We start from the raw sequence: 57671 nt of genomic DNA, 5'->3' as shown, positions 1-57671 counted from the left end.
TTGTAGCAGGTGCAGGTTCCTCACCTTCGATTTTGACATTTTCTAATGCTTCTTTGATGAGTTGATACAGCTTGCGCGCCTGTGTCTTAGGAATGTAGTCGATGCTCAGGTTTTCTCCGGTAAATGGAATTACAGTCACCTTTGAGCCAAATATTTCTTCTTTGAAAGCGATGTCTTTAATATCCTTCCAAGAGAATATTTCAAAATTGGTCGCTAGTCCTAATTTGGTGAATTCGCAAAGAAAGATACGTTTGTTGCTGATAGCGATACTATCAGGAAGTAGGGTTACAGCTGGTTTTTTTTGTAAAGCGATATAACTCAGTGATTCGCCGTGTGTCAACATGTCGACGATTTTGCTGTATATTTTTTCTACAACTTTAAGGTCTTGTCCGTCTTGTATAAACTTATCTAAACTCATTTTTTTCTATCCAATGATAATGATCAATATATAAACTTTATCTGCTAAGTAAACTTAATTAAAAAGCTTTGTATTCAAGCATATGTAATAAAACTTTTATCAAGCGACGAAGCTTGCTATTCTAATCCAGCGACACAAAAGACAAATTCTCCTTTGATCGGGTTATTCTCGTAGTATTCCTTTAATTCGACGAGTGTTCCGCGTTGGGTCTCCTCATAGAGTTTACTCAGTTCGCGAGAGATGGAGGCTTGTCGCTCTTCACCGAAATAGGTGATAAACTCTTCTATGGTTTTGAGTAGACGGTGGGGCGATTCATAAAATATCATTGTTCTTTTTTCTTCCGCGAGTTGCTTCATTCGGGTCTGACGACCTTTTTTAACGGGTAAAAAGCCTTCAAAGCAAAATTTGTCATTCGGTAATCCTGAATTGACAAGAGCAGGTACAAATGCAGTTGCCCCTGGTAAACACTGCACGGTGATGCCTTCTTTTATAGCCTCTCTTACCAATAAAAAGCCCGGGTCAGAGATCGCGGGTGTGCCTGCATCAGAAATCAAAGCAATCTGTTGTCCTTCTTTTAGGAAACGGATGATCTCATTAACGGCCTTGTGTTCGTTATGCTGATGATGTGCAAAAACCTTCTTGTCAATACCAAAATGCTTTAATAGCGGTGCACTGGTACGTGTATCTTCAGCAAGTATAAGGTCGGACTCTTTGAGGATACGTATCGCTCTAAAGGTCATATCCTCCAAGTTGCCAATGGGTGTAGGGACTAAGTATAGCATACTCAAAGGTAAAGAAATTAAGTAAAAGGCGGAAAAAAGTGTAAGCTAGTCAGGACTTGAGCGACATAAATGGTTATCTTTGCGACATAAAACTCAAAATATATGTTGCAGTTAAATTTTATCCGGGAAAACAGGGATACAGTCATTGAAAGATTGGCTGTGAAAAACTTTAAAGATGTGGCTTTGGTTGATGAAATCATTAGCTTGGATGAACAACGTCGTCAGATTCAGAACGAATCCGACGCTATTGCTGCTGAAGCAAATTCGTCCGCTAAGCAAATTGGTGATTTGATGCGTCAGGGAAAGAAAGAAGAAGCCGAATCCATTAAAGCAAAATCCTCGGGATATAAAGAGCAACTGAAGGAGTTTATTGAAAAATTATCTCAGGTGGAGCAGGAGTTGAACCATAAAATCGTGCAATTACCTAATTTGCCGCACAGTTCGGTGCCGCTAGGGATCACTCCGGAAGAGAATGAGGTGGTGTTGACACATGGTGCTATACCGGAATTGGGGGAGGGAAAGTTGCCGCATTGGGAGTTGTTGACAAAATATGATATCGTTGATCTGGAGCTTGGTGTAAAAGTAACAGGGGCTGGATTCCCGGTTTATAAAGGTAAAGGTGCGCGATTGCAACGTGCCTTGATTAATTATTTTCTAGATCAGGCTGCTGAAGCGGGGTATACGGAAGTGGAAGTACCTATAATGGTGAATGAGGCGTCTGCTTTTGCAACCGGACAATTGCCGGATAAGGAAGGTCAGATGTACCATGTTACGAATGATGATCTTTATCTTATACCTACCGCAGAAGTACCGGTAACAAACTTGTACCGTGATGTGATCGTTAAGGAAGAGCAGTTTCCAATCAGACACTGTGCGTATACGCCTTGTTTTCGTAGAGAGGCTGGGTCGTATGGTGCGCATGTGCGCGGTCTGAACCGTTTGCATCAGTTTGACAAAGTAGAGGCTGTGCAGATTGTGCATCCTGCTAAATCGTACGAAGTGATCGAAGAGATGAGTGCTTATATACAAGGTCTATTGCAGAAATTAGAGTTACCCTACCGCGTGCTTCGTCTTTGTGGCGGCGACATGAGCTTTACAGCAGCTTTGACCTATGACATGGAAGTGTTCAGTGCTGCGCAGGAACGTTGGTTGGAGGTGTCTTCTGTATCTAATTTTGAAACATATCAATCCAATCGATTGAAAGTGCGCTTCAAAAATGAAGACGGTAAGATGCAGTTGGCGCATACATTGAATGGATCGGCTTTGGCATTGCCTCGTATTGTTGCTTCTATTTTAGAGAATAATCAGACTGAAAAAGGGATTAAAATGCCTGCGGTCTTGGTGCCCTATACAGGCTTTGAATATATCGATTAAACAACATTAAAAAAGCGAGCCTAGGCTCGCTTTTTTAATGTTGTTTCTCTTTTTCCTTCCATTGCTGTGCAAAGGATTTTTTGGGAAATTCGGGCAACTCCCTATTGGAGCCCCAAGCTTTCTTGAAGAAATTTCGGACAAAGAAATTCTTAAGTTTACCGCCAAAAAAATCTATGAGTTTACGTCTCTGAATAGCATAGGTAAAACCTTTCCACATCCGCTTTTCCATCGCTGGTGTTAGGTCTTCTTGTACAGCATCCCGACGATTTAATAAAAGCATCTTCTGTATATCTATCCCTACTGGACATACCTCGGTACATTTGCCGCAAAGACTGGAAGCATAGGATAGGTGCTTAAACTCTTTCATGCCACTCAGGTGAGGCGAAATGAGCGATCCAATCGGTCCTTGGTACGTGGTCTCGTAAGTGTGTCCGCCTATGTTTTGATAGATGGGGCATACATTGAGGCAGGATCCGCAACGGATACAGTACAATCCTTGACGCTGCTCTTTCTTTTCTAGAAGACGCGAACGCCCGTTGTCCAAGAGGACAACATACATTTCGTCTGGCCCGTCAGTGTCGGTGTCTAGTCGTGGCCCGCTCAAAATACTGTTGTACACGGTGAGGTTTTGGCCTGTTCCATGTGAAGCAAGTAAGGGCCAGAATAGGTCTAGGTCAGCCAGACTGGGTAATATTTTTTCGATACCTACGACAGCTATATGTACCTTCGGAAAGGTGGTGGTCAGTCGGGCGTTGCCTTCATTTTCGGTGATAGCAATACTTCCCGAGTCGGCGATCAAAAAATTAGCACCTGATATGCCTATGTCAGCGCTGGTATAATGTGACCGTAAAAGTTCACGGGCTTTCATGGTGAGCTGTTCGGCAGTTGCATCTAGCGGAGTGTCGAATTTTTCGTGAAATAGCTTAGCAATGTCTTCTAGACTGAGGTGCATCGCTGGTGTCACAAAATGATAAGGTTTGTGATCCAATAATTGAATGATGTACTCACCCAGATCACTTTCGATGGTGTCAATTCCTTTGTCGTTGAGAAAGTGGTTGAGTTCAATCTCTTCGGTAGCCATGGATTTGGATTTTACGACGGATTTTGCTTGATGCTTTTCCATGATCTTCCAGATCTCTTGTCTCGCCTCCTCAGCGTCGTTGGCCCAGATTACTTTACCGCCATTGCGCGTAAAGTTTGCTTCGAAATCCAAAAGGTATCGATCCAGATTTTCAATTACCTTCCATTTTACCAGATTGGCTTTCTTCTTGGAGTTGGCTAAATCTAGAAACTTGCTTTTTCCTTTTTCAAAAGCCAGATTGTATTTGTCAATATTATTATTGATGATTTCCCGATGACGGAGGTCAAAGGATTTCGTGGTGCTGTCTTTTAAAAATTTCTCTGCAACGTTCTGTGCCATGTGGTAAAACTACTCTTTTTTTCTGAAAGTGTCCGTATTTAATGGACATCAAGAACTTTCATGTTTGTTTGTGATCTAAAGGAATCATGAAAGTTTTTTCTGAAAGTGTATATTTTAATGAAAAACTCCCGCTGTTTTTGCAGCGGGAGTTTTGTTGATCTATGCTTTAACATTTAATGCTAGACTAAGCTCTTCGAGCTGCGCTTGGTCGATTGTTGCTGGAGCATCGATCATGACGTCGCGGCCAGAGTTGTTTTTCGGGAAGGCGATGAAATCGCGGATAGTTTCTTGCCCGCCCAATATTGCTGTAAGCCGGTCTAATCCGAATGCTAAGCCGCCGTGTGGTGGAGCACCGTATTGAAACGCATTCATCAAGAATCCAAATTGATCTTGAGCCTGCTCAGTTGTAAAGCCAAGGTGCTTAAACATTAATGCCTGTGTTTCTTTGTTGTGGATACGAATCGATCCACCGCCGATCTCATTTCCGTTAAGAACAAGGTCATAAGCGTTTGCTCTGACTTTGCCAGGATCGGTATCTAATAAGTGCATGTCCTCTTTCTTCGGAGAAGTGAATGGGTGATGCATCGCGTGGAAACGGTTTGTGTCTTCATCCCATTCTAATAGCGGGAAGTCGATAACCCATAATGGTGCAAATTCGTCCGGTTTACGTAAGCCCATGCGATTGCCTAGTTCCATGCGTAGCGCACTTAGTTGAGCACGTGTTTTGTTGGCAGGGCCAGATAATACTAAAATTAAATCTCCAGCTTTGGCTCCTGTAGCTTCAGCCCACTTCGCTAAGTCCGCTTGATCATAGAATTTGTCAACAGAAGACTTGAAAGATCCATCTGCTTCGCACTTGACATACACCATGCCTAGCGCTCCAACCTGAGGACGTTTCACCCAATCGATAAGACCATCGATCTCCTTGCGGGTGTAGCTTGCCGCTCCTGGTACCGCTATGCCGACAACAAGTTCTGCATTATTGAATACTGCAAAGTCCTTGTGTTGAGCTACGGTATTTAATTCTCCAAACTCCATTCCGAAACGGATGTCTGGTTTATCATTTCCGTATTTACGCATCGCTTCGTCAAAAGTCATACGAGGAAAAGCGTCAATATCTATATTATGGATTGATTTTAATAAATGCCTTGTCAGTCCTTCAAAAACATTTAAGATGTCTTCTTGCTCAATAAAAGCCATCTCACAGTCGATCTGTGTGAATTCCGGTTGGCGGTCTGCGCGAAGGTCTTCATCTCTGAAGCATTTTACGATCTGAAAGTATTTGTCCATGCCACCTACCATCAATAATTGTTTGAAGGTCTGTGGAGATTGAGGTAGCGCATAGAACTGACCTGGATTCATGCGAGATGGTACCACAAAGTCACGAGCACCCTCAGGCGTGGATTTAATAAGGTAAGGTGTTTCTATTTCGCAGAAGTCGAGGTTAGAGAGATAATTTCTGACCTCTTGGGTTACTTTGTGTCTAAATAATAAACTGTTTTTTACAGGGTTGCGACGAATATCTAGGTAACGATATTTCATACGGATATCCTCTCCTCCGTCGGTCTCATCTTCAATCGTGAAAGGAGGTAATTGTGCTTCGTTTAGAATCGTTAACTCGTTGACAAGAACTTCAATGTCTCCAGTAGCGAGGTTGCTGTTTTTTGACTCACGCTCGATCACTGTTCCTTTTACTTGGATAACATATTCGCGGCTTAAAGATTTGGCCAACTTCATTACATTGTCGGAGGTGCGTACTTCATCAAAAATAAGCTGCGTGATCCCGTATCTATCCCGAAGATCTACCCAGATCATAAATCCCTTATCCCGGCTCTTTTGAACCCATCCCGAAAGTGTAATTTCTTTGTTGACATCTGCTGCACGCAGCTCGCCACAATTATGACTTCTATACATTATATATAAAGTGAAAAGTTAAAAACATTACCATTATCAACGCTTGTGTGCCAATAATCGCTATGCTGCAAAATTATCGGATTTGGAGGACAATAACGAATGATGACACATTAATAATTTTAAGTTTTAGAGGCTACCACTTTGCCCCACTGATAAGGTAAAACTGAGGTGGTTGTAGCTTTTTTTGATGAAAATGGTAGTGTGCTAGCGGCGGAAATTACAATTTGATAAATTTTTAGATTTTATTGATACTCAGTAAGTAGGTTCATTTTTGGTTGTTTATAGGGCTTTTTTGAGGGGCTTTGTAGCTCAAATTCGATGTGGAAAACTTTTTTGTGGGGGAAAGTGGGGGATTGTGGGGGAAAGTGTATACTTTTACAATTGAAATTTAATTTAGCATAACTAGCTCAATGATTCAGCTCATCGGAGAATTCGAATGTAAGTTGGACGCCAAGGGAAGATTGGTGGTTCCTGCTGCGCTCAAACGGCAATTGCCGGATGTGGAGCAGGAGGGGCTTATTGTGAATAGGGGCTTTGATAAGAATCTTGTGATCTATACACGGGAGGAGTGGGATAAGCAGGCTGCTAAGATTTCAAAGTTGAATACGTTTAATGCGAAGAACAGGGAGTTTGTTCGTCAGTTTATGCGTGGGGCGACTATTTTGTCGCTAGATTCGGCGGGTCGAGTATTGTTGCCGAAAGTGCTTTTGGATTATGCAAATATAGAAGGGGATGTGGTGTTGGCATGTCAGTTTGATAAGGTGGAGGTATGGCCGAAAGCAGTTTATGATGAGAAGATGGATTTGGGTGACGGAGAGGATTTCTCAGCATTGGCGGAAGAAGTTATGGGTGGTTTAGATTTTGGAGGTATTGATGGCTAATGATCAGGTATATCATGTTCCGGTTATGCTCCATGAGTGTATGGAGGCATTGGAAATTAAGCCGAACGGCGTTTATGTTGATGTCACCTTTGGTGGTGGTGGGCATTCGCGTGAGATTTTAAGACGGTTGGGGCCTGGTGGACGTTTAATTGCTTTTGATCAGGATCCGGATGCGCTGCGTAATAAAATTGATGATGATCGTTTTGTGTTGATCCATCAAAACTTTAGATTCTTGAAAAACTATCTCCGCTTAGAGGGGATTAAGCAGGTGGATGGTGTATTGGGGGATCTCGGTGTATCGTCGCATCAGTTTGATGACGCTGACCGTGGGTTTTCGATTCGTTTTGATGCGGATTTGGATATGCGGATGGATCAGGTGTCAGATTTAGATGCTCGAAAAGTATTGAATACCTATCCAGAGGATGAGTTGCATCGGATTTTTGGAATGTATGGAGAGGTGCAGAATGCAAAGTCTTTGGCAAAAACGATTGTGACTGCAAGACTGACAAAAGGTATTGAAACGGTTGCGGAGTTGAAGGAGGTGATAAAGAGAATGGTGCCTCGGGGGAAGGAGCATAAATATCATGCGCAGGTTTTTCAGGCTTTGCGTATCGAAGTAAATAAGGAGCTGGAGGCATTGCAGGAATTTCTGTTGCAGACAATTTCTGTTTTGAAGCCAGGGGGACGATTGGTAATAATGTCTTACCATTCCTTGGAAGATCGCTTGGTTAAGAATTTTATGTTGAAAGGTAAGTTTAAAGGTGAGGTAGAGAAGGATTTTTTTGGAAATGAGATTAAGCCTTTTAAAGTGGTGACGCGTAAAGCGATTACAGCCTCTGAGGTGGAGCTTGCTGAAAATAATAGATCAAGAAGTGCTAAGTTGAGAGTTGCTGAAAAGTTGGCTGAAATGAAAGCGGATTAGAAAGTGATTTCTAGTTGAATATAACAACGTTTGATGGATATGGTCGGACGTGTAAAATAAAAAAGGGATGTCTAGAAAAAACACGATACGTAACAAAGAGTTGAGTGAGGATGTTCAAGAGGAAATGTTTGAGGAGGTTGAGGAAAAGGTAGAGGAGACGCAGGATTTTATCCGAACGATCTTTTCGCCTAAAAAGATTTCAACTTATTTAGTGACTAAGAATTTGCCCTTTGTCGCCTTTCTGGTGTTTTTGACATTGATATATATATCAAACCGGCATTTGGCAGAGCGTACCGTGCGTCAGATAGATCGCTTGGGGAAGGAGGTGAAGGAGCTGAGTTGGGATTATAAGTCGCTGTCGGCTGAATTGATGAAGTTGACTACGCAGACCGAGATCGCAAAAAGGGCGGATACGCTAGGGTTGAAAGAACGGACGGAACCGCCTATAAAATTGGAGGTTTTAAAAGATAAAAAGTAAGGATAACGGTTAGGTGCAATGAATATAAGGAAGTCCATATTAGTAAGAGTGTACCTGGCTTTCGGGCTTATGGTATTTGGGGCCTTGGCGGTTTTTGCCAAGCTGCTTCACTTGCAATATGTGGATGGAAAAGAATGGAAGGCTATTGCTGATAGTCTGACCATTCAAGAGCGTGTGGTGGAAGCTGCTAGAGGAAATATCTATTCGAATGATGGTAGTCTGGTGGCGACTTCTGTGCCGGAGTATGAAATTCGTTTTGACGCAATGGCTATTCCGTCGGAGCATAACGACGTTTTTAATCTCAAAGTGGACTCCCTCGCTGTCAGGCTGTCTGGTTTTTTTAAAGATAAGTCGTCGCGGCAATACCTAAATATGTTGAAGGAGGCGCGTAGTAAAAAGCAACGCTACGTACTAATAAAAAGAGCGGTGTCTCATCAGGATTTGAAAGTGTTAAAGACCTTTCCATTGATGAAAACATTTAAAGAGGGCAAAACCCGTTTTTCAAGTAGTCTGGTGTCTGTTCGTCAAAACAAACGGATTCTGCCGTTTACGAATTTGGCAGCGCGGACGATAGGTTATAAAAATGATGAATATCGTGTGGGGTTAGAAGGTGCTTATGGGGACTATATAGAAGGTAAAAGTGGGGCGCAAATGATGCAGCGTATCGCTGGTGGTGTTTGGGTGCCGTTGAATAGAGAGGTTGAAGTAGCGCCCGTAGATGGTTCGGATATCATCGCGACGATCGATGTCAACATGCAGGATATGGCACAACGTGCGCTGGGTAAGCAGATGAAAATCTCTAATGCGGATGAGGGTTGTGTGGTATTGATGGAGGTTGCAACGGGAGAAGTTCGTGCAATTGCAAACTTTACCAGAGATACAGATGGTGAATATCGGGAAAAATTTAATTATGCGATAGCGCAGCGTGCCGATCCAGGATCAACATTCAAGTTGGCCTCTTATCTGGCGGCGCTAGACGATGGGCTAATCGATACGAATACCGTGGTGGATGTGGGGAATGGTACTTACAAAGTTCCTTCGCATACGATCCGCGATTCACACGCTCCTAAAAAGTCTTTGATGACAGCAAAGGAAGGTTTTGAGGCTTCATCCAATGTGGCTATCACGAAGTTGATCAATATGAAGTATGGCGAGAACCCTTCCAAATTTACTTCAAAACTGCACAGTTGGGGGTTAAATGATCCTTTAGGATTGCAGATTCCAGGGGAAGCTACACCAGTGGTGAAGACACCAAAGAATAAAAGCTGGAGTAAGTTGTCTTTGATTCAGATGGCTTATGGTTACGAGTTATTGCTTACGCCATTGCAGACATTGGTCCTATTTAACGGGGTGGCTAATGATGGTAAAATGGTGGCGCCTCTTTTTGTAAAGGAGATTCGGCATTTGGGCAATACGGTTGAAAAGTTTGAAGCGCGTGTTATTAACAAGCAAATGGCTTCTAGTGATGCGATAGCCAAAATGCAGCGTATGTTGGAAGGTGTGATGACGCAGGGAACGGGTAAAAAATTAACAAGCCCGTTATATACTTCTGCAGGAAAGACAGGTACAGCGCAGATGGCTGACAATTCGCGAGGGTATGGACAGCGAAGGTACCAATCTTCCTTTGCGGGATATTTTCCAGCGAAGAACCCGAAGTATTCGATGATCGTGGTGATTCGTAATCCGCGGAATGGATACTATGGTGGTTCGGTAGCGGGACCGGTGTTTAAAGAATTGGCTGATATGGTGTATGCAAATGATTTATCGTTGCATGGTACATTCGCTACGCGTGATGTGAATGTTGCTGGAACCAAAACACCGTTGACCTTGGCTGGATCTAAAGAAGCTTCCACTAAAGTGTACGAAGCCTTAGGGTTTACATCTTATAATTGGAATAGTATCGCGCAGGGCGCAGGTGCGGATACTTCAAAGAAAGGAGTTCCTTTTGTAGAGGTGTCTATCCGTGAAGGAGTGGTTCCTAATGTCGTAGGAATGGGATTAGTGGATGCACTATATACAATGGAGAATGCAGGGTTCAAAAGCCGGGTGAATGGTAAGGGGAAAGTTGTTTCCCAATCGTTGTTGCCAGGTGAGAAATTGAAAATAGGGACAAATATTGCACTTGAATTGAACTAGATATGATATTAAAAGAGTTATTGCATGCAGTGCCTGTGATTCAGGTTGAAGGCTCGCTCGAAGTGGAGATCACTTCGGTGTGCTTTGACTCGAGAAAGGTTGATGCGGGATCGCTATTCGTTGCGGTTCGAGGTGTACATACGGATGGACATTTGTTCGTAGACAAAGTTGTAGCAGCTGGAGCTGTAGCACTGGTTGTTGAAGAGCTGCCTACCGATATGCTGGATACAGTGACTTATTTATTAGTCAATGATAGTGCGTATGTGCTGGGGCTTATCGCAGGGAATTTTTACGGTAATCCGTCCAAAGACCTGAAGTTGGTCGGTGTGACGGGAACCAACGGAAAGACGACGGTGGCCACTTTGTTGTTTAATCTTTTTGATCATCTCGGCTATCAGGTGGGATTGTTGTCTACAGTAGAAAATCGGATAGGTGACCGTGTTGTAACGGCTACTCATACGACTCCGGATCCGGTGGCTTTAAATCAATTGCTACGGGAGATGGTAGATGAAGGTTGTGATTACTGCTTTATGGAAGTGAGTTCGCACGCTGTGGTACAGCAGCGTATTGCGGGATTGCGTTTTGCTGGTGGTATATTTACGAATATTACCCACGATCATTTGGACTTTCATAAGACCTTTAGTAATTATATTAAGGCTAAAAAGAGCTTTTTTGATGAGTTGGATCGCTATGCGTTTGCGTTAACCAATATTGATGATAAGAATGGTCCAGTGATGTTGCAGAATACCTTTTCGCATCGAAAGACTTATGGTCTGCAGAGTATGGCAGATTTTAAGGCTAAGGTGGTGGAGAGCCATTTTGATGGAATGTTGTTGCAAATCGATGGGCATGATGTGTGGGTCAAATTGGTAGGCGGATTTAATGCATATAATATTTTGGCAGTATATGGTGCGGCCATTTTGTTGGAGCAGGAAACGCTAAAAGTGTTGACTGCATTGAGCGAAATATCGGGTGCTGAAGGGCGTTTTGAAACAGTTCAGTCGGCCAAAGGAATTGTTGGGGTGGTTGATTATGCGCATACACCGGATGCGGTTGAAAATGTTTTGGAGACGATTCAGCAATTGCGTACAGGTGGACAACAGATTATTACAGTGTTGGGGTGTGGCGGAGATCGAGACAGGACTAAGCGTCCTGAAATGGCTAAAGTAGCGCTGAAGTACAGTGATAAGTTAATTATCACTTCGGATAATCCACGTACAGAGGATCCATTAGCGATTATCAAGGAAATGGAAGCGGGTATTCCTGCTGATAAAAAGAAAAATACATTCAGTATCTCGGATAGAAGGGAAGCGATCCGGGCGGCCTGTCATCTGGCTTCGCCAGGAGACATCGTGCTTATTGCCGGAAAAGGACATGAAAAATATCAAGAGATCAACGGTGTGCGTCATTATTTTGACGATCGGGAAGAATTAGAAAATACATTTAACGAACAATAACGAGAGCCGATGTTATATTATTTATTTACTTGGTTGCAAGAGCATTTACATATTCCAGGGTCGGGACTGTTTCAGTACATTTCGTTCAGGACGGCCATGGCGGTTATCGTTTCTCTGATTATTACAACAGTATTTGGTAGCCGTCTGATCCGATTGTTGCATAAAAAGCAAGTCGGGGAGACTATTCGTGACTTAGGTCTGGAAGGTGAGAAGAAAAAGCAAGGTACACCGACTATGGGAGGATTGATTATCATTGCAGGTATTCTGATCCCGACATTGTTATTTGCTAAGCTTGACAACATATACGTGATCATCATGATCATTACTACCCTTTGGATGGGGGCGATCGGATTTTTGGATGATTACATTAAAGTATTCCGTAAGAATAAAGAGGGGCTCGCGGGTCGATTTAAAGTTATTGGTCAAGTGGGATTGGGAACTTTGATTGCTATAACCATGTATTTTCATCCGGATATAGTTGTACGGGAACAGGTTTCTAATCCTAGTTCGTCTAGACCAGTGGAAGTTGTTATCAATCCACAGACTGGTGAAAAAACATATGCAGAAAATGTAAAATCAACTAAAACGAACATTCCTTTTTACAAGAATAATGAGTTTGATTACTCCAAGGTTTTGGATGTGATTGGCTTAGAAGGTAAGTGGGCTACGTTTTTTTTGTTTTTGTTCGTTGTTGTTTTTATCGTGACTGCGGTGTCCAACGGTGCGAATATTACGGATGGAATTGATGGATTAGCGACGGGAACTTCGGCTATTATAGGGATTACTTTGGCGATATTGGCTTATGTATCTGGTAATATTATTTTTTCAGAATACTTGAATATCATGTATATCCCGAACTCGGGCGAGTTGGTGATTTTTGCTGGAGCATTTATCGGTGCGTGTACAGGGTTTTTATGGTACAATGCTTATCCGGCCCAGGTGTTTATGGGCGATACGGGATCTCTCGCAATCGGTGGGATTATCGCAGCTTTCGCAATCTTGATTCGGAAGGAGCTGTTGATCCCTGTTTTGTGTGGTGTGTTCTTGATAGAAAATATATCGGTCATTATGCAGGTCTCCTATTTTAAATATACGAAAAAGAGGTTTGGTGAGGGGAAACGGATTTTTCTGATGTCCCCATTGCATCACCATTATCAGAAAAAGGGGTATCATGAAGCTAAGATTGTTACCCGCTTTGTAATCGTAGGAGTTATCTTGGCGATTTTGACAATAGTCACATTGAAAATTAGATAAGATGGCGAATATTGCTGATACATATTATCCCCAAAAAGGTCGCTTAGTAATCCTCGGCGCTGGAGAGAGTGGTGTGGGAGCTGCTATCCTAGGTAAGGATAAAGGCTTTGATGTGTTCGTGTCGGATCTTGGTGTTATTGCAGATACATACCAGAAGCAATTGCAGGAAGAAGGGATAGCTTTTGAGAGTGGTCAACATACCGAAGCTGCCATTGTTAATGCGGATTTGATCGTTAAAAGTCCCGGAATTCCAGAAAAGGCTCCTTTGATAAAAAAGCTGAGAGATGGTGGTATTCCACTGATCTCTGAAATTGAGTTTGCTGCTCAGTATACGGATGCTCGTTTAATCTGTATAACAGGATCGAACGGGAAATCCACAACGACTATGCTGACGTATTACATGTTGCAAAAGGCGGGTCTAAACGTTGGGCTTGCGGGAAATATAGGGAAGAGTTTTGCCTTTCAGGTAGCACGTTCTCATTTCGATATCTATGTTTTAGAGATATCCAGTTTCATGCTTGATGACATGTATCATTTCAGGGCAGATGTGGCGGTATTATTGAATATTACACCAGATCATTTAGATCGGTATGATTACAAGATGGTCAACTATGTGAATTCAAAATTTAGATTGATCCAGAATCAAACGGCAGAAGATTTCTTTATCTACTGTAGTGATGATGAAGAGACGGTGAAGGCGTTGCCGAGATTTGAAATAAATGCTGTTATGCTGCCGATGACACAGGAAAATGAGGTGTCTCAGGGAGCGTACTTGAACGATAAAAAAGATATAATAATTAACACACCTAATAGAGAAATATTTGCGATGAATATTGAAGAGTTATCATTACAGGGAAGACACAACGTGTACAATAATATGGCGTCAGGTTTGGTCGCTAAGGTACAAGAGTTGCGCAATCAGACGATGAAGGAGAGTATGGGCTCTTACGTGAATATCCCACATCGATTGGAGCATGTGGCTTTTATTGGTGGGGTTAATTATATCAACGATTCCAAAGCGACGAACGTGAATTCGGTATGGTATGCGTTAGAGAGTTTTTCGCCAGACATTGTTCTGCTTTTAGGTGGAGTGGATAAGGGGAACGATTATAACATGTTGCTGGATCTGGTAAAGCAGAAAGTGAAGGCGATTATATGTATCGGTAAAGATACTTCACGTATTCATGATGCGTTTGAAGATGAGGTCGATGTGATCGTGAACAGTGCCTCTATGGAAGATGCTGTTCAGATTGCTTCGCACTTGGCAAAAAAAGGTGATACCGTATTGTTGTCACCTGCTTGCGCCAGTTTTGATTGGTTTAAAAATTACGAAGAAAGAGGTGATAAGTTTAAGGAAGCTGTGATGGCGTTGTAAGGTCTTTAGTTAACAAGTGATCAAGTTAACAAGATAACAAATTGTCAAGCCAACTCGATAACAGGATCACTTCATAACTCGATAACAGAGGAAAAAAAGAATGGAACAAATATTTGCGAAACTAAAGGGAGATAAATGGATCTGGATTATCGTGATAATTCTATCAGGATGGTCTTTGCTTGCTGTTTATAGCTCTGTGGGTACACTTGCTTATAAAGAAGGTAAGGGGACCGAAATGTATTTGTTTAAGCATTTTTCGATCGTTGCAATTGGTTTGGTGTTGATGTATCTGTCTCACAAGTTGGATTATAAGTGGTACGCAGGGATTTCAAAGATTTTGATGGTAATAACAATTCCATTATTGTTGTATACGCTGGTTTTTGGTAGTTCGGTCAATGATGCTTCCCGTTGGGTTACCATACCTGTTATCAACCAAACATTCCAAACTTCTGATTTGGCAAAGTTGGCTTTGATTACATTTTTGGCTAGAATGCTTTCTAGAAAACAAGAAGAAATTAAGGATGTCAAGAAATCATTTGTTCCTATAATGGGAGCTGTATGTGCGGTGTTTGTATTGATCGCATGGGCCAACCTTTCAACGGCATTGATGCTGTTTGGTACAAGTGTGTTGCTGCTATTAATTGGTCGTATCTCTTTTAAGCAGATAGCATTGGTTACTGCGGGAGTGGGTGTGTTAGGATTAATCGTGATTTCGATAGGGCCTCGTAGGGCCACTTATTTTAGTCGTATCGAAGGCTTTTTTAAAACGGAAGAGGTGCATGAGAGTGGTGTTCCATTTCAGGAGGATAAAAACTATCAGGCAAATAATGCCAAGATTGCTATTGCTACAGGCGGGGTATTTGGTAAAGGCCCAGGAAATAGTGTGCAGCGTAATGTGTTGCCACATCCTTATTCGGATTTTATTTTTGCTATTATCATTGAAGAATATGGGACTATGGGAGGGGGGATCCTTCTGTTTCTGTATCTCGCGCTGATGTACCGATGTATCCGTATCGTGACGATGAGTCCCCGGGCATTTGGCGCTTTTTTGGCTGCCGGATTGGGGTTTAGCCTCACGATTCAGGCCTTAGCAAATATGGCTGTCGCGGTTGGTTTAGGTCCTGTGACAGGGGTTCCGCTTCCCTTGGTGAGTATGGGCGGTACTTCCATTTTATTCACATCGGTGGCATTAGGGATAATATTGTCCGTAAGTAGGAATATTGAAGAACTAAAAGGTAAAGAAGAATTGGACGAGGTGATAAAGCCCAAAAGGGTTGTTGTTGGGACGATTTGATTTTAAGTTAATAAGGTTAAAGAGTTAAGAGGTTAAAGAGTTAAGAGGTTATAAAGTTATAGGTATCTCAATACTCACATCTCAATACTAAATACTAACAAAATGGCAAATAAAGTAATTATCAGTGGTGGCGGTACAGGAGGACATATTTTTCCTGCGATAGCAATTGCTAATGCTTTGCGCCGTACACAACCCGATATTGAGATTCTATTTGTTGGGGCTGAGGGGAAAATGGAAATGGAGAAAGTGCCCGCAGCAGGTTATACGATAGTAGGTTTGAATATTCAAGGGTTTAACCGCTCGTCTTTATGGAAGAATTTGTCTTTACCATTTAAGATGGTGGATAGCATGTTGAAGGCAAGGAGGATTATCAAGGACTTTAAAGCAGATGTTGCTGTAGGTGTCGGCGGATATGCTTCAGGACCGTTGTTGATGATGGCAAATATGATGGGGGTGCCAACGTTGATCCAGGAACAGAATTCTTTTGCTGGAAAAACGAATAAGAGTCTAGGCAGGAAAGCTAAAAAAGTCTGTGTTGCATATGAAGGGATGGAGCAGTTTTTTGCAAAGGAAAAAGTGTTATTGACCGGAAATCCGATACGCCGCACTTCGGTGGATATTGAAGGAAAGAAAGGTGAGGCAATGGTTAGTTTCGGTCTTGAGGCTGGAAAGAAGACTATTTTAGTGACAGGAGGGAGTTTGGGGGCAGGTACGCTCAACGACTGTGTGAAAAATAATATCGACAAACTGAATGCCGCAGGTATTCAGGTGATCTGGCAATGTGGAGGGTATTATATCGATAAGCTGACTGCTGAGCTTGGCGGAAAACTGCCCAATAGTATCAAAATGTCTGCCTTTCTACAGAAGATGGATTACGCTTATGCCGCTGCTGATCTCATTATTGCGAGGGCAGGTGCGGGTACCATATCGGAGCTATGTGTTGTAGGTAAGCCTGTTATTTTGGTGCCGTCGCCTAATGTCGCAGAAGATCATCAGACTAAAAATGCCATGGCATTGGTCAACAAAGAAGCAGCATTGATGGTGAAAGACGCAGATGCCAAAACTGTTCTTATGGATAGAGCTATGGCATTATTGCAGGATGATGAGACTTGTCAAAGGTTGGCAACTCATATTAAAGCGTTGGCATTATTAGATGCAGATGAAGTAATAGCAAGAGAGGTGTTGAAATTAATTAAGTAGGAGTATGAATATTGATCAAATAAAAAGAGTTTACTTAATCGGTATAGGGGGAATCGGGATGAGTGGTTTGGCCCGTTATTTTCATAAGTTGGGGTGTGCGGTGAGTGGTTATGACAAGACGGAAACCGAATTGACAATAGCTCTGGTACAGGAGGGTATTCCTGTGATTTATACGGACGATGTGGAGTTGATTGATGCCGATCTTGTTGCTCCTTCAGAAGAGTCTTTGATTATATACACTCCGGCGGTACCTGCTGATTTGAAAATAAAGAATTATTTTCTGGACAAGGGGTTCGAACTTTTTAAGCGCTCGCAGGTGTTGGGTTTGATCAGTGCTAGTCGTTTTACGATCGGTGTTGCAGGGACACATGGAAAAACGACAACATCGACTATGATTGCTCATATTTTGAAAGATTCTGGGTATGACTGCTCTGCATTCTTAGGTGGTATAAGTTCAAACTATAATACAAATGTACTTTTTGGAGCTAATAATGTGGTGGTGGTTGAAGCTGATGAATACGATCGTTCCTTTTTGACATTACATCCTGATATTGCTATAGTGACTTCTGCAGATGCAGATCATTTAGATATTTACGGTGATGAATCGCATTTGATTACTTCGTTTGAGATGTACTTGAATAGAGTTGTTGAAGGAGGGAAGCGGGTTGTTAAGACAGGATTACCGTTTGTCGGTGATATCAGTTATTCAAAGGATGGTCCCGCGGATGTATATGCAAAAAATATACATGTTAAGGACGGACAGTTTTACTTTGACTATGTCGGTGCTGATGTGACGATTGAAAGTGTACTGTTGGGGATACCGGGACTTCATAATGTGGAAAATGCGGTCGCTGCGATAACAGTAGCGAGGTTGTTAAAGATAGATGATCAAAAGATTGTAGAAGCGTTGGCTAATTTTAAAGGGGCAAAGCGTCGTTTTGAATTTATTGTTAGAAATGAAAAGCACATATACATCGATGATTATGCACATCATCCCGAAGAATTGAGAGCTTTTTTGAGCTCGATGCGCAAGCTATATCCCGAAAAGAAATTGACCGTAGTTTTTCAACCTCATTTATTCACCCGCACCCGTGATTTTATAGACGGTTTCGCAGAAGTTTTAGGGATGGCAGATGAGTTGTTGCTGATGGAAATATACCCAGCGAGGGAGTTGCCAATTGAAGGAGTAACTTCTTCGTGGCTCCTCGATAAAGTTGATTTAGTAAATAAACGTGTAGTGAGCCCTCAAGAAGTGTTAACTATAGCACAAGAAGAACAACCGGAGTTACTGGTTACCGTTGGAGCAGGAGATATAGATAGATTGGTTAGGCCATTGAAAGATTTATTAGATAAGTAGTATGAGGAATATCAGATGGAGTGTAGTTTTTTATATTTTTTTAGGTCTAGTGACCTTTATTGGATTAGCTATGCTTATGAGTCTGGTAGTGGAAAAGGATCGGGTACAAGCTTGCAAAACATTGAAAGTTGTTGTTGAAGGTAAGGAAACATTTATTGATCAACACGATATTTCAAAGATGATCGATCAAAAATTTGGTGCTATTGTAGGAAAAGATCTAGGGATGATTAAGGTTGAACAGATCGAAAAGGAAATCGAAAAGCTTCCCTATGTGTCCAATGCAGAAGTGTACTCGGATATGGATGGTACTGTGCAGGTAAAGGTTCAGCAACGAGAGGTCGTGCTCCGTGTTATTAACAAGGCGGGACGAGAGTACTATATAGATCGGTCTGGGAGGAAAGTACCTGTCACCTTGAAATATGTACCGCATGTGATGGTAGCGAACGGTAATATCACGGAGGGATACAAACAACCTTTGGAGGGGATCGAGTCCAAATTGGTGCAGGACTTGGTGACGGTTGTTGATCATGTACGGGGAGACGAACTTTGGGAAAATCAAATCGTTCAAATATTTGTCAATGAGCAGCGGGATATCGAGTTGATACCCCGGGTCGGTAAAGAGGTTTTGGTGATCGGATCAGCAGACTCGTTGGGCTACAAATTGAGGCGGCTAGAAGCGTACTATAAAAATATCCTTCCCAAAGTAGGTAGTGATGCCTATGAGAAGGTGAACGTCAAATATGGCGGACAGATCATTTGCGAACGTAGGGGGGACTGGTTTATCGACAGTTTGCAAATGAAAATTAATATGAAGAATTAAAATACAGCATAATATACAGCATATGAAACCAAGAATTACAGAAATTGAAAGAGAGAATCCAATCGTCGTAGGATTGGATATCGGTACAACAAAGATTTGTGTTACTGTTGGAAGACGCAGTGGTTCGAATAAGATTGAGTTGTTGGGAGTTGGTAAAGCCGAATCAGCAGGTGTCAACCGTGGGGTAGTCGCTAATATTCAAAAGACGGTTTTCAGCATTAGAGAGGCGGTATCCTCTGCAGAAGGACAGTCTAATGTGGATATTAAAGTGGTGAATATTGGGATAGCAGGACAGCATATCAAGAGTATTCAACATCGTGGCATCTTGACCAAAAGCGATGATGATGAAATTGGAAGAATCGATGTGGAGCGTTTGATCTCGGATATGTACAAATTGGTACTTCCTCCGGGAGAAGAAATAATCCACGTATTACCTCAGGAGTTTACGATCGATAATGAACCAGGTATCAAAGAACCTATCGGTATGGCAGGACGTCGTATGGAAGCTAACTTTCATATCATCTCAGGCCGGGTGACAGATATCAAAAATATTAAGAAATGTGTTGATAACGCTGATTTAGAAGTTTCTTCGTTAGTGTTGGAGCCATTAGCATCTTCCGAGGCTGTATTGGATGATGAAGAAAAAATGGCCGGTGTTGTACTTGTTGATATCGGTGGGGGTACTACGGATGTGGCTATTTTCCACGAAGGTATTATCCGCCATACTGCTGTAATTCCATTAGGGGGTAATATTGTAACTGAAGATATCCGTCAAGGTTGTGCTGTACTTAGAAACCAGGCGGAACAGTTGAAAGTGAGATATGGATCAGCATTGGCTGATGAAAATAAAGAAAATGAAGTAATATGTGTACCTGGTATTCGTGGACGTGATTCAAAAGAGATTTCGGTCAAAAATCTAGCGTATATAATTCAGGCTCGTATGGAAGAAATCATCGAGCACGTGTATTACGAGATAAAATCTTCAGGTTACGAAGACAAATTAATTGCTGGTATTGTTATTACTGGTGGTGGAGCGCAATTGAAACATTTGGTTCAGTTGGTCGAGTATATCACCGGAATAGACTGTCGTATCGGTTACCCGAATGAATATCTTGCTAAAACAGATATGTTGAACAAGCAGACATTTGAGGAAATGAAAAGTCCAATGTATGCAACAAGTATCGGTCTTTTGATTAAAGGTATTCAGGTTATAGAGGACGAGGAGGCTGCACATCAAGAAATCGCAAGCAAGAAAACAGAAAGAACACCTGTGAAGGAGATCGCAGAAAAACAAAGTAAAAAGGAGAGTTGGTTTACTAAAATTATTTCTGAATTCATTAAGGATAATCAAGAGATTGATGACGATACTTTTATAGGTAAGAAATAATTTTCAACACAGGGTGGTTTTTTCCACAATTTAACAAATGTGGAAAACTGTTGTGGATATTTTGGTATTATTACATTCGAATTGTTGAGTTTGGTATTGATCGGTAGCTTGGCAGTTCATAAATATAGGATATTATGTCGATACAATTTGAAATGTTAAAGGAGCAATCATCTATAATCAAGGTTATAGGTGTTGGTGGTGGCGGTGGAAATGCCGTAAATCACATGTACAAGCAAGGGATTAGTGGTGTAGATTTTATTGTGTGCAACACAGATGCGCAAGCGTTGGAGTTGAGCCCAATTCCTAACAAAGTACAATTGGGAGCTAGTCTTACAGAAGGTATGGGTGCTGGTGCTGATCCTGATGTTGGGGAGAATTCTGCTATCGAAAGTATCGACGATATCAAAAGAATGCTTGGTGCCAACACTAAAATGTTGTTTATTACTGCCGGAATGGGTGGTGGCACAGGAACTGGGGCTAGTCCAGTACTTGCTAAAGCAGCAAAGGAAATGGGGATTCTGACGGTGGCGATTATTACAACTCCTTTTACATTTGAAGGTAAGAAACGTCGTTCCCAAGCGGAAGAAGGCTTGAATGAATTGCGCAAGTATGTAGATTCTTATCTTGTAATCTCAAATGACCGCCTTCGCGAGATTTTTGGTAATCTTACGATGACTGCGGCTTTTGCGAAAGCAGATGATATATTGACTACAGCAGCGAAAGGTATTGCTGAGATTATTACTATTCCTGGTTATGTCAACGTCGACTTTAAAGATGTGCGTACCGTTATGAATGATAGCGGGGTAGCAATCATGGGTAATCACGTTGCATCAGGCGAAGATAGAGCTATTAAAGCTGTAACGGGTGCATTAGCATCTCCACTGCTTAAGGATAATGAAATCGAAGGAGCGCGTTACATCTTGTTGAATATTACTTCTGGTAAGACCGAGGTGACCATGGATGAGGTTGCGATCGTTACTGATTTTATTCAAGAGAAAGCAGGATTGACTGCAGATTTAATTTGGGGTAATTGTATCGATGAGGCTCTAGAGGAAAATCTATCTGTAACTATTATTGCTACGGGATTTCAGACTTCAGAAGAGCGTATAAAAGAGAAAGAAAAAGAAAAGGTAGCGTTGCCTTTGACTCCTGAGTCATCAAGTTCTTTTGTTAAGCCTGTTTCTCAGAACCAGTTTGCGGAGAGAACGATCGAGTCAAGAGTGGATAATTATATAAAGCCAATGACTCCTACCAATGTGGTGGAGGAGAAGGTTACTGTTCCTCAAGCCGATTTATTTACGGCTCCGGTAAAGCCTACAGGTTTCACAAATTCTAATGTGCAGGCTGAACCTCAAGTTGTAAGACATACATTAGATGTGCAAGATGATTTTGTTGAAGAAAAGGAAGAGAATCATGGTTTTGAGTTAAAGACCTCGCCTTCAGTTTTCGAATTCAAGCTACCTACTGTATTTGATGCGTACGAGGAGAAGGTTGATGAGGAAGTGGAAAGTCAGGTAAATAATATAGTGAGTTCGAGCGCTGCACCAGCAACGAATGTCGCGAGCTCCACAGTTAGGGTTGAAGAAGAAGTGAATTTTGAAGATCAGCTTTTAAAAACTAAGGAACGTATATTGCGCCTTAAGGAGTTGAGCATGAAGCTTAAATCTTCAAACGGATTACAGGAGTTAGAAAATGAGCCGGCTTATAAAAGAAAGCAAAAAACGTTAGAAGATGTGCCTCATTCTGCTGATTCGCAAGTGTCTCGTTTTACCCTGTCATTTGACGAGGGTGTTACAGAGATTCGTTCAAACAATTCGTTTTTGCACGATAATGTAGATTAAGAAGATATTATATAAAAAAATCATATGCTGTGAAAACGGTCGACTAACTTAGTTAGTCGACCGTTTTTTATAAGGAAGGTGCTAGCTCTTTATTCTTGGCGCTTTAGATCGCTTTTACCGATGTTTTGGTAACGGTCTGTAAGTGTGTAGTGTTGTATCTGTAATTTAAATCGTATATAACAAACTGGTTCTGCCAGGTGTTAATCTTTGGCATGTAGCTTGAATAGTTCTATAAGGTCTGGGATGTTACTAACTGCCAGTTTTTCGAATATTCTACTTTTGTAAGTGCTCACTGTTGATGAGCTTAATGCTAAAAGATTCGATACCTCAAGGATACCATGACCTTCGATTAAGTGCTTAGCGACATCCATTTCTCTGTTGGACAGTTTGTTCAAAGGGTTGACACGATCTATAGATGACTTTGTACTTGTTAGTTTTTGGACGTATAAATCCTTTACTTCGTTGGACATGTACTTTCCGCGATCCTGGATGCTTTGAATGGCATTAGCGAGTTCTTCCATGGCTGTGTTTTTATTGAGGTATCCAGCTGCTCCGGCTTCTATATAGCGTAGCGCATATATATTTTCGTCATAGGAAGAAAAAACCAATATTTTGAGGTCATGTTGGAGATTAAGTATTTCACTGATAACCTTAATATTGTTGCCTCCAGGCATGTTGATGTCTAAAAGCAATAAGTCAAATTTTTCAAATTTCAGATGATCATAGACCTCTTTGATAGTGACTGCATTAGTTATAGAAATATCATTGAATTTTTCGTTAATCACTACGGCAGCCCCTAATCTAACTATGCTGTGGTCATCTGCGATGAGTATCTTTTTCATAAAGAGGGATGTATGTTTTATACTTTAGCAATTATTTTAGCACTGGCTTGAATAGGGTAATGCTAATGCAAACATACGAAATAATCATATATATACTCTGTTGTCTACATTAATTAATAATAAAAAAATCGGATTAGATTGAGGTAGTTTTGATTATTATCGTTATTATTGTTTGTATATTGGGAAACAAAATATTGATAAAATTATGGGCTTTTTAAAGGAGTTTAAAGAATTTGCTATGCGCGGTAGCGTATTAGATTTAGCTGTCGGTGTTGTAATCGGTGGTGCTTTCGGTAAAATTGTCACTTCTCTTGTTGATGATATCATTATGCCTCCTATAGGTTTTATTACAGGTGGTGTAGATTTTAGTAAATTGAAGTATGTTATTACAGAAGCCAATGCTGCTACCGGAGTTGAGGAAGTGGCTATTAAATACGGTAACTTTGCTAACGTAATTATTCAGTTCTTGATTATTGCATTTTGTATTTTCTTGGTTATTAAGGGGATAAATTCGCTTAATAAAAAGGAAGAGGCGGCACCTGCAGCGCCACCAGCACCAACTAAAGAAGAGACTTTGCTTACAGAGATTAGAGATATTCTAAAAAATAAATAGCCAGTCCATTCAAGGAGGTGTTGTGGTATAAACTTTTTGCTTTTAGTGCTTGATAGTTTAGAAATAATACAGTACTTTTGCATTCCTGTTTAAGGATAATTATTGGTTAGAATATAAAAAAATATAATAAAGCGTCATGAAAAGAACATTTCAGCCTTCGCAAAGAAAAAGAAGAAACAAACACGGCTTCAGAGAGCGTATGAGCACAGCTAATGGTAAACGAGTATTAGCTTCTCGTAGAGCTAAAGGAAGAAAACGTCTTACTGTTTCTGACGAGTACCGCCACAAAGGCTAGTCTTTTTTTTAGCGCCGGTGACTTTAACTGTGCCATTCGGCCTTTAACGTCATCGAATGAGAAAAACATTTAAAAAAGAAGAACGACTATGTAACAAAAGTTTATTAAGTAAGCTTTTTCATAGTGGTTCTTCTTTTGTTGTATACCCTTTTCGGGTTGTGTATATGGATATACCATTAGATCGTATTAAATCGCCTGTCAATGCGGTGATTTCCGTTTCTAAACGGAGATTTAAAGCCGCACATGATCGAAACCGGATTAAGCGTTTGATGCGTGAGGTATATCGTTTGCAAAAAGCGGATCTTTTGTATCCTTCTGTAAAGTTACGTTCCTCGGGCCTTTTGTTAGCAATTCAGTATGTTGGTAAGGAAGAAATGCCATTCGCAAAGATGATGGACAAGATGGAAAAGGCATTAAAGCAATTGGTTGATGAAGGTAATCAGTAAGATTGGTGCACTTGGTGTCAGGGTTTTGAAAGAAATCTTTTTGTTGATAATCCGATTGTATCAACTTCTAATTTCTCCATTGTTGGGTGCTAACTGTAGATATACACCGACCTGTTCGCAGTATGGTAAAGAAGCAATTATAAAGTATGGCCCTTTTAAAGGAGGATGGTTGGCGGTAAAGCGTATAGCTAGTTGCAATCCCTGGGGGGGGCATGGACATGATCCTGTTCCTTAAATTGATATATTTTCTGACTATATATTTCTATGAGTAACTACATATTACAAATTGATACCGCAACAGAAATCTGTTCGATCTCTATAAGTGCTGATGGTGTGCTTATAGGCGAATATGCCGTGGAAGAGGTGAATGTTCATGCTTCTATGTTGACCGTTTACATCGATCGGTTGCTGAAAGAGTTGTCGCTGGATTATAAAGATTTGTCTGCTGTGGCCGTAAGCAAGGGGCCAGGTTCCTACACTGGGCTACGTATTGGTGTGTCTACGGCAAAAGGGTTGTGTTATGCGCTTGACATCCCTCTGCTTGGAATAAACACATTGTATAGTATGTTTGAGGGTTATGCGACGCATTTTGGCTTAGCGGATGACTGTCTGTATGTTCCAATGTTGGATGCGCGACGTATGGAAGTTTATATGGCCATTTTTGACAGTTCAAGAAGCTGTATAAAGGACACTGCAGCTGTTATCGTTGATCAGGATACTTTTAATGCTTTTCCTCAAAAGAAGATTGTACTTTTTGGATCTGGAGCGAATAAACTAGGGGAACTGCTGAGCGACAGAAAGCATATAGCGATTGACGATCAGTATCGGCATTCGTCAACCTATCTTAGCAATATTGCTTTTCAGCGATTACAGCGTAAAGAGATTGAAGATCTGGTCTATTTTGAGCCGTTTTATCTTAAAGAGTTTGTTGCGACGGTATCCAAGAGGCTGATTTGATCCGCGTGACTTATAGCCATCGTTTTCTTTTAAACCAATAATAGATTAATACGGATAAGATTGCCATGGCAATCAGTATTCCTGCATATCCGTATTCCCATTCCAGTTCTGGCATGTGTTCGAAATTCATACCGTATACGCCCACAATAAATGTCAGTGGCATGAAGAACACTGATATAATCGTCAGTGTACGCATGATTTCGTTGGTATGATTGGATTCAATGTTGAAGTAGATATTCAACAACTGGGATGTGTTTTCTGACATATTTCTGAACAAAGTGTTGGTTCTCGAGAATGAATCTCTAAGGTCCTGTGTATATATGTTTTTGTATTCTGGCATATGGAAGTAATCGACAATATCCTTGTATAATGTCAAAACACTTCGGATTACGTCAATCTGTCTTTTGATGTAATATAGCTTCTTAAGGAAGGGTTTTCTTCTATGATGTAGAAATACAACCTCTTCATATTCGTCAAGTTGTAGCGCCATTTTTCCTAAAACAAGGTTTTCAAACGTTTTTAAGGCGTCCGAAACTAAACCATTAACGAGTGTCTTGCTGGACTGTAGTCTGCGATGGGATCTTTCGGTTGTCTTGATGCGTTCTAGGAAATCAATTTCATTGCGATGGACCGTGATGACGAAATTTTCATTGTAGAATAAAGATATTCGTTCGGTTACTTCTACTAAAGAGTCAGATTCTTCGTCAAACTTATTGGGGACTGAACGTATTATTAAGAAATGATAGTTTTCGAACTCCTCTATTTTGGGAAGGTGCCCGGTTTCGATACAATCCCGTATGGAAGCATCGTTTAGCTTGTACTTCTCTTTTAGTTCATGAAAGTCCTCGAGTTTAGGGTTGGATATATCTATCCATTCAAAGCTGCTTTCTGGATGTTGTAGGATGTATGTAACCATTTTAGGGTAAGACGCTTTTTTTTTCAAAATAATGATATTCATTTGAATTCGCAAAGTGGTCTTCAAATAAAAGGTTCATATTATGCCGTAACGAGTTAAAACGAATCAATAATGCGGGTACTTTCCAAAAAAAAGGGATTCAAGTATTTTGAATCCCTTTTGTCTAAACAAAAAGTTTAGTTTTATTTTTTATCTGCTGGTTTCTTTGTGTTGTATTCTTTGTTCAACGCCTCAACGACTTCCTTAGTGATGTCTAATTTTGAATCAGCGTAGATAACAGCAGGGTTTGTTTTCGAGTAGGTTAATACAAATTGATACCCTTTTTCTTCTGCGTGTTTCTTTAAGTACTCTGTAATAGCGTTGTAAACCGCATTAAATTCAGTGGCTTCGTCCTGGGCTAATGATTGTGAAGCATTTTGGTCAAGTCTGCCTAATTCGTCTTGCTTACGTGCTAATTTTTCCTCAGTAGCTTGTCTTTCAGATGCGCTCATCGTTGACGCTTTTTGTTGGTATTCTGCTACTTCGCGTTGAAAAGCTTGACCTTTAGACTGTAAATCAGTCTGCGCTTTCTTTACCTTAGCTTCTAATTTAGATTTTATGTCTTTAAAGTAAACATACTTTTCAGAAAGCGTGTCGGAATTTACATAGACAATTTTTTCTTGATTTTTGGATGTAGAAACCGCTGTGCTATCATTTTTTGTAGAGGTTGTATTCGGTGCATTTTGATTACAGGCTGTAACCGCCATTGCCAAGCCTAATCCTAAAGTAACTTTTGAAAAGTTTGCTAAAAATCTATTCATTCTTTTGTCTATTTTCAGTTTAAAAAACAAACCTACTATAAAAAAATTACAAATCCATCTTTTTAGTCGTTTTGTAAATAAAAAAGTGTTTTAAGCACTTGTTTTACGTTTGTTATTGCTTGCTTAAGTGCCTAATTTTTATTAACTTTGAGAGTTAATTTTTGTGCGTAGTGCTGTCTTCTTTTAGACCAATGGAAATGTTAGAAAATACTTCTTCTTTTGATTGTTAATGGTACTACTGTAAAGATTGTTTCTGTTTTTAATTTATTTCATGAGCGAAGAAAAAAAGAATCCTACAACGTATTCAGCAGATAATATTCAGGTATTAGAGGGATTGGAAGCTGTACGTAAACGCCCCTCCATGTACATCGGAGATACAGGGCCAAAAGGTTTACACCATTTAGTTTACGAGGTTGTTGACAACTCTATTGATGAGGCTGTTGCTGGTTACTGTAATGACATCTTTGTAACCATCCATAAGGATAACTCTATTTCTGTAAAGGATAATGGAAGAGGTATTCCTACGGGGATAAATAAGAAGGAAAATAAGTCTGCCTTAGAGTTGGTAATGACGGTACTTCATGCAGGTGGTAAGTTTGATAAGGATACTTATAAAGTGTCCGGAGGTCTTCATGGAGTGGGGGTGTCTTGTGTGAATGCACTGTCTATTCATTTGAAAGCGGAGGTACATCGGGAAGGTAAAGTATTCAATCAAGAGTATGAACGTGGTAAACCGATGTATGAGGTGAAAGAAGTGGGTACTTCTGATATAACCGGTACTATAGTTACTTTCAAGCCGGATGCAGAAATTTTTACGCAAACTACTATCTACAATTATGATACATTGGCGAATCGTCTCAGAGAGCTAGCCTTCTTAAATAAAGGTATTACATTGACTTTATTGGATGAGCGTGAAACGAATGAAGACGGTTCAGAAAAGAAAGATGTGTTTCTATCAGAAGGCGGACTTCAAGAGTTTGTTAAGTTTTTGGACGGAAATAGGCATGCATTGATCCCTACACCGATTTATTTGGAGGGGGTAAAACAAGGTATTCCGGTAGAGCTTTCATTTCAATATAATGATACATACTCGGAAAACGTACACTCCTATGTCAATAATATTAATACGATAGAAGGGGGCACACATGTGGCTGGTTTTCGTAGAGGTTTGACTAGAGTATTGAAGAAATATGCCGATGAATCGGGACTGTTAAAAAATTCAAAGGTCGAAGTTACTGGAGATGATTTTCGTGAAGGATTGACAGCAGTTATATCTGTGAAAGTTGCAGAGCCTCAATTTGAAGGGCAGACTAAGACGAAGTTAGGAAATACAGAGGTAATGGGCGCTGTGGATGTCGCTGTCGGAGAGATTTTGGGAGGCTATCTGGAGGAGAATCCAAAGGAAGCGAAAATTATTGTTCAAAAGGTAATTATAGCAGCTCAGGCTAGAGCTGCAGCACGTAAAGCTCGAGAACTTGTACAGCGTAAGACTGTAATGAGTGGCTCAGGTTTGCCCGGTAAGCTTGCCGACTGTTCAAGTAATGATCCATCGGTATGTGAGATATTTTTTGTCGAGGGAGATTCTGCAGGCGGTACGGCCAAACAGGGTCGTGATCGTAATAATCAAGCCATTATGCCACTTCGTGGTAAGATCTTGAATGTGGAGAAGGCGATGGAACACAAGATCTACGAGAACGAAGAGATCAAAAACATGTTTACAGCCTTGGGTGTTTCTGTGGGTACAGAAGAAGATCCTAAAGCATTGAACCTGACAAAGCTTAGATATCATAAGATTATCATCATGACGGATGCGGATGTCGACGGTAGCCATATTGCTACTTTGATATTGACTTTCTATTTCCGTTACATGCGTGAACTGATCGAAAAAGGATACATTTATATCGCAACTCCTCCTTTGTATTTGGTTAAGAAAGGTAAGGACTTTGAGTATGCTTGGAATGAAGATCAACGTCTTGCAGCTATACAACGCTTGAAAGGAGCAGGAAAAGAAGATTCAGTTCATGTACAGCGTTATAAAGGTCTCGGTGAGATGAATGCTGAGCAGCTTTGGGACACGACAATGAACCCGGAACACCGTACATTACGTCAAGTTACAATTGAAAATGCAGCAGAGTCTGATCGTGTATTCTCGATGTTGATGGGAGACGAAGTAGCTCCCCGAAGAGAGTTTATCGAAAGAAATGCGAGATATGCTAGGATCGATATCTAGTAGGTCTATAATGTTATTTTGGAAGCCAGGTAGTTTAACTATCTGGCTTTTTTGTATCATGTTTTTTACTCCTCGAAGATAAAATATGATTCATTTGTTTTTTCTATTTTATTTATTTTTTATTAATTTAGTGAAAATCAATAACTTAAATTATGCGTACAGGTGTGGTAATCTTCCTGTTATTGCTAGAGCTACCAATTTATGCACAGGAATTTTTTGCAGCTCCATTACAAGGTATGGGCAACACGGGGTTAGCTCTGCCCTCTGTCTATAATCTTACAGTTAATGCATCAGGGCTTTCGAGGTTAGCAAATGCTCAGGTAGCGGTTGCTTATCAACCTCATTTTTTAACCAATGATATACAAGCTCAGGCTTTCTTTTCGGTTGTGCCAATTAAAAAGAAAAATGTAATTGGTGTAGCTATTAATAATTATGGACTTAGGGGGACGTCTTCGTTGTTAACTTTGCGTGCTATCTATGCTCGTGCTTTTGGCAATTTTATTTCCACTTCACTATCAGTCAATTATCATCAATATCAGGTAAAAGGATATGGGGGAGATCAAACATTTTCTTTAGATCTTGGATTCCATTTTACAATTAGTGAAATGTTGGCTATTGGTGTGTTATTGCGTAATGTCTCTTCTTCTAGTTTTGAAGATACTATTGATCAGCATATCGCTCAGGAAGGTGGGCTAGGGTTATTGTATCGCTTTTCTAAAGAATTACTTGTAACTGCAGATGTTTATTACAATACAACACAAGCAATGGATGCTAGAGCGGGTTTGGCGTATGACATAGATCGATTATTCGTATTACGGGCGGGGGTGACCGCAAAGCCTATGCAGTATTTTGCTGGCGTGGGAATAACGCTCGGAAAGTTGATTTTCGATATTTCGTCTTCTTTTCATGCACGGATAGGATATTCTCCTCAAATAGCGCTGAATTATGGCTTTTAGATCGTTAATGACAATGTTCTTTCTAACTGTAGGGCCTTCTCTATCATTTGCGCAAGAGGAAGAACGCATAGATGAGTTGCTTTTGGAGCAGATCCAAGAGGAGTTGGGGGAGGATGTTGATGTCAGTGAAATCTCTGAAAAATTGCACCATTATTTAAAAAATCCTCTAGATCTTAATACGGTTAGCGAATCTGAACTTGGTGATATCTTCTTTCTCTCACCGCAACAGATTCAAAATTTGATTGACCATCGCAATTCGGCAGGACCGTTTCTCAGCATACTCGAACTGCAGGCTGTTAAAGGTTTTGATATCCAGTTGATTGAGCGAATTATTCCATTTGTGCGCGTAGCCCCAGTAAGTTCACTGAGGGGATTATCGTTCAAAACTATAATGGATAAGGATGAAAGTATGCTGATGGTACGTTACGGGCGTAACCTAGAATCTACAGCTGGGTATCAAAACAATGAAGAGTATCGGTCGAGGTATCTGGGAGATCCCAATAAATATGCTTTGCGTTATCGATGGAGATACAATAATCAAATTCGGGTAGCGGTCAATATGGAAAAGGATGCAGGAGAACCATTCTTTCAAAAGAAGCAGCGGTATGGCTTTGATTTTTATTCGGGTCATATAGAGATAAGGGCTTTAAATAAATATGTAAAAAACTTAGTTCTTGGAGACTATGCTTTACAATTTGGCCAAGGGCTCGTATCATGGAATGGACTAAGTTTTGGAAAGGGAGCTTGGATAGGCAGTGTGGCACGACAGGGGAGGGGATTGGTTCCCTATTCATCAATGAATGAGAATAATTTTCAAAGAGGGGTAGCTGCTTCGATCGAGATAGGGGCTGTGGAATGGATACCCTTTATAGCTTACAATAAGTTGTCGGGAAAAGTAGAAGACTTTGACGGTGACTGGATTATTTCCAGTATCAATGTATCTGGACTACATCGGACGGAGAACGAACAGTCTTACCGAAAAACTGTAGGAAAAGCGGTTTATGGGAGCAGTTTTAAGTATAAGTATAAGAGATTAAGGACAGGTTTCACTTATATGGGGGCTACGTATGATGGGACAAGAAGAAGGGGAGGAGATCTTCGCCAAAAGTTCGATTTTGAAGGGAGAAGTCTTCATGTTGTAGGTGGGCATTACAATTATTCGTTTCGAAACTATTATTTTTTTGGTGAAACCGCATTTAGCTTTCCAGGGGGATGGGCTACAAATAATGGTGTAATAGCCAGTGTGCATTCTAAGCTTTCTCTATTTGCTAACTATAGAAATTATCGCCGTGATTTCCATACGATTTATGGACAATCTTTAGGAGAGGGAAGCCAGTTGGCAAATGAGAAGGGCATATATACAGGATTGGTTTACCACCCGAGTAGAAAAATAGAATGGACGAACTATATTGATTTATTTCAGTTCCCATGGTTACGATACCGTGTGGATGCGCCCAGTTCTGGTGTCGATTTCCTAAGCCAATTTACATATACATGGTACAAAATAGGGAAGTTGACATTCCGGTATCGCTACCGTATGAAGCAAGAGAATACGCTCGTGGCAAATCGAAATACCAATCTATTGGCAGATGTAAACAGACGTCAATTTCGGATTGATTTTCAGTATAAACTGAGTAACACTTGGCGTATACGCACGCGGGCTGAGATCATGAGGTTTGAGAAGGAAAGTACGAATAGAAGTGATGGATTACTGTGTTATCAAGATGCTTTCTGGCAAATTAGAAAACCCCAGTTACAGTTTAATATACGTCTAGCATATTTTGATACAGACGATTACAATTCACGTATATATGCTTATGAAAATGATGTGTTGTATGCATCTGGTTTTCCAATGTATTATGACAAGGGCATCCGCTACTATTTCAATATCCGCTATAAAATAAAAAGAAATTTGGATATATGGACGCGGTATGCATTGACTTATTATTTCCAAAGAGAGACGATTGGTTCTGGCTTGGATCTAATTGAAGGGGCTAAGAAAACCGATTTAAAGGTGCAGATAAGATGGCAATGGTAAAGCAGAATATCCTAGCACTGCACTTTGGGAAAACCCCTATGGCAAAACCATTGTTGGCATTTTTACCGGGTATATGTGTTGGATATTATACCACAGCTTCCCAGTATTCATTTTGGGACGAGTTGCTACTTATCTTAACTGTTTTACAATTGGTTGGTTTTGTTAATCGAAAGAAGTTTTGGGGAAGACTCCTATTTCCTTTAAATTTTTATCTGTTATGGACTGTGTTGGGAATATGGACTACGGTACACACAATGCCTTCTTACCAAGCTACGCATTTTTCAACTTTTGAATCCGAGAGTCTTTTTATCGTAGTCAAAGATGAGCCTCATCTTAAAGGAGGGTATATTCGTTTCCCTGCCGATGTGAAGGCCGCTGTTCAGAAAGGGAAATTACATCGAAGCACAGGAAAGTTAATGGTAACACTGCAGTTGGATACAGCCAAGAGGAAAAAGCTGCGTTATGGTGATTTATTGCAAATAGAAAATCTAATACAAACAATAAAACCGCCGGCGAATCCCAAAGAGTTTGATTATAAAACACACCTCCGAAGTAAAGATATACAGCAACAGTGTTTTCTTTCTGCAGATCAAATTGTAAAAGTTGATTCGCAGCAAGGTAACCCAATTGTAGAGCGAGCCTTATTATTTCGGGAGCAGATGCTACACAAGTTTGCAACGAATATCAAGGATAGTAATTCAATGCAGCTGGCTATGGCTCTTATTTTTGGTTACCGATCTCAGATAGACATCGATACTATTAATGTATTTCGGAACACCGGCACGGTGCATATTTTGAGTGTATCTGGTCTGCATGTAGGATTAGTTTTTGCACTTCTTACACTGTTGTTAAAATGGATGAATCGACTTTTTTGGGGACGGTATTTACGCAGTATTGTTGTTTTAACGGCTGTATGGTTTTATGTGATTCTTACGGGAATGAGTCCGCCTATTCTTCGGGCCGGAATTATGATTACTTTTTTTATCGTATCGACAGGTGTGAACAGAATCCAGGTGCCATTAAACACATTGTTTGCATCGGCACTATTTATCTTAATTTTTTCACCGAAGAGCTTATTCGATGTCGGATTCCAATTGTCCTACTTCGCTGTGTTGGGAATATTGATACTTTATCCTTTGTTTAAATCTTTCTATCATCCGAAACGGCGCGTGGTTGCGGGGATTGTTGATTATCTTTATATTTCCGTTGCTGCCCAGCTATTTACCTTGCCATTGATACTTTATTATTTTGGACAATTCCCAACCTATTTTATACCTGCTAATCTATTTATCGCTATCCCCAGTACCGCAATAATGTATTTGGGGATATTGCTGGCTCTGTCTCCGTTTTCAATCGTAAGCGATTATGCTGGGCAGGCTTTAGATGGCTTACTTTATGTCGCCGTAGAGGGGTTGGGGTATATAGAGCGACTTCCTGGCGCAGTTTTGCAGGGAATTATATGGAATGAAATTCAAGTTGTTTTGTTTTTTTTTGTTCTATTTGCTACTTTATGGGCCTGGAATTTTAGAGAGAAAAAAGCAGTATTCTTTAGTTTGTATTGCTTAGTGAGTTTCTTTGTTTACACCAATGTGTTGTATGTCAAAAGAAGAAGTTTTAGTAGTTATCGTGTATATAATGTCCGTTCGGAAGTTGCTATTGCCTATATTGAGAAAGGAAAAGTAGTATTGTATAGTACATTTGATTCGTTGAGGCACAAAAGCAACGTTTATTCGGTTTTACCAGATCTCAAACAGTTTGCTGATGAGCATGCGATAACATTCGTAAAACTTCCTGAAGCCGATAGGGCTAATTATACGCTCTCACTGGGAAAAAGAAAGATACTTGTCTTAGAAAGAGAATTGCGCGATACGGTAGTGGATGTGGATATTGTGCTGTGGCGTAAAAATAACAGAAGTACATTAGAATACATGATAAATAGAAACATCCAGACTCCTATGATACTGGTCGATGGCAGTAATTCGGATAAGACCCTAGCAACTATTCAGCTTCGGAATGATATTGTTAGGGAACAGTTGTATATTCTGAAAAATAATTTTGCTTATGTTTGGGATGAGGAATAAGATATGGTAGAAAATAGTCTGTCTATATTAAAGCAATATTGGGGATACGATGCATTCAGGCCTTTACAGGAAGAAGTAATACAGTCTGTCTTGAATCGTCGGGATACGCTTGCTTTAATGCCTACCGGAGGAGGAAAGTCTATTTGCTTTCAAATACCCGCGCTGCAGCAAGAGGGCATCTGTGTCGTGATCAGTCCTTTGATTGCATTAATGAAGGATCAGATTGAGCAATTGCGTAGTCGAGGTATAGAGGCGATCGCTATCTATTCCGGAATGGGGTATAGAGAGGTGGATATCGCATTAGACAATTGTATTTTTGGAAAGATCAAATTTCTTTATCTGGCACCGGAACGGTTGTATTCTGATTTGGTAAAAGAGCGTCTGCGCTATATGAAGATCAACCTTTGGGCTATCGACGAGGCCCATTGTATCTCGCAATGGGGCTATGATTTCAGGCCTTCTTATTTACAGATTGCACAGCTTCGGGAACTGCACCCGGACGTACCCTTCCTAGCTTTGACAGCTACAGCAACACCAGAAGTTGTTGTGGATATTCAGGATAAGTTAGGTTTTTCGGCATCTAATGTGTTGAGTCGTAGTTTTGTCCGTTATAACCTGGGTTATATGGCGCTGCAAGAGGAAAATAAGATGAATCGAATGCTCCGTATTGTGAAGAAGGTTGGCGGTGCAGGTGTGATATATGTTCGGAACCGTAGGGAGACACAGGAGGTTGCTAGGTTTCTCTTAAACCATGGGGTTCCCGCAGACTTTTATCATGCGGGGATCGGCATGAAAGAACGGGCATTAAAGCAAGATGCGTGGACATCTAACAAAACCCGTGTTATTGTAGCAACCAATGCATTTGGGATGGGGATAGACAAATCGGATGTACGATTTGTAATTCATTTGGATGTCCCGGACTCTTTGGAGGCGTACTACCAAGAAGCTGGTAGGGCCGGTCGAGATGAAAAGAAGGCATTTCCCGTACTTTTATACCAACAGGCAGACCGGGAACGACTATGGCGTAATTTGGAGAATAGCTTTCCCGAAGTAAGTTTCATTCAGCAGGTTTACCATTATTTGGCAAACTACTACCAGATTGCTTATGGTGCCGGTAAAGGTCTTTTTTTTGATTTCGATATCGTCGAATTCAGCAAAAAGTATACGCTGGATCTGCTGCAGACCTTAAGTGCTCTTAAATTTTTAGAAAGAGACGGTTGGATTTCCTTGTCGGAGGCCGTTTATATTCCTTCACGATTCAAATTTGAAGTTGATTTTCAAGATCTCTACAAGTTTCAGGTTCAATCTGCCAAATATGATCCCGTAATTAAGGCTGTCTTACGTACCTATGGAGGTGTTTTTGATTTTTATGTGCCGATCAATGAATATGAGTTTGCAAAAAAGCTGAAACTTCCCTACGAAGTTATTGTCGATCTTTTGCAAGGGCTAGAGAAACAACAGGTCGGTTCTTATTTGAAGAGTACGGACAAACCTCAACTTCAGTTTTTGCAGAGCCGGGTAGATTATAAAAACCTGTACATTGATACAGACTTTCTGCGCGAACGTCGACAAATCAAAGAACAACAAGTTAAAGCGATATACAATTATTTGGATGAGAAAGTCTGCAGGAGTCAGGCTTTATTGACTTATTTCGGAGAATTGGGATCAGAAGCCTGCGGTGTTTGTGATCTTTGTTTGACCCGTGATTTTAAAGAAGGACAGGAGCACAAGATCGAACAGGAGATGCGGGTTTTACTACTGGAGAATGCGCTAGGTCTTCATGAACTTATTGATGCGATCCCGGTAGCAGACGAAAGCAAGCGGATTCAGGTGTTACGAAAATTAGTTGATTTGGGAAAGATTGAAGAACGCGATTCTATTTATTATTGGGTTGTAAGTTGATTTCTTTTTGAGGCTGAAAGCTCTCAAAAAGAAAGTGTTAAAGGTTTTCTATTTTCCAAAAAAATTGATAGCTTTAACTGATAACCAAATAAACAGTTTATGGAGAACTTTATCGTTTACCTACCGGCAGCCCTCGCTGTGCTCGGTCTATTATTTATGCTATCCAAGGCAAATTGGGTAAGAAAGCAAGATTCCGGTGAAAGCCGTATGCAATTTATTTCGAAGAGTATTCAAGAAGGAGCAATGGCCTTTTTGAAAGCGGAATATCGAATCCTTTTAATTTTTGTGGTGATTGCCTCAATAGCCTTATTTTTTGTTTCTACCTTGGTTGAGACCAGTCATTGGATTATTGTTGTGGCGTTTGTGTTTGGTGCGTTCTTTTCAGCTTTAGCCGGAAACATAGGGATGCGTATTGCTACCAGTGCCAATGTCCGCACTACACAGGCTGCGCGTAGCAGTCTCCCTCTGGCTCTAAAAGTGTCGTTTTCCGGTGGGACTGTTATGGGATTGGGCGTGGCCGGGCTGGCCGTGTTGGGACTGAATATCTTTTTTCTATTGTTTGTTAAAATGTTCGTATCTGGAGAAAGTACTTTCTATAGCGAAATGACAGTAGCACTAGAAGCCTTGGCTGGTTTTTCCTTAGGGGCTGAATCCATTGCTTTGTTTGCGCGGGTTGGGGGAGGGATCTATACCAAGGCTGCCGATGTAGGAGCGGATTTGGTCGGTAAGGTTGAAGCCGGTATTCCGGAAGACGATCCACGAAATCCGGCGACTATTGCTGATAACGTAGGTGATAATGTAGGTGACGTAGCCGGAATGGGTGCCGACCTTTTTGGTTCGTATGTGGCTACGGTATTGGCCTCTATGGTGTTGGGTAATTACATTATCAAAGATATGGCAGAGGCCGCAGGTACGGTTTATACGGATGCATTTCAAGGAATGGGGCCTATTTTATTACCCATCGTAATTGCTGGTGTGGGTATTCTAGCCTCTATTGTTGGGACATTCTTTGTGAAGGTTTCTAATAATGATGCAAAGGAAGCTCAGGTGCAAAAGGCGCTTAATATGGGTAATTGGGTTTCAATTGTATTAACGGTGGTCGCATGTTTTTTCTTGATTCAATATATGCTGCCCGAAGTGATTAAGATGAAGTTTTTTGGAGAAGGTCTGAAAGATATACCGCGGATGAATATTTTTTATGCAACGCTAGTAGGACTCGCTGTGGGTGGATTGATTTCAGCTTTTACGGAATATTATACGGGATTGGGAAAGAAACCTGTACTCCACATTGTGCGTAATTCGTCGACAGGTGCAGGGACTAATATTATAGCAGGTCTAGCTACTGGGATGATGTCTACTTTTTCGTCCGTATTATTATTTGCATTTGCGATCTGGGGCTCTTATGCTTTGGCAGGATTCTACGGGGTGGCGATCGCAGCTTCGGCGATGATGGCGACCACAGCGATGCAATTGGCGATTGACGCATTTGGTCCTATTGCAGACAATGCAGGAGGGATTGCAGAGATGAGTGAATTGCCAAAGGAGGTTCGGCAGCGAACAGATGTATTGGATTCCGTTGGGAATACAACTGCTGCAGTAGGAAAGGGTTTTGCCATCGCTTCTGCTGCCCTGACTGCTCTTGCTTTATTTGCTGCTTATGTCACGTTTACCGGCATTGACGGGATTAATATTTTTAAAGCAGATGTACTGGCCGCACTTTTTATAGGTGGAATGGTCCCTGTCGTATTCTCGGCTTTGGCTATGCAGTCGGTCGGTAAGGCTGCCATGGATATGGTTAATGAGGTGCGCAGGCAATTTCGTGAAATACCTGGAATACTAGAGGGGACTGGCAAACCTGAGTATGATAAATGTGTCGAGATTTCTACCAAAGCGGCCTTACGGGAGATGGTATTGCCGGGAGCGTTAACGATTATTACCCCTATTTTGGTGGGGTTCATCATGGGCCCCGAAGCATTGGGAGCATACATGGCCGGGGTTACGGTATCCGGTGTGCTATGGGCAATCTTTCAGAATAATGCCGGTGGTGCTTGGGACAACGCAAAGAAATCGTTTGAGGCAGGTGTCGAAATCAATGGTGAAATGACTTATAAAGGCTCAGATGCACACAAGGCAGCGGTGACAGGCGACACGGTAGGAGATCCTTTTAAAGATACATCGGGACCATCAATGAATATCTTGATTAAGCTTACTTGTTTGATCGGACTCGTTATTGCTCCTATTCTTGGAGGACATACACTCACATCGGCCCAAAAGGAAAAAGAGGTAGTAAAAGAAAAGGTGGTCATGCTAGAGACAAATCAAGTCAAACCTTAAGAAATTATCTGTAAATAGTTATTTAAATGGGAGCAGGCAAAATGTTGGCTCCCATTTTTTGAATGTGTTTTCATTTAACTATAATTGATACTACTAAAATCTTTTCTATCTTTCCAAAGGAATTAAAGATTCTATATTCTTTAGGAATTTTATAAAAAATGAATACGGAGATCGTCATACACACCGACAAGATTTTTCAACAGGTAGATTATTCGGATAAAGCGCTGCGCAATCGCGAGTTTATACGTTGTCATTTTATAGGCTGCGATTTTTCAAAATCTGATTTAAGAACCAATGACTTTGAGGATTGTAAGTTTGAAACCTGCAACCTGTCTATGGTGAATCTACAAGGTGTTGGCTTACGCAATATTATATTTAAAGACTGCAAAATAATGGGTGTAGATTTTTCCTCGCTAAACAAGTTTATGTTCTCTTTTTCTTTTGACAACTGTCAGCTGGACTATTCCATATTCTATGGTGCAAATCTAAAGAAGATGCGTTTTTTGAAGTGCTCTTTGCATGAGGTGGATTTTAGCGAAGCAGATTTGTCAGCGAGCGTTTTTGCGGACTGTGATCTACTGGGGGCGACTTTTGTAGGGACCAACGTCGAGAAGGTCGATTTTAGAACATCTACAAATGTAATTCTAGACTTGGACCTTAATAAGGTGAAAAAGGCAAAGTTTATGATCTATCAGTTGGAGCTCCTACTGCTAAAGTATGATCTAGCGATAGAAAACGACCTGAATTAACAGAAATACTAATTATCGTCTAACAAGTGTTTAACCTCTTCAAGTAAAGCTGATATGCCAGGATTGCGGTTTTCCCTATTCCAAATCAGGGTTAGGGTCGTACGTTGGTGTATCTGTTCGAGTTCGATAAAATCAACATCTGTACTGTAACCGTTTTTTAACGAAGAGGGGACTATCGCTACTCCAAGTCCCTGAGATACCAGATTGAATATACTTAATGCATTGACAGTTCGTAGGGTGACATGGGGCACAAAATCATGGTCGCGAAATATGCTCATCACCAGGTCATAATAGGAAATACTATAAGCTTTTGAAAATAGGATGAAGGGCTCGTCTTTAAAGTCTGTCAGCTGAAGATTGGGCTTTGATTTGAGCGGGTGATTCTTGGGTATAACAAGCGCGAAATGCTCGGTTAGGATAGGTAATGATTTTATATGTGGTGGCGTAACATCGACACGTACAAATCCAAAATCCAATTCATTACGCCCAAGCATTTCGAGTTGCATTTCATTGCTAAGCTCATTGAGCGTGATGTCGATCAAAGGTTGCTTTTGCTTTAATGAAGCTAATAGTTTGGGAAGTATAGTCTGTACAGCAGAGCCAATAAATCCCAATTTGAGTGATGTTATCTTCCCCTCCGTAATTTTTTCAAGCTGTGTTTGAATGTTGCTGAGTTGACTGAATAACAGTTCAACCTCGTGTAAAAGGTATTTGCCAGCCTCAGTCAATTGCACTGTACGTTTAGTTCGTTCAAATAATGTTGTCTTATAAATACTTTCCATCTGTTTGATCTGTCTGCTCAGTCCAGGTTGGGAGATGAAAAGCCGATCCGCAGCTTTACGGAAATGAAGTTCTTCGGCTAAAACCTTGAAATAATGGAGGTGTCGAAGTTCTATTTGATAATTCATAGTTATTAATGGTTGACTAAAATGGTATTACCAGTTATCAAATATAGCTGTTAAATTTGAGGTAAAACGAAAGATAAGATGAATATATTTAAATACGGGGTTGATTTTTTACAGAGCTCCATTGCATTAGGTATAGCAAGAGGTACAGTGAATGGTATCTTAACAGAAGAAGTAATAAAGGATATCGAGAAGAGTGCAGGATATGTACAGGAAATCGTGGATTCGGGCAAGGTAGTGTATGGAATAAATACAGGTTTTGGTCCGTTATGCACAACTTTGATTGATGCGAACGATACCCGTAAACTGCAGGAGAACATCTTGATGAGTCATGCTGTAGGAGTAGGAGAGCCTATTGATAAGGAGTTGTCCAAGTTGATGATGATTTTAAAGGTACATGCTTTGTCCAAAGGTTTTTCTGGGGTACAGTTGAGTACAGTACAACGTATTATCTGGCATATCCAGCAGGATATCGTTCCTGTCGTCCCGAAACAAGGATCGGTTGGGGCTTCCGGTGATCTGGCACCATTGTCACATCTATTCTTGCCTTTGATTGGTCTTGGAAAGGTCTTTTATAAAGATGAAATCCGCAATACAGCCGATGTGTTGAATGAATTGCAGATAAAACCTGTGGCTTTGGGAGCAAAAGAGGGGTTAGCATTGATCAACGGAACACAGTTTATGGCTGCGCATGGCGTGAAGGCTGTTGTCGAGATGAACAGATTGATGAATAACGCTGACCTGATTGCTACCTTGATGATTGAAGGGCTGAATGGTTCTATCAAACCGTTCTTTAGCGAATTACACCAGTTGAGACCGTATAAGGGAAATGTGTTTGTCGCTTCGACGATATATAACCTGTTGTCGGGTTCTGCAATTTTAGAGTCGCATAAGAACTGTTCGAGAGTACAGGATCCTTATTCCATGCGCTGTATACCACAGGTGCATGGTGCTTCCCGCAACGCTTGGTTACATTTTAAAGAAATTATTGAAACAGAGATTAATGCAGTAACAGACAACCCTATTATTATAAATAGTGAACTGACCATTAGTGGAGGCTCATTCCATGGGCAACCTATCGCACTTCCGTTGGATTATGCGACACTAGCTGTTAGTGAATTGGGGAATATATCCGATCGTAGAGTGTATCTTTCCTTAGAGGGAGAAACAAATGGGGTGCCTAAGTTGTTGATGAAGGCAACAGGTCTAAATTCTGGTTTTATGATTTTGCAGTATACAACTGCTGCTATTGCCAGCGAGAATAAAGGACTTTGTTTCCCTGCTTCGGCAGATAGTATACCCACATCGATGGGACAGGAAGATCATGTGAGTATGGGGTCGATATCCGGTAGAAAGTTATTGCAGGTTATTGACAATGTGGATAAGATATTAAGTGTAGAGCTGCTTTGCGCAGCACAAGCTAAGGATTTCCATAGTCCACTGCAATCTACAGCTGCTGTTGAAGCTCTACATCAGCATATCCGCAAGCATATTCCTCATCTGGAAGAAGATCAGCCTATGCAGGATATTATGGACAAAGCGTTGGCATTGGTAAAATCGGGTGAATTGGTTGAGTTGGCCAAAGCTTCAGGTGATAAAGCGTATTTTGGCGCAGGTGTTGAACATTTTGAAAATTATTAGGGATGAACGAAGTACTTATAGGGCCTTTTAGGCAGTTGCTAACTATGCGTGATCTGCCTCTTAAAGGTGCGTTGAATGACAGTCAGCTAGAGGTTATCGAGCAGGGCGGTCTATGGATCGAAAATGGAAAAGTCAAAGCGGTAGGCGATTTTGAGACACTCCGTAGTCAGACGGGAGATGCGGTAGAGGTGCAGTTGATCAAGGAAGATAAGGTCTGTTTACCTTCATTTGTAGATTGTCATACTCACATTGCCTTTGGTGGGAATCGTGCTAATGATTTTGCGATGCGCAATGCTGGAAGTTCCTATTTAGAGATAGCACAGTCCGGTGGTGGCATTTGGAGTACGGTCAAACATACACGTGAGGCGACACAAGAGGAACTGAAGGAATTGACAAAGCGTAGGGCAGCTTATCTTTTGCTGCAAGGCGTTACCACTGTAGAGGTGAAAAGTGGGTACGGACTTAATAAGGATGAAGAGCTGAAGACATTGCGGGCAGTCAAGCAGGCTAATACGGAAGTGGAGATGGATCTTGTCCCAACTTGTCTGGCAGCGCACATGAAGCCAAAAGATTTTGAGGGGACAGCGAAAGAATACCTGGCTCTTATGGCGGCAGACCTTTTCCCTGTTTTGAAGGAGGAGAAGCTGACTGAGCGGATAGATGCTTTTATCGAACAGACCGCCTTTTCGGCAGAAGATATTCAGGATTATTTCGAAAAAGCAAAAGAGATGGGCTTTAAGATCACTGTACATGCGGATCAATTCAGTACCTCAGGATCTGCGGTCGCTGTGGCTTTTGATGCGGTATCGGCCGATCATCTGGAGGCCTCAACAGATGCAGAGATTGCACTACTTGCTGATTCGGATGTAGTAGCTGTCGCGTTGCCTGCAGCTTCTCTAGGGATAGGCTGTGCATTTACACCAGCCCGACGCTTATTGGATGCAGGTGCCTCGTTGGCAATTGCAACTGATTGGAATCCAGGTTCGGCACCTATGGGACAGCTCATTGCATCGGCTAGTATTTTGGCAACGATGGAGAAACTCTCCAATGCTGAAGTGTTGGCAGCTGTTACGTTCAGAGCAGCCCAAGCCTTGAATCTCTCTGATAGAGGTCGGTTGGTCGAAGGGCAGTTAGCTGACTTTGTCATCTACGATACGAACAATTATCAGAACATCACTTACCTACAAGGTGCATTGCAACCATCGGCTGTCTGGAAGAACGGGGCAGCGGTTCGATCTAATTTAAAATAATCATGCAGAAATTTAAAAATGAAATAATACAAGGTATACCGGATCACTTGCCAGCTAAAGTGGCTTTAGACGCTTCGGTGAGCCATGCTCCGGTGCGTAAACCGATACTCACGAAAGACGAAGAACGATTGGCTATCGCAAATGCGCTACGTTATTTTCCTGCAGGATGGCATGAAGAACTAGCGGCAGACTTCTTAGAGGAACTGCGTAGCTATGGACGGATCTATATGTATCGTTTCCGCCCAACCTATGCGATGTATGCTCGCCCGATAGAAGAGTATCCAGCGCAAAGCCGTCAAGCGGCAGCGATTATGCTGATGATACAGAATAATTTGGACCCAGCGGTAGCACAGCATCCTCATGAGCTGATTACTTATGGGGGTAATGGTGCTGTATTCCAGAACTGGGCACAGTATCTGTTGACGATGCAATATTTGGCAAAGATGACGGACGAGCAGACCCTGCATATGTACTCAGGACATCCGATGGGATTGTTTCCTTCATCCACTTCAGCACCAAGAGTTGTGGTGACCAACGGGATGATGATTCCTAACTATTCCAAGCCCGATGATTGGGAGCGCTTCAATGCGTTGGGGGTTACGCAATATGGACAGATGACCGCAGGTTCGTACATGTATATTGGCCCACAGGGTATTGTACATGGTACTACGATTACAGTCATGAATGCTTTTCGTAAACATCTGAAGAAGGGCGATAGTTCTCGGGGCAAAGTTTTCCTGACTTCGGGATTGGGGGGGATGAGTGGTGCACAGCCTAAGGCTGGAAATATAGCAAGTTGTGTTACGGTATGTGCAGAAGTGAATCCCGCTGCGGCACGCAAGCGCCACGAACAGGGTTGGGTCGACGAGCTACATGAAAATATGCAGGGACTTATATCCCGGGTGCAACAGGCAATCCAAGAGGAAGAAGTCGTGTCATTGGCTTATATAGGTAACGTGGTAGATGTATGGGAAGCTTTTTATGAGCAAGAAGTATTTGTTACGGTTGGTTCGGACCAGACTTCATTGCATAATCCTTGGTCTGGTGGATACTATCCGGTAGGATATAGTTTTGAGGAGGCGAATAGGATGATTGCAGAAGAACCCGAAGAATTTAAAAAGGCGGTACAACAATCTTTGGTGAGACAGGCCAATGCTATTAATAAGCATGCTGCACGTGGAACCTACTTTTTCGATTATGGAAATGCTTTTCTGTTGGAAGCCTCGCGTGCAGGAGCAGATGTATTGGCTGTAGATGGTATTAACTTTAAATACCCGTCTTATGTACAGGACATCCTAGGTCCGATGTGTTTTGACTATGGCTTTGGGCCGTTCCGTTGGGTGTGTACTTCGGGCAAAGCTGAGGATCTTCGTACGACTGACCGAATCGCTCTAGAAGTGATGAAGGAGCTACAAGAGGAAGCGCCGGAAGAAATAAAACAGCAACTCGCAGATAATATAAAATGGATAGCAGATGCGGAAGAAAACCGCTTAGTGGTCGGTTCTCAAGCGCGTATCCTATATGCAGATGCATTAGGACGCACAAGGATTGCAAAAGCATTTAACGATGCGGTGCAAAGCGGTCAGTTGTCCGCGCCTGTGGTATTGGGTAGAGATCACCATGACGTGAGTGGTACGGATTCGCCTTATCGGGAGACGAGCAATATCTATGATGGTAGTAAATTTACGGCCGATATGGCGATACATAATGTAATCGGTGATAGTTTCAGAGGTGCTACATGGGTGTCTATCCATAACGGTGGCGGTGTAGGATGGGGTGAGGTAATCAACGGTGGTTTCGGTATGTTGCTGGACGGTTCCGCCGCTGCAGAAGAGAAATTGCGCAATATGTTGTTCTTTGATGTTAATAATGGAATCGCACGTAGAGCTTGGGCCCGCAATAAAGAAGCTATGCAGGCGATAGAAACAGAACTGAAGCGAAGCCCTACATTGAAGGTTACAAAGGCCGAATTGGTTGATACTGCGGTGTTGGATAAACTTTTTGAATAGGTCATTATGAAATCATTATATCAACCAGGGGATCCCGGGCATTGGGCAGGTCGTGTTGATGGTACAGAGCAAGGTCTGCGACGCTGGCATCAAGAGGTGCGTTCTATCGATCTGGACGAAACACAAGAACTGAAAAATGCAGTTGTGCTATTAGGTTTTTGTTGTGATGAAGGCGTGCGCCGTAATCAGGGAAGGGTAGGTGCTCAGAATGGCCCTGCTCAGTTCCGAAAAATATTAGGAGGATTGCCGGTGCATTTCTCGGGTCAAATTCGATTACTGGATGGGGGAGACGTGTATTGTCCAGATACCGGGCTGGAAGCAGCCCAACAGCGGCTGGCTGAACTCGTTGCCAAGATCCGCCAGCAAGGCGGGTTTCCTCTCTTATTGGGAGGAGGGCATGAGATTACCTATGCGCACTTTAAGGGATTGCATATAGAGGGTAAATCCATTGGAATTATTAATATCGATGCACATCTGGATATTCGTCCCCTGAAAGATGGTGTAGGAAATTCGGGTACAGGATTTTATCAGATAGCGGATGATCTGTCTCGGGAAGGAAAGCCTCTTCATTATTTGGCGTTAGGGATTCAAGATATTTCTAACACGCCATCGCTATTAGCTTATGCTAAGGATAAAGGAACTAAGATTATAAAGGCTGAAGATGTCCACGAAGGTAACATGCAGGAAATACTAAAGGCGGTGCATGATTTTGCAGTTCAGGTAGATCTGGTTTATCTGACGATAGATTTAGATGCTTTTGCTGCGCCTTATGCTCCAGGGGTGAGTGCCTTGGCTTTTAATGGCCTTATTCCCGATGTAACCTTTCAACAGATTTTTCAGGCAATTATCAGTTTGCCTAATTTAGTAAGTGTGGATGTCGCCGAGTTAAATCCGGTATATGATATTGATCAGCGAACCACTAAGTTAGGCTCTGATTTGATCTTTAAGATCTTACAGAAGTTTTAAAGAAGATGGTTCTTATCCTACAAAGGTGTGCCTTGCTAGGCACACCTTTGTAGGATGGTGTTTTTTCGAATTTTCTTCAGTTTATAACTAACATATATTATGTAACTTTAGATATAACAAAGAAGGAGATATACCATGTCAAATATTGATTTTATTAGAGAAGAAACCGCTGCCAACATTGGTAATTTTTTGGTAGGTAGGCTATTACCTTTTAGACAAAAGAGAGCGATAGGACCTTTTGTGTTTATCGATCATATGGGGCCAGTCTGTCTTGCAGATCATGAGAATCTTGATGTGGGCCCTCATCCACATATAGGTCTATCGACACTTACTTATCTTTTTGATGGTGCGATATTTCACCGTGATAGTTTAGGTACCGCGATGGAGATAAAGCCAGGCGCCGTAAATTGGATGACAGCAGGAAAAGGAGTGACACACTCGGAGCGCACGCCAGAATATCTTCGTCACCGAGATAAGTTTATGCATGGGTTGCAGATCTGGGTAGCATTACCAAAGGAACTAGAATTTATGGATCCTGAATTCCACCATACCGAGGCTCAGGATATACCCTCATGGATACAAGATGGAGTTTCGTATAAATTGATCGCAGGGCAAGCCTTTGGTAAACAATCTCCGGTTCCGGTGTATAGCAAGTTATATATGATTGAGATTAAGACGGGAAATAAGGATGTTCTTATTGATATCCGTGGTGAATTATATGGAGAGAGTGGATTATATATTTTGGAAGGGGCTATCGAAAGTAATGGCTTCGACTATGGACCCAAGCAGATTTTAATAACAAAAGACGCCCATTTATGTGCGTTTACTATGAAAGCAAAAACGACGGTGTATATTTTTGGAGGAGAACCTTTTCCTGAGGAACGATTTATCTCTTGGAACTTTGTCGCTACGGATAAAGCTGTTAATGAGGAAGCGAAACAAAAATGGATTTCCAGAGAATTCCCTAAAGTACCAGGAGATGATGATTATGTTCCGTTTCCTGGAGCAGAATAGTGAACTAAAAGATTAAGGAAAGACTGATCCAAAATGGATCGGTCTTTTTTTTGTATAACCGATATGTTTAATTATTAGAAAAATGTTAACATTAATATTTAACATTTGCATAAATATAATTTAACATATTTTTACGATTTTTTAGTAACTAAATGTTTAGTTTTGGTTTGAGTGCTTAATACAAGACTTATTATAAACTATTTGCTATGAATCCAAACCTATTATTGCTACTTTTTGTATGCTTGCTTTTTATGAGTTTTTTTCAGGCTTCCGCACAAACTAAAGTTTCTGGACAGGTTGTTGACGGCTCTGATAATGGTAAGTTAGAGAAGGCATCTATTGCGCTTCTGAATACAAAAGACTCTATTCTCGTCCGGTTTACATGGTCAAAGGAAAATGGTAACTTTTCACTTATCAATATTGATACTGGAAGTTACAAATTGCTGGTATCCTATCCCCAGTATGCAGACTTTGTTCAGGATCTCGCATTAGACCCTGCGGGAAAGGAGCTGGGAATTATTAAACTTTCAAAAGTCGCACGGTTGATTGAAGAGGTTCAGGTTATGGGCAGGAAGCCTGTTGTTATAAAGGGAGATACAATAGAATACGATGCAGGTAGTTTTAAAGTGGAAAAGGATGCCAAAGTTGAGGACTTATTGAAGGTGCTTCCCGGAATAACTATGGATGCGAGTGGTAGGATCACGGCGCAAGGAAAAGAGGTGAAAAAAGTATTACTGGATGGGGAGGAATTTTTTGGTGATGATCCTACATTGATAACAAAAAATATACGATCTGATATGGTGAGTAAAGTACAGGTTTATGAAAAAAAGTCGGACCTCGCTGTAAGGACGGGTATTGATGACGGTGAACGAACTCAAACTATTGATATTAAGCTGAAAGAAGACAAAAAGAAAGGAATGTTTGGCCAAGTGTTAGGAGGGGTAGGGACAGATAAATACTATACCGGAAAAATAATGGCAAACCGATTCAAGGGGACTCAAAAGATTGCGGCATATGGAATCATAGCGAATGACGGATTGGTGGGGTTGGGGTTTGAAGATGGGCAAAAATATGGCGTAGGAGGGAATACCAATGTATCTGTAATGGACGGAGGAGGAATTATGATAACGTCCGACGGAGGTTTTGATGGCACAGACTCCTGGAGTGGTAATTATAGGGGAGCTGGTATACCGAAAGCACTTAATATGGGATTTAGCTTTTCGGACAAATCAAAGAACGATAAACATAAGTTGAATGTAAATTACAAAGGGAATCAGATGGATGTCCGTAACAAAAACAACTATCGGGCGCAAGAAAACTATCCCGAGAACGCTACTTTGGATAATGCTACTACCATAACCAACAATCAGGATAAGTCACATAATGTTAACATGCGTTATGATTTTAATATTGATTCGCTGTCTACAGGGACCGTGCGTTTGGGATATGTCCGGAAAAATCAGGAAAATAACGAGGATAAGAAATCGGATCGTCAAAATTTAGAGGGAAACTTAATCAACAAAATGGAGAATATAAGTAACACCATCAGCGACAGTGAAAATCTTAACCTTGACCTTCTATTGACTAGGAAATTTAAAAAAGATAGACGAGCTATGACGTTTAATGCAAATGTTCGATCGAACCAGACCGATGGAGCTACCAATTATTCTTCACGAGCAAATTATTATTCCACAGCGGTAACAACGGAAATCGATCAGCTTAAACGAGACGAAATCGATCAGCTTAAACGAGACGAGGTCGGGAGTAAAGTGTTTACGACTTCTTTGAATTACACGGAGCCACTGAGTAAATATCTAACTGCTACCTTGGGATACGCCTTTCTCAAAAATAACGCGAACAACTTAAATCAGTCTTTTGATAAAGATCCTGTAACAGGAGATTATACCTTGTTAGATGTGCAAGTCTTGAATGATTTTAACGTTAGCAGTTTAAAAAATACGGCTAATACGGGGGTAAACTTTAAAAATGATCTATGGACAATGAATGTGAGTAACAGATTAGATTTTGAGGATGTAAGACGGACCTATAATAATTTAAATACGGCATTACAACGGTCACAGATATCCGTTAACCCTATGTTTTATGTGAATTATAAGCTGTCAAAAAGTAAAAATATTAGTTTTCGCTACTACGGACGTACAGTGCAGCCTGATCTGACACAGATTGAACCCTTAAAGCAAAATGCTAATCAATTGGTCAATTATTTCGATAATCCCGATCTGTCTGCTGGGTTTAGTAATTCCTATTCCATAAATTTTAATTCTTACCGACCGTTGAAAGATCGAAGTTTATACCTATATGGTGGAGCCAATCAAAATATAAATAGTATCAACAGTCGGGTTCGTTATTACGCAGAGACAGGAAAAAGGGATATTTCATTTGTCAATATTGATAAGCAAAATTGGTCAGCACACATGGGGGGCGGCTACCGAATGCCCTTGTTTCGGAAAATGGGAGTTAATATAAGTACGGGGATATCCGCGGACTTTAATAGTACCTATAACTATTTGTCTACAGAGCAGGAAGAACCGGAATTAAATAATACTGAGCGATTTAGTTTTTCCCCCTCCGTAGGGATTAGCCGATACAGAGCTAATAAAATGGATTTTTCAGTAGATTTTCGACCGGGCGTGCAAGTGCTTAACGCTTCGTTGCAGTCCGAGTTGAATAGTACAACTTTTACGTTGTCTTCCAATTCAAACTTTACCTATTATTTCCCTAGAGATTTTAAAATTGCTGTCAATATAGATCAATCTTACCAAGGAGCAACCGAGACACTTAAGGCTTTTAGTACCTTCAATATGACAGGGTATATTTCTAAAAAATTCTTAAAAGATAAATCGTTGGAAGCACAGTTTTTTGTAAACGATATTTTAAATCGAAACAATGGTATAAGCCGTTACCAGAATGGATATTCCTTTGTTCAGACGAGCAATGATGTATTGAAGCGGTACGGAATGTTTAAACTGATTTACAATTTTACAACTATGAAAGGAGGTAATTAAGATGGTTAAAGCAATGTTATTATTACTATTTCTGAACTTTATGTTGATTGAAATATATGCTCAATATGCTTTTTTCCCAAATAGTGGAACGATCACCTATGAACGTAAGTTTCATGTACAAAATTATTTAAAACGTAATTACTTGAATAAGGCCGATCTCGACACTTGGGATAAGATGTTTGTCGATGAGGTGGTGAAAAATGGACCCGTGGAAATAGGAACAAAGCATAGCCTTAAATTTTATGATGGAGAGACCTTGTTTGAAACGATCAAAGAAGACTATCCCTCTAATTATCGCAGTGCCTTAAATTATCTTCCGGTGTTCAATGACTCGAAAACCTATAAAAATCAAAAAACAAATATGTTTTCAAGGTTAATTCAATTTGGAGGAGATGAGATTTTATTGGAAGATACCATACCAAATGTCAAATGGAAATATACCGATGAATATCGAAACATCGCTGGGTACGAATGCCGAAGGGCCAATGGGTTGATTCAGGATTCTATTTATATCGTAGCTTTTTTTACGAATCAGATTGCCATGTCTAGCGGACCCGAACTTATTCAGGGATTGCCAGGTACGATATTGGGGTTATCCGTGCCGGGTTGGAATATAAATATGTTTGCTACGCAAGTTGAATTAAATAATCAACTCGTGTCGAGCCAACTTACTAAGAGCAAAAAGGTACCCCCGAAATCCAAACAGCAGATAAAAGAGTTATTGAAAAGTTCTGTTTATGATTGGATGGATGAAAAAGCTTTTCAAAAACTATGGAGTAAAGTCTTATTTTAATTAAGACTTTACTCCATAGGTAAAGAATGGTCTGCTCCCCATTCTGCCCATGAGCCATCGTATACAGCTAGATTTGTGACGCCGATCTGATATGCTGCTAGTGCGAGTATAGAAGCCGTAATTCCTGAACCGCAGGTAAATATGTTCGATCCGCCCTCGCGTAAATGTGATGCGAATATAGGTTTCAATAGCGTCTTGTCTTTCAAAAAGACCCCGTCTAGTACCTGATCAAATGGGAGGTTACTTGAAGTCGGAATATGTCCAGATCGGACACCGGGGCGCGGATCTGCAGCGGTTCCATAAAATCGACCCGATCCTCTCGCGTCGATGATACTAGAGGTCTTCGATTGAAGATGCTGTAATATATCCGATTTGTTTTTAAACCAGTCCTTCTGCGCAACAGCCCGAAAATCACCTTGTTCTGTCGATGTGTGGTGTTTATCGCTTATCGGAAGGTCTTTGCTTAGCCAGGCTTTTATTCCTCCGTCAAGTACATATGCCTGTTCATGTCCCATATAACGAAACATCCACCACGCACGTGGACTAGAATATATCCCCCAACGGTCATAAATCACAACAATGCTATCTTGATTTATGCCTAGATTTTGGACATGTGTGGTAAAGCTAATCGGATCAATCATCGTGTGTGGTAATCCAGATGAATGATCCGAAAAAAGACCCTCAATATCAAAGAATATCGAATTTGGAATTAACGACATCGTATTATTGTCGAGCTTCTCACCAACTTTATCTATTGTAGCATCAAGAAGGATGATGTTATGGTTGATGCTTAAGTCCTTCAGTTGTTGTACGTTGATTAGAGGTGATTTCATAGGTAAATAATGATCTTCGATGAGTTCACAAGGTCGATTCTTTTCATCGGTGTTTGTGCTCTTCCGCTACAGGGATATTTCATATTGCTTTTTGATGATAAAATTACAACTCCAAATTGGTTTTTTAAAGTCACCTAGTGTTTTAGTCGATATACAATGCTAATTCCAATTCCATAATTTCTCTAGAAGAGATTCTTAGTTTTGCACTTTTTGCATAGTTTATTCTTTGTAAAACATGCTCTTAATAATTTGTTGAGATTTGTCGAGAGTTTATTAGATCAAGCAATGACGGATTATTGTAAAAGCTTTGTCGATATCCTCGATGCTAACAGTAAGATGAGGTCTAAATCGTATACTTTTCTCGCCGCAACCTAATATCAACAGCTTGTTGCCCAGTGTTTTTTGAATAAAATCATCGCGTAGCTTTTCGTTTTCGAAATCGAAAGCGGCAAGTAATCCTTTTCCACGAGGGTTGGATAAATTCGGAAAATCTTTAACCAATTGCTCAATCTGTTGCGAAATATATTTTCCTTTTTCTTCCGCTTTAGCGACCAAGTTTTCTTGTTCTATAACTTCTAAAATAAGTTTAAAGCGTACCATATCCACAAGATTACCGCCAAATGTCGAATTAATACGGCTGGATTCTTTGAAGACATTTTTTTCAACGCGATCAAATTTCTCCCGGTTAGCTAGTATTCCGCAAACTTGAGTTTTCTTTCCGAAAGCAATAACATCCGGTATGATGCCATAATGCTGGTATCCCCACATCTTACCTGTCATAGCGATGCCTGTTTGCACTTCATCCAGTATAAGTATGATATCATGCTGGTCACAGACAGCTCTCAATTTTTGAAAAAATTCTTTTCTAAAGTGATTATCTCCGCCTTCGGCCTGTATAGTCTCGATAATTAGGCAAGCAATATCTTCAGGATGTCGTGCTATGGCCACATTGATTTCAGCAATAGCCTGTTTTTCCAATGCTACAGTTTCAGCAAGATTTGTTTCATTGACTGGAAATTTTAGTTTAGGATTCGTGATACGAGGCCAGTTAAATTTTGGAAAATACATGTATTTTTTTGGATCTTTCGTGTTGGTGAGCGAAAGGGTATATCCTGTACGACCATGAAACGCCTGTTTGAAATGAATCACTTGGCTGGCTTCATGCTCAATCCCTTTTGATAGATTGATTCTTGTTTTCCAATCAAACCCTGCTTTTAATGCATTTTCGACTGCCAAAGCTCCACCGTCTATAAAAAAGCAATAACTCAACTCTTTAGGTATAGCAACACGATCGAACGTATCTAGAAAATCAGCATATGCTGTAGGGTAGATATCCGATAATGCCAGTTTGTTGATTGCTGCATCCGTCAGTTGATCTGCATGCTCAAGAATGTAGGGGTGGTTGTATCCGATTGGTGAAGAGGCGAACATGCTGAACATATCCAGGTATTCGTTGCCGTCAACATCAGTAATATAAGAACCATGTGATTTTTCCAGATCTATAACGACAGGAAAACCGTCAGCCAAAATATGCTTCGCCAGTCTTTGATGTACTTCTCTCATAATTTTAAGTTTTTTAAAGATCAAATTTTATTCCTTGGGCCAATGGTAGACTCGTTGTATAGTTTATGGTGTTCGTCTGCCGACGCATATAGACTTTCCAAGCATCAGAACCTGATTCACGCCCTCCGCCTGTTTCTTTTTCGCCGCCAAAAGCACCGCCTATCTCAGCCCCAGATGTGCCGATATTGACATTGGCTATGCCGCAGTCAGAACCATTCTGACTCAGAAATAATTCTGAATCCCGCAAACTTGAGGTCATAATCGCGGACGATAACCCTTGTTTTACACCGTTTTGTAATACGATGGCATTGTCTACTTCGCCACTGTATTTTATCAGATACAATATAGGAGCGAAAGTCTCGTCCTGCACAATCTGATAGTGATTTTCTACCTCAGCGATAACTGGAGTTACATAGCAGCCACTTTCATAACCTTTACCAGTTAATACTTTTCCCTGAACCAATATTTTACCTCCTTGATCTTTGATTTTTTCCAATGCATTTAGATATATATTAACGGCATCGGTATCAATTAATGGTCCCATGTGGTGTTTCGTGTCCAATGGATCTCCAATTTTTACCTGTTTATAGGCATCAGTCAAAGCTTTTTTTACCTTGTCGTAAACACTGTCGTGTACTATTAATCTTCTCGTACTGGTGCAACGTTGTCCAGCTGTGCCCACCGCACCAAATACAGCACCTATAATTGTCATTTTTAAGTCAGCACTCGGTGTGACAATAATGGCATTATTACCACCTAGTTCCAGCAGTGTCTTGCCAAGGCGCTGAGCCACAGTAGTAGCAACAAGTTTACCCATTCTAGTGGATCCTGTTGCGGAGACTAATGGGATACGATCGTCTTCCGAAATCCATTTTCCAACTTCAGCGTCACCTGTTACTACCGATGAAATGCCCTCTGGTAATCTGTTGTTTTTTAAGATTTCTGCAATTATTTTTTGACATGCAACAGAGCATAGTGGAGTCTTCTCAGAAGGTTTCCAAATGACTACGTCACCGCATACTAATGCAAGAGCTGCATTCCAGGACCAGACAGCAACGGGAAAATTAAAAGCCGTGATGATGCCAACAATACCAAGAGGATGGTATTGGTCATACATCCGATGTCCTGGACGTTCCGAATGTATCGTGTTGCCATAGAGTTGTCTTGATAGTCCCACTGCAAAATCACAGATGTCTATCATTTCCTGAACTTCTCCCATACCTTCCTGATAGGATTTGCCCATTTCATAAGATACCAATTTACCCAATACAGGTTTTAGTTCTCTTAATCTTTCTCCCAATTGACGCACTATCTCTCCGCGCTTTGGAGCAGGAATATCTCTCCAGATTAGTTTAGCCTTTTCAGCTTCACTGATGACCTTGTCGTATTCTTTACGGGTTGTTGATTGAATGTTTGCAATAGGTTGACCATTGGTTGGCGAAAATGAAGCTATAGTCTCTCCTTTTGAAAACCATTTCGTGCCTGTCGATGTGCCTAGGTTATTAATCTCTATCCCTAGTGTTTTTAATTCTTTAATTGTCATAATACGGTTTATATTATTCGAAATTTTAATAAATATAAAGAATAATATTTATTGTTTATGTGATTGTGTTGGATTTTTAATAATTTTATAGAAAGCCCAATTAGATATGAACAGCAGTGTAGACTATTTTAATTTAGACGAACTTTTAGAAGAAGAGCATTTATTGGTTCGTCAAACTGTTCGCGATTTCGTGCGTACAGAGATTTTGCCCAGCGTTGATGCAAAAGCACAACAACATGAAGAGATTCCCGATTTAATGAAAAAGTTGGGGGGTATAGGCGCTTTGGGTCCATTTGTTTCGAGCAAATATGGAGGAGCTGGCTTGGATTACCTGGCATATGGCCTAATTATGCAAGAATTAGAGGCCGGGGATTCCGCTATTCGATCGGCAGCTTCTGTGCAATCTTCGCTGGTGATGTATCCCATATATACATTCGGTTCTGAAGCACAAAGGAATAAATACCTACCTATGTTGGCCACTGGTGATTGGGTGGGGGCATTTGGATTGACGGAGCCAAATCACGGGTCGGATCCATCAAGCATGGAAACACGAATAAAGAAAGATCGTGAAGGTTATCGGTTGACGGGAACTAAAACATGGATTACGAATGCGCCGATTTGTGATGTTGCGGTAGTATGGGCTAGAGATGAACAAGGGAAAATTAAGGGCGTGATTATAGAACGGGATGATGTAGGTTTTTCGACACCGGAAATAAAGAACAAATGGTCGCTGAGAGCTTCGCGAACAGGAGAGTTGGTCTTTGATCAGGTATATATTCCAAGAGAAAGAATATTGCCGGAGGTATCTTCGATGCGCGGACCATTGTCCTGTTTGAATTCTGCTCGCTACGGTATTTCTTGGGGGGTGATAGGCGCTGCTATTGACTGTTATCAGGTAGCCCTACGCTACGCGCTTGAAAGAACGCAATTTGGAAAGCCCATTGCGAGTTACCAACTACAGCAAAAAAAATTAGCCGAAATAATTACCGAAATAACAAAGGCTCAACTATTATCTTGGCGGTTAGGGGTATTGAAGAATGAGAGCCGTGCTACACCACAGCAAATATCTATGGCGAAACGTAATAATGTGGATATGGCACTACGGGTAGCCCGTGAGTCGCGACAGATTTTAGGGGCGATGGGGATTGTTGGCGATTATCCAATTATGCGGCACATGATGAATTTGGAGTCTGTCATCACCTATGAGGGGACACATGATATACATTTGTTGATTACTGGACAGGATATTACAGGAATTAGTAGTTTTTAGATTTGCTATCTATTTCTTAATTTAGACATTCATTCTTAACTCATTGTCCAAAATGATTCGTTATGTTTTTAGTTGGAGCAATAATTCTTCGAAAAGTAGATTAGCCCACCTTTATAGTGCCTGTCGCTGTAGATATTTGATTGGTTTTTGTTTCCTTTCGTTATATTTTATGATGTTTACTCCCTGTTTTGCTCAGGAAATCCTTTTTGAGTTTGGAGAAAAGCAAAGTTGGCGAGATCTTATTATTGAAAACTCAAGTAGGGAGGTGCTAAGGTGGGTAGATGTTAATACCACAGCTGCTACCTGGTATAAGGATCAGGAGCTATTAGTCTGTACCGGGTTGCCTATTGGGGTGATTCGATCCGAGAAAATGTATCAAAATTTTATTCTGGATATAGAGTGGAGACATTTAGAAGCCGGAGGGAATTCAGGTGTTTTTGTTTGGTGTGATGCGGTCCCCGAAGCGGTAAGTAGATTGCCTAGTGGAGTTGAAGTCCAAATGTTGGAATTGGATTGGGTAAATCAGAATCAGAAAAATGGGGTAATACCACCCATTGCTTACGTTCATGGAGAGCTTTTTGGTGCCGGTAAAGCCAAGACAGAGCCTGATAATCCCAGAGGGGTAAGAAGTAAATCTATTGAAAACCGTTGTGTAGGTGTGGGAGAGTGGAATAGATATACTGTGGTATGTGTCGATGGTACTATAAAATTATCTGTTAATGGGAAATTTGTAAATGGTATCAAACAATCAACCCAACGTAAAGGATATTTATGTTTGGAGTCAGAAGGTGCTAAAATTGAGTTTAAGAATTTAAAATTAGTAGAGCTTGATGAAGGGTATATTTTACCAGAACAAATAGTTACTCCCCTTTAGATATTTAGAGTTCTTCTAAGGTAATAAGTAGAGGCTATGTAGATGTAAAGCCCTATTTCCCTAGCTACGGTTATCCCATTTCAATTTTATTCTCCGCATTTCCAGCGTTTTAGGGTTTTATTGCAAAAATAGATGGGGATATCCTTTGGAACTATGGGTTTAATTGTCCTATCTTTGCACCACTCCGCAAGGGAGGAACGGTCGGATCTTAGGACGGGACCATGAAAAAAGAGGGGTTTAAAGTTATTTAAACGCGGGAATACAAGAAAAGACGCTGAAATAAATTTTCACATTTATTTTGGAGGTTTGAAAAAGATTCCTACCTTTGCAGTCCCAACGGAAACGAAGGGCGACAGAAAAAGTAAAAAAGTCGAGCCTTCGGGTGTAGAGATAAAGCAGAAGCGCGAAGCGGATGCGAAAAAAGTTCTTTAAAAAATGATCATGTAACGTAACGAGTAGTGTTGAGAAACGACGAAAGTTAAAAATCAGCCATTTGGTCCTAGAATCAGAAATTA

46 protein-coding genes (1 of these 46 running past the window's edge) are annotated in these 57671 nt (G+C 40.9%); 35 read left to right on the top strand and 11 right to left on the bottom strand.

From position 1 onward, the window contains the following. Positions 1–418 carry the 5' portion of a PH domain-containing protein gene (locus tag G7B20_RS17895; RefSeq protein WP_164112791.1) on the bottom strand. Its footprint begins 308 nt before the window's first position, so 418 of the gene's 726 nt are visible here — the first part of the coding sequence; the start codon lies at positions 416–418; its stop codon lies beyond the left edge, outside the window. Positions 419–534: 116 nt separating this feature from the next. Next, positions 535–1200, bottom strand: a complete 666-nt coding sequence (gene rsmI / locus G7B20_RS17890) for a 16S rRNA (cytidine(1402)-2'-O)-methyltransferase (protein ID WP_164112790.1) — start codon at positions 1198–1200, stop codon at positions 535–537. A 102-nt stretch (positions 1201–1302) separates the two neighbouring features. Here rsmI and serS point away from each other — a divergent pair, with 102 nt between their 5' ends. Beyond that, entirely contained in the window at positions 1303–2574 is a 1272-nt protein-coding gene (gene serS, locus G7B20_RS17885; RefSeq protein WP_164112789.1) for a serine--tRNA ligase, read from the top strand. A 34-nt stretch (positions 2575–2608) separates the two neighbouring features. Here the strand turns inward: serS and G7B20_RS17880 are convergent, their stop codons facing one another. After that, a complete protein-coding gene (locus G7B20_RS17880) occupies positions 2609–3994 on the bottom strand; it encodes a LutB/LldF family L-lactate oxidation iron-sulfur protein (protein ID WP_164112788.1) in 1386 nt (461 codons plus the stop codon). A gap of 159 nt (positions 3995–4153) precedes the next feature. Further along, complete coding sequence (gene aspS / locus G7B20_RS17875; protein WP_164112787.1) at positions 4154–5908, bottom strand: aspartate--tRNA ligase; 1755 nt, start codon at positions 5906–5908, stop codon at positions 4154–4156. Positions 5909–6318: 410 nt separating this feature from the next. Between aspS and mraZ the strand changes: the two genes are divergently transcribed. The 13 genes from mraZ (at position 6319) to ftsZ (ending at position 22310) form a co-directional block, all read left to right on the top strand. Then, a complete protein-coding gene (mraZ, locus tag G7B20_RS17870) occupies positions 6319–6789 on the top strand; it encodes a division/cell wall cluster transcriptional repressor MraZ (protein WP_164112786.1) in 471 nt (156 codons plus the stop codon). Further along, positions 6782–7711, top strand: coding sequence for a 16S rRNA (cytosine(1402)-N(4))-methyltransferase RsmH (gene rsmH / locus G7B20_RS17865; protein WP_164112785.1), 930 nt, complete (start codon positions 6782–6784; stop codon positions 7709–7711). Before mraZ ends, rsmH begins: the two co-directional genes overlap by 8 nt. A gap of 67 nt (positions 7712–7778) precedes the next feature. Then, positions 7779–8189, top strand: a complete 411-nt coding sequence (locus G7B20_RS17860) for an FtsL-like putative cell division protein (protein ID WP_164112784.1) — start codon at positions 7779–7781, stop codon at positions 8187–8189. An 18-nt stretch (positions 8190–8207) separates the two neighbouring features. Beyond that, positions 8208–10325, top strand: a complete 2118-nt coding sequence (locus G7B20_RS17855) for a penicillin-binding protein (RefSeq protein WP_164112783.1) — start codon at positions 8208–8210, stop codon at positions 10323–10325. Positions 10326–10327: 2 nt separating this feature from the next. Then, positions 10328–11782: a UDP-N-acetylmuramoyl-L-alanyl-D-glutamate--2,6-diaminopimelate ligase gene (locus tag G7B20_RS17850; protein ID WP_164112782.1), complete on the top strand. Its 1455-nt coding sequence runs from the start codon at positions 10328–10330 to the stop codon at positions 11780–11782. A gap of 9 nt (positions 11783–11791) precedes the next feature. After that, entirely contained in the window at positions 11792–13036 is a 1245-nt protein-coding gene (gene mraY / locus G7B20_RS17845) for a phospho-N-acetylmuramoyl-pentapeptide-transferase (protein WP_164112781.1), read from the top strand. Position 13037: 1 nt separating this feature from the next. Further along, a complete protein-coding gene (murD, locus tag G7B20_RS17840; protein ID WP_164112780.1) occupies positions 13038–14411 on the top strand; it encodes a UDP-N-acetylmuramoyl-L-alanine--D-glutamate ligase in 1374 nt (457 codons plus the stop codon). Positions 14412–14511: 100 nt separating this feature from the next. Then, positions 14512–15705, top strand: coding sequence for an FtsW/RodA/SpoVE family cell cycle protein (locus G7B20_RS17835; RefSeq protein WP_164112779.1), 1194 nt, complete (start codon positions 14512–14514; stop codon positions 15703–15705). A gap of 102 nt (positions 15706–15807) precedes the next feature. Continuing rightward, positions 15808–16905, top strand: a complete 1098-nt coding sequence (murG, locus tag G7B20_RS17830) for an undecaprenyldiphospho-muramoylpentapeptide beta-N-acetylglucosaminyltransferase (protein WP_164112778.1) — start codon at positions 15808–15810, stop codon at positions 16903–16905. A 4-nt stretch (positions 16906–16909) separates the two neighbouring features. Next, positions 16910–18262: a UDP-N-acetylmuramate--L-alanine ligase gene (gene murC / locus G7B20_RS17825; RefSeq protein ID WP_164112777.1), complete on the top strand. Its 1353-nt coding sequence runs from the start codon at positions 16910–16912 to the stop codon at positions 18260–18262. 1 nt (position 18263) lies between these two features. Then, complete coding sequence (locus tag G7B20_RS17820) at positions 18264–19082, top strand: cell division protein FtsQ/DivIB (protein ID WP_164112776.1); 819 nt, start codon at positions 18264–18266, stop codon at positions 19080–19082. A 22-nt stretch (positions 19083–19104) separates the two neighbouring features. Next, positions 19105–20469 carry a cell division protein FtsA gene (gene ftsA, locus G7B20_RS17815; protein WP_079644398.1) on the top strand — a complete coding sequence of 455 codons (1365 nt, stop codon included), beginning with the start codon at positions 19105–19107 and terminating at the stop codon, positions 20467–20469. A 134-nt stretch (positions 20470–20603) separates the two neighbouring features. Next, on the top strand, positions 20604–22310 hold the full coding sequence (ftsZ, locus tag G7B20_RS17810) for a cell division protein FtsZ (RefSeq protein ID WP_164112775.1): 1707 nt from the start codon (positions 20604–20606) through the stop codon (positions 22308–22310). A 200-nt stretch (positions 22311–22510) separates the two neighbouring features. Here ftsZ and G7B20_RS17805 read toward each other — a convergent pair whose 3' ends face one another. Next, positions 22511–23152, bottom strand: coding sequence for a response regulator transcription factor (locus G7B20_RS17805; RefSeq protein ID WP_079644395.1), 642 nt, complete (start codon positions 23150–23152; stop codon positions 22511–22513). A 205-nt stretch (positions 23153–23357) separates the two neighbouring features. Here G7B20_RS17805 and mscL point away from each other — a divergent pair, with 205 nt between their 5' ends. The 5 genes from mscL to tsaB all read left to right on the top strand — a co-directional run bounded on the left by mscL (position 23358) and on the right by tsaB (position 25463). Further along, positions 23358–23765 carry a large-conductance mechanosensitive channel protein MscL gene (gene mscL, locus G7B20_RS17800; protein WP_164112872.1) on the top strand — a complete coding sequence of 136 codons (408 nt, stop codon included), beginning with the start codon at positions 23358–23360 and terminating at the stop codon, positions 23763–23765. Positions 23766–23901: 136 nt separating this feature from the next. After that, positions 23902–24060: a 50S ribosomal protein L34 gene (gene rpmH, locus G7B20_RS17795; RefSeq protein ID WP_079644391.1), complete on the top strand. Its 159-nt coding sequence runs from the start codon at positions 23902–23904 to the stop codon at positions 24058–24060. Between the two features lie 56 nt (positions 24061–24116). Beyond that, positions 24117–24506 (top strand): ribonuclease P protein component, encoded by a 390-nt coding sequence (gene rnpA, locus G7B20_RS17790; RefSeq protein WP_164112774.1) that lies wholly within the window; start codon positions 24117–24119, stop codon positions 24504–24506. Continuing rightward, entirely contained in the window at positions 24490–24741 is a 252-nt protein-coding gene (gene yidD, locus G7B20_RS17785; protein ID WP_164112773.1) for a membrane protein insertion efficiency factor YidD, read from the top strand. Before rnpA ends, yidD begins: the two co-directional genes overlap by 17 nt. Positions 24742–24770: 29 nt before the next feature. Beyond that, the gene (gene tsaB / locus G7B20_RS17780) at positions 24771–25463 is read left to right on the top strand and encodes a tRNA (adenosine(37)-N6)-threonylcarbamoyltransferase complex dimerization subunit type 1 TsaB (RefSeq protein ID WP_164112772.1); all 693 of its coding nucleotides are present in this window, start codon (positions 24771–24773) and stop codon (positions 25461–25463) included. A 10-nt stretch (positions 25464–25473) separates the two neighbouring features. Here tsaB and G7B20_RS17775 read toward each other — a convergent pair whose 3' ends face one another. Together G7B20_RS17775 and G7B20_RS17770 are read right to left on the bottom strand one after the other, a co-directional pair. Then, the gene (locus G7B20_RS17775) at positions 25474–26379 is read right to left on the bottom strand and encodes a CorA family divalent cation transporter (RefSeq protein WP_164112771.1); all 906 of its coding nucleotides are present in this window, start codon (positions 26377–26379) and stop codon (positions 25474–25476) included. A 182-nt stretch (positions 26380–26561) separates the two neighbouring features. Then, complete coding sequence (locus G7B20_RS17770; protein ID WP_164112770.1) at positions 26562–27179, bottom strand: OmpH family outer membrane protein; 618 nt, start codon at positions 27177–27179, stop codon at positions 26562–26564. Positions 27180–27450: 271 nt separating this feature from the next. Here G7B20_RS17770 and gyrB point away from each other — a divergent pair, with 271 nt between their 5' ends. The 7 genes from gyrB (at position 27451) to G7B20_RS17735 (ending at position 39469) form a co-directional block, all read left to right on the top strand. Further along, the gene (gene gyrB / locus G7B20_RS17765) at positions 27451–29409 is read left to right on the top strand and encodes a DNA topoisomerase (ATP-hydrolyzing) subunit B (RefSeq protein WP_164112769.1); all 1959 of its coding nucleotides are present in this window, start codon (positions 27451–27453) and stop codon (positions 29407–29409) included. Between the two features lie 152 nt (positions 29410–29561). Beyond that, positions 29562–30365, top strand: a complete 804-nt coding sequence (locus tag G7B20_RS17760) for a DNA-binding protein (protein WP_164112768.1) — start codon at positions 29562–29564, stop codon at positions 30363–30365. Continuing rightward, entirely contained in the window at positions 30355–32403 is a 2049-nt protein-coding gene (locus G7B20_RS17755) for a ComEA family DNA-binding protein (protein WP_164112767.1), read from the top strand. The genes G7B20_RS17760 and G7B20_RS17755 overlap by 11 nt, the downstream gene beginning before the upstream one ends. After that, positions 32391–34484: a ComEC/Rec2 family competence protein gene (locus tag G7B20_RS17750; RefSeq protein WP_164112766.1), complete on the top strand. Its 2094-nt coding sequence runs from the start codon at positions 32391–32393 to the stop codon at positions 34482–34484. The genes G7B20_RS17755 and G7B20_RS17750 overlap by 13 nt, the downstream gene beginning before the upstream one ends. A 3-nt stretch (positions 34485–34487) precedes the next feature. Continuing rightward, the gene (locus G7B20_RS17745; RefSeq protein ID WP_164112765.1) at positions 34488–36386 is read left to right on the top strand and encodes an ATP-dependent DNA helicase RecQ; all 1899 of its coding nucleotides are present in this window, start codon (positions 34488–34490) and stop codon (positions 36384–36386) included. 99 nt (positions 36387–36485) lie between these two features. Next, complete coding sequence (locus G7B20_RS17740; RefSeq protein WP_164112764.1) at positions 36486–38720, top strand: sodium-translocating pyrophosphatase; 2235 nt, start codon at positions 36486–36488, stop codon at positions 38718–38720. Positions 38721–38878: 158 nt separating this feature from the next. Continuing rightward, a complete protein-coding gene (locus G7B20_RS17735; protein WP_164112763.1) occupies positions 38879–39469 on the top strand; it encodes a pentapeptide repeat-containing protein in 591 nt (196 codons plus the stop codon). Positions 39470–39477: 8 nt separating this feature from the next. Here G7B20_RS17735 and G7B20_RS17730 read toward each other — a convergent pair whose 3' ends face one another. Further along, positions 39478–40377 (bottom strand): LysR family transcriptional regulator, encoded by a 900-nt coding sequence (locus tag G7B20_RS17730; RefSeq protein WP_164112762.1) that lies wholly within the window; start codon positions 40375–40377, stop codon positions 39478–39480. A gap of 78 nt (positions 40378–40455) precedes the next feature. On the opposite strand from G7B20_RS17730, the gene hutH reads away from it, so the two are divergent. The 7 genes from hutH (at position 40456) to G7B20_RS17695 (ending at position 51073) form a co-directional block, all read left to right on the top strand. Then, the gene (hutH, locus tag G7B20_RS17725) at positions 40456–42015 is read left to right on the top strand and encodes a histidine ammonia-lyase (RefSeq protein WP_164112761.1); all 1560 of its coding nucleotides are present in this window, start codon (positions 40456–40458) and stop codon (positions 42013–42015) included. Positions 42016–42017: 2 nt separating this feature from the next. Then, complete coding sequence (gene hutI / locus G7B20_RS17720) at positions 42018–43265, top strand: imidazolonepropionase (protein ID WP_164112760.1); 1248 nt, start codon at positions 42018–42020, stop codon at positions 43263–43265. Between the two features lie 2 nt (positions 43266–43267). Further along, a complete protein-coding gene (locus tag G7B20_RS17715; protein WP_164112759.1) occupies positions 43268–45274 on the top strand; it encodes a urocanate hydratase in 2007 nt (668 codons plus the stop codon). A 6-nt stretch (positions 45275–45280) separates the two neighbouring features. Then, on the top strand, positions 45281–46240 hold the full coding sequence (gene hutG, locus G7B20_RS17710; RefSeq protein ID WP_164112758.1) for a formimidoylglutamase: 960 nt from the start codon (positions 45281–45283) through the stop codon (positions 46238–46240). 135 nt (positions 46241–46375) lie between these two features. Further along, positions 46376–47254: a pirin family protein gene (locus G7B20_RS17705; protein WP_164112757.1), complete on the top strand. Its 879-nt coding sequence runs from the start codon at positions 46376–46378 to the stop codon at positions 47252–47254. A 206-nt stretch (positions 47255–47460) separates the two neighbouring features. Next, positions 47461–50280, top strand: coding sequence for a TonB-dependent receptor (locus G7B20_RS17700; RefSeq protein WP_164112756.1), 2820 nt, complete (start codon positions 47461–47463; stop codon positions 50278–50280). Positions 50281–50293: 13 nt separating this feature from the next. After that, positions 50294–51073, top strand: a complete 780-nt coding sequence (locus G7B20_RS17695; protein WP_164112755.1) for a GLPGLI family protein — start codon at positions 50294–50296, stop codon at positions 51071–51073. Between the two features lie 8 nt (positions 51074–51081). Here the strand turns inward: G7B20_RS17695 and G7B20_RS17690 are convergent, their stop codons facing one another. The 3 genes from G7B20_RS17690 to G7B20_RS17680 form a co-directional block, all read right to left on the bottom strand. Continuing rightward, positions 51082–51906: a sulfurtransferase gene (locus G7B20_RS17690; RefSeq protein WP_164112754.1), complete on the bottom strand. Its 825-nt coding sequence runs from the start codon at positions 51904–51906 to the stop codon at positions 51082–51084. Between the two features lie 273 nt (positions 51907–52179). Then, positions 52180–53469: an L-lysine 6-transaminase gene (gene lat, locus G7B20_RS17685; RefSeq protein ID WP_240458455.1), complete on the bottom strand. Its 1290-nt coding sequence runs from the start codon at positions 53467–53469 to the stop codon at positions 52180–52182. 13 nt (positions 53470–53482) lie between these two features. Beyond that, positions 53483–55012, bottom strand: coding sequence for an aldehyde dehydrogenase family protein (locus G7B20_RS17680; RefSeq protein WP_164112753.1), 1530 nt, complete (start codon positions 55010–55012; stop codon positions 53483–53485). 106 nt (positions 55013–55118) lie between these two features. Between G7B20_RS17680 and G7B20_RS17675 the strand changes: the two genes are divergently transcribed. Together G7B20_RS17675 and G7B20_RS17670 are read left to right on the top strand one after the other, a co-directional pair. After that, the gene (locus G7B20_RS17675) at positions 55119–56282 is read left to right on the top strand and encodes an acyl-CoA dehydrogenase family protein (protein ID WP_164112752.1); all 1164 of its coding nucleotides are present in this window, start codon (positions 55119–55121) and stop codon (positions 56280–56282) included. Positions 56283–56451: 169 nt separating this feature from the next. After that, complete coding sequence (locus G7B20_RS17670; protein WP_164112751.1) at positions 56452–57156, top strand: DUF1080 domain-containing protein; 705 nt, start codon at positions 56452–56454, stop codon at positions 57154–57156. Positions 57157–57671: the final 515 nt, after the last annotated feature.

Source organism: Sphingobacterium sp. xlx-96, assembly GCF_011007365.1.
Classification (GTDB): domain Bacteria; phylum Bacteroidota; class Bacteroidia; order Sphingobacteriales; family Sphingobacteriaceae; genus Sphingobacterium; species Sphingobacterium luzhongxinii.
Note: the sequence above shows the minus strand (reverse complement) of the source record. Positions and strands in the feature narration are given on the sequence as shown.

Bases quoted from the DNA above. Each gene is read 5' to 3' on its own strand.
- tsaB (WP_164112772.1), top strand. From the start codon at position 24,771: ATGAGTAACTACATATTACAAATTGATACCGCAACAGAAATCTGTTCG.
- G7B20_RS17760 (WP_164112768.1), top strand. From the start codon at position 29,562: ATGCGTACAGGTGTGGTAATCTTCCTGTTATTGCTAGAGCTACCAATT.
- G7B20_RS17855 (WP_164112783.1), top strand. From the start codon at position 8,208: ATGAATATAAGGAAGTCCATATTAGTAAGAGTGTACCTGGCTTTCGGG.
- rsmH (WP_164112785.1), top strand. From the start codon at position 6,782: ATGGCTAATGATCAGGTATATCATGTTCCGGTTATGCTCCATGAGTGT.
- hutH (WP_164112761.1), top strand. From the start codon at position 40,456: ATGAATATATTTAAATACGGGGTTGATTTTTTACAGAGCTCCATTGCA.
- hutG (WP_164112758.1), top strand. From the start codon at position 45,281: ATGAAATCATTATATCAACCAGGGGATCCCGGGCATTGGGCAGGTCGT.
- G7B20_RS17820 (WP_164112776.1), top strand. From the start codon at position 18,264: ATGAGGAATATCAGATGGAGTGTAGTTTTTTATATTTTTTTAGGTCTA.
- G7B20_RS17770 (WP_164112770.1), bottom strand. From the start codon at position 27,179: ATGAATAGATTTTTAGCAAACTTTTCAAAAGTTACTTTAGGATTAGGC.
- murD (WP_164112780.1), top strand. From the start codon at position 13,038: ATGGCGAATATTGCTGATACATATTATCCCCAAAAAGGTCGCTTAGTA.
- G7B20_RS17755 (WP_164112767.1), top strand. From the start codon at position 30,355: ATGGCTTTTAGATCGTTAATGACAATGTTCTTTCTAACTGTAGGGCCT.
- rpmH (WP_079644391.1), top strand. From the start codon at position 23,902: ATGAAAAGAACATTTCAGCCTTCGCAAAGAAAAAGAAGAAACAAACAC.
- rnpA (WP_164112774.1), top strand. From the start codon at position 24,117: ATGAGAAAAACATTTAAAAAAGAAGAACGACTATGTAACAAAAGTTTA.
- G7B20_RS17740 (WP_164112764.1), top strand. From the start codon at position 36,486: ATGGAGAACTTTATCGTTTACCTACCGGCAGCCCTCGCTGTGCTCGGT.
- mscL (WP_164112872.1), top strand. From the start codon at position 23,358: ATGGGCTTTTTAAAGGAGTTTAAAGAATTTGCTATGCGCGGTAGCGTA.
- G7B20_RS17835 (WP_164112779.1), top strand. From the start codon at position 14,512: ATGGAACAAATATTTGCGAAACTAAAGGGAGATAAATGGATCTGGATT.
- G7B20_RS17705 (WP_164112757.1), top strand. From the start codon at position 46,376: ATGTCAAATATTGATTTTATTAGAGAAGAAACCGCTGCCAACATTGGT.
- G7B20_RS17860 (WP_164112784.1), top strand. From the start codon at position 7,779: ATGTCTAGAAAAAACACGATACGTAACAAAGAGTTGAGTGAGGATGTT.
- G7B20_RS17880 (WP_164112788.1), bottom strand. From the start codon at position 3,994: ATGGCACAGAACGTTGCAGAGAAATTTTTAAAAGACAGCACCACGAAA.
- G7B20_RS17775 (WP_164112771.1), bottom strand. From the start codon at position 26,379: ATGGTTACATACATCCTACAACATCCAGAAAGCAGCTTTGAATGGATA.
- yidD (WP_164112773.1), top strand. From the start codon at position 24,490: ATGAAGGTAATCAGTAAGATTGGTGCACTTGGTGTCAGGGTTTTGAAA.
- G7B20_RS17745 (WP_164112765.1), top strand. From the start codon at position 34,488: ATGGTAGAAAATAGTCTGTCTATATTAAAGCAATATTGGGGATACGAT.
- G7B20_RS17850 (WP_164112782.1), top strand. From the start codon at position 10,328: ATGATATTAAAAGAGTTATTGCATGCAGTGCCTGTGATTCAGGTTGAA.
- G7B20_RS17695 (WP_164112755.1), top strand. From the start codon at position 50,294: ATGTTATTATTACTATTTCTGAACTTTATGTTGATTGAAATATATGCT.
- G7B20_RS17690 (WP_164112754.1), bottom strand. From the start codon at position 51,906: ATGAAATCACCTCTAATCAACGTACAACAACTGAAGGACTTAAGCATC.
- mraY (WP_164112781.1), top strand. From the start codon at position 11,792: ATGTTATATTATTTATTTACTTGGTTGCAAGAGCATTTACATATTCCA.
- ftsZ (WP_164112775.1), top strand. From the start codon at position 20,604: ATGTCGATACAATTTGAAATGTTAAAGGAGCAATCATCTATAATCAAG.
- G7B20_RS17735 (WP_164112763.1), top strand. From the start codon at position 38,879: ATGAATACGGAGATCGTCATACACACCGACAAGATTTTTCAACAGGTA.
- G7B20_RS17750 (WP_164112766.1), top strand. From the start codon at position 32,391: ATGGCAATGGTAAAGCAGAATATCCTAGCACTGCACTTTGGGAAAACC.
- G7B20_RS17715 (WP_164112759.1), top strand. From the start codon at position 43,268: ATGCAGAAATTTAAAAATGAAATAATACAAGGTATACCGGATCACTTG.
- rsmI (WP_164112790.1), bottom strand. From the start codon at position 1,200: ATGCTATACTTAGTCCCTACACCCATTGGCAACTTGGAGGATATGACC.
- hutI (WP_164112760.1), top strand. From the start codon at position 42,018: ATGAACGAAGTACTTATAGGGCCTTTTAGGCAGTTGCTAACTATGCGT.
- aspS (WP_164112787.1), bottom strand. From the start codon at position 5,908: ATGTATAGAAGTCATAATTGTGGCGAGCTGCGTGCAGCAGATGTCAAC.
- serS (WP_164112789.1), top strand. From the start codon at position 1,303: ATGTTGCAGTTAAATTTTATCCGGGAAAACAGGGATACAGTCATTGAA.
- murG (WP_164112778.1), top strand. From the start codon at position 15,808: ATGGCAAATAAAGTAATTATCAGTGGTGGCGGTACAGGAGGACATATT.
- murC (WP_164112777.1), top strand. From the start codon at position 16,910: ATGAATATTGATCAAATAAAAAGAGTTTACTTAATCGGTATAGGGGGA.
- G7B20_RS17805 (WP_079644395.1), bottom strand. From the start codon at position 23,152: ATGAAAAAGATACTCATCGCAGATGACCACAGCATAGTTAGATTAGGG.
- G7B20_RS17700 (WP_164112756.1), top strand. From the start codon at position 47,461: ATGAATCCAAACCTATTATTGCTACTTTTTGTATGCTTGCTTTTTATG.
- gyrB (WP_164112769.1), top strand. From the start codon at position 27,451: ATGAGCGAAGAAAAAAAGAATCCTACAACGTATTCAGCAGATAATATT.
- G7B20_RS17730 (WP_164112762.1), bottom strand. From the start codon at position 40,377: ATGAATTATCAAATAGAACTTCGACACCTCCATTATTTCAAGGTTTTA.
- G7B20_RS17675 (WP_164112752.1), top strand. From the start codon at position 55,119: ATGAACAGCAGTGTAGACTATTTTAATTTAGACGAACTTTTAGAAGAA.
- ftsA (WP_079644398.1), top strand. From the start codon at position 19,105: ATGAAACCAAGAATTACAGAAATTGAAAGAGAGAATCCAATCGTCGTA.
- lat (WP_240458455.1), bottom strand. From the start codon at position 53,469: ATGAGAGAAGTACATCAAAGACTGGCGAAGCATATTTTGGCTGACGGT.
- mraZ (WP_164112786.1), top strand. From the start codon at position 6,319: ATGATTCAGCTCATCGGAGAATTCGAATGTAAGTTGGACGCCAAGGGA.
- G7B20_RS17680 (WP_164112753.1), bottom strand. From the start codon at position 55,012: ATGACAATTAAAGAATTAAAAACACTAGGGATAGAGATTAATAACCTA.
- G7B20_RS17670 (WP_164112751.1), top strand. From the start codon at position 56,452: ATGATGTTTACTCCCTGTTTTGCTCAGGAAATCCTTTTTGAGTTTGGA.